This is a genomic window from Kosakonia sp. YIM B13588, from assembly GCF_042788165.1.
In the GTDB taxonomy this organism is placed as follows: Bacteria; Pseudomonadota; Gammaproteobacteria; order Enterobacterales; family Enterobacteriaceae; genus Kosakonia; species Kosakonia sacchari.
Window position 1 is genome coordinate 918628 of sequence record NZ_JBHZPO010000001.1, and the last position, 57293, is coordinate 975920.

Annotated in this window: 56 protein-coding genes (2 of these 56 only partly in view); 8 read left to right on the top strand and 48 right to left on the bottom strand. The window is 54.1% G+C overall.

Features of this window, described 5'->3' with window-relative positions; all coding sequences use genetic code 11:
• The 26 genes from ACFX4U_RS04290 to ACFX4U_RS04415 form a co-directional block, all read right to left on the bottom strand.
• Positions 1–212, bottom strand: the 5' portion of a protein-coding gene (locus ACFX4U_RS04290; RefSeq protein WP_313510757.1) for a hypothetical protein. Its footprint begins 73 nt before the window's first position; 212 of the gene's 285 nt are visible here — the first part of the coding sequence; the start codon lies at positions 210–212; its stop codon lies off the left edge, out of view.
• Positions 213–386: 174 nt separating this feature from the next.
• A complete protein-coding gene (locus ACFX4U_RS04295) occupies positions 387–773 on the bottom strand; it encodes a DUF3592 domain-containing protein (RefSeq protein WP_313510754.1) in 387 nt (128 codons plus the stop codon).
• 14 nt (positions 774–787) lie between these two features.
• Positions 788–3025: a type VI secretion system tip protein TssI/VgrG gene (locus tag ACFX4U_RS04300; RefSeq protein WP_349350555.1), complete on the bottom strand. Its 2238-nt coding sequence runs from the start codon at positions 3023–3025 to the stop codon at positions 788–790.
• A gap of 60 nt (positions 3026–3085) precedes the next feature.
• Positions 3086–3463 carry a DcrB-related protein gene (locus tag ACFX4U_RS04305; protein WP_200550707.1) on the bottom strand — a complete coding sequence of 126 codons (378 nt, stop codon included), beginning with the start codon at positions 3461–3463 and terminating at the stop codon, positions 3086–3088.
• A 142-nt stretch (positions 3464–3605) separates the two neighbouring features.
• A complete protein-coding gene (locus tag ACFX4U_RS04310; protein ID WP_200550706.1) occupies positions 3606–5072 on the bottom strand; it encodes a serine/threonine-protein kinase in 1467 nt (488 codons plus the stop codon).
• 26 nt (positions 5073–5098) lie between these two features.
• Positions 5099–7717 carry a type VI secretion system ATPase TssH gene (tssH, locus tag ACFX4U_RS04315; RefSeq protein ID WP_313507642.1) on the bottom strand — a complete coding sequence of 873 codons (2619 nt, stop codon included), beginning with the start codon at positions 7715–7717 and terminating at the stop codon, positions 5099–5101.
• 113 nt (positions 7718–7830) lie between these two features.
• Positions 7831–8874: a type VI secretion system baseplate subunit TssG gene (tssG, locus tag ACFX4U_RS04320; protein WP_313507644.1), complete on the bottom strand. Its 1044-nt coding sequence runs from the start codon at positions 8872–8874 to the stop codon at positions 7831–7833.
• Positions 8871–10742: a type VI secretion system baseplate subunit TssF gene (gene tssF / locus ACFX4U_RS04325; protein ID WP_305735779.1), complete on the bottom strand. Its 1872-nt coding sequence runs from the start codon at positions 10740–10742 to the stop codon at positions 8871–8873. Before tssF ends, tssG begins: the two co-directional genes overlap by 4 nt.
• A gap of 2 nt (positions 10743–10744) precedes the next feature.
• Positions 10745–11314 (bottom strand): type VI secretion system baseplate subunit TssE, encoded by a 570-nt coding sequence (tssE, locus tag ACFX4U_RS04330; protein WP_313507646.1) that lies wholly within the window; start codon positions 11312–11314, stop codon positions 10745–10747.
• Positions 11307–12119: a type VI secretion system accessory protein TagJ gene (locus ACFX4U_RS04335; RefSeq protein WP_313507647.1), complete on the bottom strand. Its 813-nt coding sequence runs from the start codon at positions 12117–12119 to the stop codon at positions 11307–11309. The genes tssE and ACFX4U_RS04335 overlap by 8 nt, the downstream gene beginning before the upstream one ends.
• A gap of 9 nt (positions 12120–12128) precedes the next feature.
• A complete protein-coding gene (locus tag ACFX4U_RS04340; RefSeq protein ID WP_305735778.1) occupies positions 12129–13118 on the bottom strand; it encodes a hypothetical protein in 990 nt (329 codons plus the stop codon).
• A gap of 20 nt (positions 13119–13138) precedes the next feature.
• A complete protein-coding gene (locus tag ACFX4U_RS04345) occupies positions 13139–13933 on the bottom strand; it encodes a PP2C family serine/threonine-protein phosphatase (RefSeq protein ID WP_017457022.1) in 795 nt (264 codons plus the stop codon).
• The gene (gene tagH, locus ACFX4U_RS04350) at positions 13930–15735 is read right to left on the bottom strand and encodes a type VI secretion system-associated FHA domain protein TagH (protein ID WP_313507648.1); all 1806 of its coding nucleotides are present in this window, start codon (positions 15733–15735) and stop codon (positions 13930–13932) included. Before tagH ends, ACFX4U_RS04345 begins: the two co-directional genes overlap by 4 nt.
• Positions 15736–16098: 363 nt before the next feature.
• Positions 16099–16893: a lysozyme inhibitor LprI family protein gene (locus ACFX4U_RS04355; protein WP_200550697.1), complete on the bottom strand. Its 795-nt coding sequence runs from the start codon at positions 16891–16893 to the stop codon at positions 16099–16101.
• A 3-nt stretch (positions 16894–16896) separates the two neighbouring features.
• Positions 16897–17730: a peptidoglycan-binding protein gene (locus tag ACFX4U_RS04360; RefSeq protein ID WP_200550696.1), complete on the bottom strand. Its 834-nt coding sequence runs from the start codon at positions 17728–17730 to the stop codon at positions 16897–16899.
• Positions 17731–17932: 202 nt separating this feature from the next.
• Positions 17933–18415, bottom strand: coding sequence for a type VI secretion system tube protein Hcp (locus ACFX4U_RS04365; RefSeq protein ID WP_017457017.1), 483 nt, complete (start codon positions 18413–18415; stop codon positions 17933–17935).
• A 249-nt stretch (positions 18416–18664) separates the two neighbouring features.
• Positions 18665–19102, bottom strand: a complete 438-nt coding sequence (locus tag ACFX4U_RS04370) for a Rap1a/Tai family immunity protein (protein ID WP_200550695.1) — start codon at positions 19100–19102, stop codon at positions 18665–18667.
• A gap of 39 nt (positions 19103–19141) precedes the next feature.
• On the bottom strand, positions 19142–20644 hold the full coding sequence (gene tssC, locus ACFX4U_RS04375) for a type VI secretion system contractile sheath large subunit (protein WP_016495654.1): 1503 nt from the start codon (positions 20642–20644) through the stop codon (positions 19142–19144).
• Positions 20645–20647: 3 nt separating this feature from the next.
• Positions 20648–21172 carry a type VI secretion system contractile sheath small subunit gene (gene tssB / locus ACFX4U_RS04380; RefSeq protein ID WP_016495653.1) on the bottom strand — a complete coding sequence of 175 codons (525 nt, stop codon included), beginning with the start codon at positions 21170–21172 and terminating at the stop codon, positions 20648–20650.
• A gap of 74 nt (positions 21173–21246) precedes the next feature.
• Complete coding sequence (gene tssA / locus ACFX4U_RS04385) at positions 21247–22260, bottom strand: type VI secretion system protein TssA (protein WP_313507649.1); 1014 nt, start codon at positions 22258–22260, stop codon at positions 21247–21249.
• Between the two features lie 11 nt (positions 22261–22271).
• Positions 22272–22982 carry a type VI secretion system-associated protein TagF gene (gene tagF, locus ACFX4U_RS04390; protein ID WP_017457013.1) on the bottom strand — a complete coding sequence of 237 codons (711 nt, stop codon included), beginning with the start codon at positions 22980–22982 and terminating at the stop codon, positions 22272–22274.
• 18 nt (positions 22983–23000) lie between these two features.
• Positions 23001–26612 carry a type VI secretion system membrane subunit TssM gene (tssM, locus tag ACFX4U_RS04395; RefSeq protein WP_313507650.1) on the bottom strand — a complete coding sequence of 1204 codons (3612 nt, stop codon included), beginning with the start codon at positions 26610–26612 and terminating at the stop codon, positions 23001–23003.
• Positions 26613–26615: 3 nt separating this feature from the next.
• Entirely contained in the window at positions 26616–27854 is a 1239-nt protein-coding gene (locus ACFX4U_RS04400; protein WP_097405798.1) for a DotU family type VI secretion system protein, read from the bottom strand.
• A 17-nt stretch (positions 27855–27871) separates the two neighbouring features.
• Positions 27872–29215 carry a type VI secretion system baseplate subunit TssK gene (gene tssK / locus ACFX4U_RS04405; protein ID WP_200550692.1) on the bottom strand — a complete coding sequence of 448 codons (1344 nt, stop codon included), beginning with the start codon at positions 29213–29215 and terminating at the stop codon, positions 27872–27874.
• A 24-nt stretch (positions 29216–29239) separates the two neighbouring features.
• On the bottom strand, positions 29240–29746 hold the full coding sequence (tssJ, locus tag ACFX4U_RS04410; RefSeq protein WP_016495647.1) for a type VI secretion system lipoprotein TssJ: 507 nt from the start codon (positions 29744–29746) through the stop codon (positions 29240–29242).
• Positions 29747–29769: 23 nt separating this feature from the next.
• Positions 29770–30261, bottom strand: coding sequence for a hypothetical protein (locus ACFX4U_RS04415; protein WP_017457009.1), 492 nt, complete (start codon positions 30259–30261; stop codon positions 29770–29772).
• A 985-nt stretch (positions 30262–31246) separates the two neighbouring features.
• Between ACFX4U_RS04415 and ACFX4U_RS04420 the strand changes: the two genes are divergently transcribed.
• A complete protein-coding gene (locus tag ACFX4U_RS04420) occupies positions 31247–32968 on the top strand; it encodes an alpha,alpha-trehalase (RefSeq protein ID WP_313507651.1) in 1722 nt (573 codons plus the stop codon).
• A gap of 70 nt (positions 32969–33038) precedes the next feature.
• On the opposite strand, the gene ACFX4U_RS04425 is transcribed toward ACFX4U_RS04420, so the two are convergent.
• Positions 33039–33293: a GlsB/YeaQ/YmgE family stress response membrane protein gene (locus ACFX4U_RS04425; RefSeq protein WP_017457007.1), complete on the bottom strand. Its 255-nt coding sequence runs from the start codon at positions 33291–33293 to the stop codon at positions 33039–33041.
• 210 nt (positions 33294–33503) lie between these two features.
• Here ACFX4U_RS04425 and ACFX4U_RS04430 point away from each other — a divergent pair, with 210 nt between their 5' ends.
• Entirely contained in the window at positions 33504–34235 is a 732-nt protein-coding gene (locus ACFX4U_RS04430; protein ID WP_200550690.1) for a flagellar brake protein, read from the top strand.
• Here ACFX4U_RS04430 and emtA read toward each other — a convergent pair whose 3' ends face one another.
• Complete coding sequence (gene emtA, locus ACFX4U_RS04435) at positions 34236–34847, bottom strand: membrane-bound lytic murein transglycosylase EmtA (protein ID WP_017457005.1); 612 nt, start codon at positions 34845–34847, stop codon at positions 34236–34238.
• 100 nt (positions 34848–34947) lie between these two features.
• Between emtA and ldcA the strand changes: the two genes are divergently transcribed.
• Together ldcA and ACFX4U_RS04445 are read left to right on the top strand one after the other, a co-directional pair.
• Positions 34948–35859, top strand: a complete 912-nt coding sequence (gene ldcA / locus ACFX4U_RS04440) for a muramoyltetrapeptide carboxypeptidase (RefSeq protein ID WP_313507652.1) — start codon at positions 34948–34950, stop codon at positions 35857–35859.
• Positions 35860–35982: 123 nt separating this feature from the next.
• Positions 35983–37716: a potassium/proton antiporter gene (locus ACFX4U_RS04445; RefSeq protein ID WP_200550688.1), complete on the top strand. Its 1734-nt coding sequence runs from the start codon at positions 35983–35985 to the stop codon at positions 37714–37716.
• Positions 37717–37731: 15 nt separating this feature from the next.
• Here the strand turns inward: ACFX4U_RS04445 and dadX are convergent, their stop codons facing one another.
• Both dadX and ACFX4U_RS04455 read right to left on the bottom strand, forming a co-directional pair.
• Positions 37732–38802, bottom strand: coding sequence for a catabolic alanine racemase DadX (dadX, locus tag ACFX4U_RS04450; RefSeq protein ID WP_313507653.1), 1071 nt, complete (start codon positions 38800–38802; stop codon positions 37732–37734).
• 18 nt (positions 38803–38820) lie between these two features.
• Positions 38821–40161: a D-amino acid dehydrogenase gene (locus ACFX4U_RS04455; RefSeq protein WP_349350655.1), complete on the bottom strand. Its 1341-nt coding sequence runs from the start codon at positions 40159–40161 to the stop codon at positions 38821–38823.
• Between the two features lie 277 nt (positions 40162–40438).
• On the opposite strand from ACFX4U_RS04455, the gene ACFX4U_RS04460 reads away from it, so the two are divergent.
• Positions 40439–41971, top strand: a complete 1533-nt coding sequence (locus ACFX4U_RS04460) for a SpoVR family protein (RefSeq protein ID WP_305735765.1) — start codon at positions 40439–40441, stop codon at positions 41969–41971.
• A gap of 33 nt (positions 41972–42004) precedes the next feature.
• Here the strand turns inward: ACFX4U_RS04460 and fadR are convergent, their stop codons facing one another.
• Positions 42005–42724 (bottom strand): fatty acid metabolism transcriptional regulator FadR, encoded by a 720-nt coding sequence (gene fadR, locus ACFX4U_RS04465; RefSeq protein ID WP_017456999.1) that lies wholly within the window; start codon positions 42722–42724, stop codon positions 42005–42007.
• A 332-nt stretch (positions 42725–43056) separates the two neighbouring features.
• Here fadR and dsbB point away from each other — a divergent pair, with 332 nt between their 5' ends.
• Together dsbB and ACFX4U_RS04475 are read left to right on the top strand one after the other, a co-directional pair.
• Entirely contained in the window at positions 43057–43587 is a 531-nt protein-coding gene (gene dsbB, locus ACFX4U_RS04470) for a disulfide bond formation protein DsbB (RefSeq protein ID WP_017456997.1), read from the top strand.
• A 94-nt stretch (positions 43588–43681) separates the two neighbouring features.
• On the top strand, positions 43682–43981 hold the full coding sequence (locus ACFX4U_RS04475; protein WP_313507655.1) for a hypothetical protein: 300 nt from the start codon (positions 43682–43684) through the stop codon (positions 43979–43981).
• Positions 43982–44121: 140 nt separating this feature from the next.
• On the opposite strand, the gene ACFX4U_RS04480 is transcribed toward ACFX4U_RS04475, so the two are convergent.
• The 4 genes from ACFX4U_RS04480 to ACFX4U_RS04495 form a co-directional block, all read right to left on the bottom strand.
• Positions 44122–44328 carry a hypothetical protein gene (locus ACFX4U_RS04480; protein WP_380218279.1) on the bottom strand — a complete coding sequence of 69 codons (207 nt, stop codon included), beginning with the start codon at positions 44326–44328 and terminating at the stop codon, positions 44122–44124.
• A gap of 110 nt (positions 44329–44438) precedes the next feature.
• The gene (locus ACFX4U_RS04485) at positions 44439–44678 is read right to left on the bottom strand and encodes a hypothetical protein (protein WP_380218278.1); all 240 of its coding nucleotides are present in this window, start codon (positions 44676–44678) and stop codon (positions 44439–44441) included.
• A 324-nt stretch (positions 44679–45002) separates the two neighbouring features.
• The gene (locus ACFX4U_RS04490; RefSeq protein ID WP_380218276.1) at positions 45003–45395 is read right to left on the bottom strand and encodes a hypothetical protein; all 393 of its coding nucleotides are present in this window, start codon (positions 45393–45395) and stop codon (positions 45003–45005) included.
• Positions 45388–46032 carry a hypothetical protein gene (locus tag ACFX4U_RS04495; protein WP_380218274.1) on the bottom strand — a complete coding sequence of 215 codons (645 nt, stop codon included), beginning with the start codon at positions 46030–46032 and terminating at the stop codon, positions 45388–45390. Before ACFX4U_RS04495 ends, ACFX4U_RS04490 begins: the two co-directional genes overlap by 8 nt.
• Before the next feature lie 73 nt (positions 46033–46105).
• Between ACFX4U_RS04495 and ACFX4U_RS04500 the strand changes: the two genes are divergently transcribed.
• Positions 46106–46627, top strand: coding sequence for a hypothetical protein (locus ACFX4U_RS04500; RefSeq protein WP_380218272.1), 522 nt, complete (start codon positions 46106–46108; stop codon positions 46625–46627).
• Here ACFX4U_RS04500 and ACFX4U_RS04505 read toward each other — a convergent pair whose 3' ends face one another.
• The 13 genes from ACFX4U_RS04505 to ACFX4U_RS04565 form a co-directional block, all read right to left on the bottom strand.
• Positions 46628–47332, bottom strand: a complete 705-nt coding sequence (locus ACFX4U_RS04505) for a hypothetical protein (RefSeq protein WP_380218270.1) — start codon at positions 47330–47332, stop codon at positions 46628–46630.
• Between the two features lies 1 nt (position 47333).
• Positions 47334–48752, bottom strand: coding sequence for a ubiquitin-activating E1 FCCH domain-containing protein (locus ACFX4U_RS04510; RefSeq protein WP_380218268.1), 1419 nt, complete (start codon positions 48750–48752; stop codon positions 47334–47336).
• A complete protein-coding gene (locus ACFX4U_RS04515; RefSeq protein ID WP_065368248.1) occupies positions 48749–49081 on the bottom strand; it encodes a hypothetical protein in 333 nt (110 codons plus the stop codon). The genes ACFX4U_RS04510 and ACFX4U_RS04515 overlap by 4 nt, the downstream gene beginning before the upstream one ends.
• On the bottom strand, positions 49078–49794 hold the full coding sequence (locus tag ACFX4U_RS04520; protein WP_380218266.1) for a hypothetical protein: 717 nt from the start codon (positions 49792–49794) through the stop codon (positions 49078–49080). Before ACFX4U_RS04520 ends, ACFX4U_RS04515 begins: the two co-directional genes overlap by 4 nt.
• The gene (locus ACFX4U_RS04525; protein WP_380218264.1) at positions 49791–50810 is read right to left on the bottom strand and encodes a hypothetical protein; all 1020 of its coding nucleotides are present in this window, start codon (positions 50808–50810) and stop codon (positions 49791–49793) included. The genes ACFX4U_RS04520 and ACFX4U_RS04525 overlap by 4 nt, the downstream gene beginning before the upstream one ends.
• Positions 50810–51085, bottom strand: a complete 276-nt coding sequence (locus tag ACFX4U_RS04530; RefSeq protein ID WP_380218262.1) for a phage baseplate plug protein — start codon at positions 51083–51085, stop codon at positions 50810–50812. The genes ACFX4U_RS04525 and ACFX4U_RS04530 overlap by 1 nt, the downstream gene beginning before the upstream one ends.
• The gene (locus tag ACFX4U_RS04535; protein WP_380218260.1) at positions 51082–51798 is read right to left on the bottom strand and encodes a hypothetical protein; all 717 of its coding nucleotides are present in this window, start codon (positions 51796–51798) and stop codon (positions 51082–51084) included. Before ACFX4U_RS04535 ends, ACFX4U_RS04530 begins: the two co-directional genes overlap by 4 nt.
• Positions 51798–53618, bottom strand: coding sequence for a hypothetical protein (locus tag ACFX4U_RS04540; protein WP_380218258.1), 1821 nt, complete (start codon positions 53616–53618; stop codon positions 51798–51800). The genes ACFX4U_RS04535 and ACFX4U_RS04540 overlap by 1 nt, the downstream gene beginning before the upstream one ends.
• 123 nt (positions 53619–53741) lie before the next feature.
• A complete protein-coding gene (locus tag ACFX4U_RS04545) occupies positions 53742–54356 on the bottom strand; it encodes a hypothetical protein (protein WP_380218256.1) in 615 nt (204 codons plus the stop codon).
• A gap of 3 nt (positions 54357–54359) precedes the next feature.
• Entirely contained in the window at positions 54360–54797 is a 438-nt protein-coding gene (locus tag ACFX4U_RS04550; RefSeq protein ID WP_380218255.1) for a hypothetical protein, read from the bottom strand.
• A 3-nt stretch (positions 54798–54800) separates the two neighbouring features.
• Positions 54801–56195 (bottom strand): hypothetical protein, encoded by a 1395-nt coding sequence (locus ACFX4U_RS04555; protein ID WP_380218253.1) that lies wholly within the window; start codon positions 56193–56195, stop codon positions 54801–54803.
• A 4-nt stretch (positions 56196–56199) separates the two neighbouring features.
• The gene (locus ACFX4U_RS04560; protein ID WP_380218251.1) at positions 56200–57141 is read right to left on the bottom strand and encodes a hypothetical protein; all 942 of its coding nucleotides are present in this window, start codon (positions 57139–57141) and stop codon (positions 56200–56202) included.
• On the bottom strand, positions 57125–57293 hold the 3' portion of the coding sequence (locus ACFX4U_RS04565) for a hypothetical protein (RefSeq protein WP_380218249.1). The gene runs 266 nt beyond the window's last position; the window shows 169 of its 435 coding nt (coding positions 267–435); the start codon falls outside the window, past its right edge; it ends in the stop codon at positions 57125–57127. Before ACFX4U_RS04565 ends, ACFX4U_RS04560 begins: the two co-directional genes overlap by 17 nt.

Sequence of the window (57293 nt, forward strand, 5' to 3'; positions counted from 1 at the left end):
AAGAAAGAAAAGCCTCTTTTAGAGATAATAGCTTGCTTACCATAATTATATTTTACTGTAGCTACCACTACAAAATAATTGTTTATCCTTTGAATCTTATCATAAACCACATCTGATATTTCAGCTTCAAGACTAACGCCGTGCTCTTTAATACAAGCATCCTGAGCATCACGCTGCCTGTTCTTGTAAACAACATAACCAACAAATAGCAATATGCACAGTGGTATAAACCAGGCGAGCTGTAATTATATTTGCAACTGACCAACACCCAAAAAAGTGGAACAGAAGAGGATAAATAACAAAGTAAGAAATAGCTATTACATGTCTTTCATGCACGAAAAAACATCAGAACAAGGAGATACTATCACCTTTCTCTGGCTTATTTTTTACTCACCCAACACCAATGGCTTATCATAAATGGCAATTTTTTTAGGATCTTTAGGATCATATTTAATCGTCGTGCCATTACCTTCTTTAAATTGTTCAATTTCTTTAAAGGTTAAAGCTTTCATTATTGTAGCCTCAACTGATTCCTGCTCCCTTGTCTTAAATCTGAGCGTTAATTTATACACCGGTTTATTACCATCCCAGCTACTTGTTTGCGAGGTATAAATAATATCTGCGTTAACAGCAATCCCATTTTTTAACACCGCATCCTGAGAAAATCCGTCCTTGAGATAGGGGAAAAGATTGGTGTAAAGAAACCTCGCAATGGGAAAGACACCAAAGACAAGTGCAATAACAACCATTGATATGATAAAAAAGTTGCTCATTTTTTTTCCTGATCTCATAAAAACAGAGTCAATAGTTTAGAAGACATTGATAAACCACCAGATTTCACGACTGCTTTTATCTGTTTGATCTCCATGGCCTTGTTACTGTAGCCGAATGTATTGTGCGAAACCGAAACATTGCTGTGGGATAGCGAAACGCCAGTACGTGAAGCAGAAGCGCCGGTAATACTTTCTGAGGCGCCTGTCATACTGAAATTGTTACCTACAAAACTTTCTTTATGCGAGGAAGCCCGTGATTCCATAAAGGGGACATCAATGCTCACTTTGCTGTCACTCTTGATAGTTATCACATCGGGGCTGAAAATCGCTATCGTCCCTGCATTCACATTTTGCGTCCAGTTACCGCTGTTAACATCAATCGTTACTCCTCCATCGATGGTTTCCTTCCTGCCCCCTGCAGCAATGGTTGTCTCCTGTCCGCTATCATATTTTTCCGTTAGCTTGCCGGTGACATGGTGCAGTTCCGTACCGTCGATGTTGCTCGTGCGCCCACCCGTCACCGTCACCGCATCGCCACCGCTGGTAATATCAAGTTTACGCCCATTCTTGATAGTTTCCGTCTGGCTGTTGTTGAAGGTGGTTGTTTCCGCTTCATCTACCGTGGTCGTGCGCTTCGCACGATAGTGGAACGAGGCATCGCCGGTGACATCGTCTTTCTGCTCTTTCAGAATGGTCGTCGTGCGGTTGCCATCGATGTTGACCGTCTTGTCATTTTCCACCGAGACTTTCATATCTTTTTCGGAATGCAACTCGACAGCTTCGCTTCCGGCGCGATCCTCAAAAAACAGGTAGCTGGCGTTGTCTTTGCTGCCGTCTTTACTGCGGGTCATAAAGCCCATGCGCGTTGAGTCATCCGGCAGTGACCACGGCGGCATGCTGGATTCGTTGTAGACGCGCCCGGTGACGATCGGTCTGTCCGGGTCGCCGTTGATAAAGTCGATCACCACTTCGTCGCCCACGCGCGGGATCTGCACCCCGCCGAAGCCCTGCCCTGCCCAGGCACTCGACACCCGCACCCAGCAGGAGCTGGTGTCATCGCCTTTCGCCAGCCGGTCCCAGTGGAATTTCACCTTCACCCGGCCATATTTATCCGTCCAGATGCTCTCGCCCTGCGGGCCGACCACTTTTGCCGTCTGCGGACCGTAGGTCTTAGGCCACGCCGTCACCGCCGCCGGGCGGAACACCACCGACGACGGAATGACGGTGAAATCGATGCGGTGCACCGTTTCGCCATCAGAGCCGCTGGCGTAGCGGTTTTCCTCAAAAAAGTAGTTCGCTTCGGTGGTCAGGTACTCGCCGTTATCGCTGAAAAACGGTGCGTTATACAGCGCGAAGGTGTTTCCCGGTGCGACACCAGTCGCCGTGGCGGTGCCCTGAATCTGCTGGTGCTCCACCTGCCAGCGCTCCTGGCGGATGCGCGCGTAATACTCCCCGTGACCGTGCTCAACAAAACGCCCCGGCCAGTCGTACACGTCAATGCTGCCCGGCTGCGGTGACGCCGGGTTCTGCCGCGCCTGGAAGAGCCACGCGTTCGGTTTGCGAAAGTCATAATCGTCCAGGCTGTAAATACCCGGCGTCACGCTGTCCTCCAGCGCCCACTGGCTGATGCCCTCTTCATCCGTGCTGCCGCCGGACGGCGTCTGGTGATAGGGAATGGTTTCGTAGCCGCTGAAGGGCTGATGTTCGGTCGCCGCGTCAGTCAGCACCAGCACATGGCGGTCGGCTTCGTGGCTAAAATGGTAGGCGATGCCTTCAAGCTCCATCAGGCGGCTGATGAAATCGAGGCTCGATTCCTGGTACTGCACGCAGTAATCCCAGGTGCGGTAGCTGCCGGTCAGCTTATCTTCCACGTTCACCTGATATTCGCCGAGCAGCGTTTTCACTATCTGCGGCGCAGTCTGGCCCTGGAAGATACGCAGGTTGCGGTCGCGTTTCATCGGCCACAGATCCGGCTCCACGGTGAGCTGATACACCGCGTAACGCGTACCCGAAAGCTCCACGGCGCTCACCGCCACGCGGGTGATTTTGCCATTGATATAGCGCGTACCCGTTCCCTGGGTGGGAATATTGATGGTTGCGGACTGACCCAGCAGTTTGCTGCGATCGACCCGCGCATCGGTGCTCAGCACCGTCAGCGCCAGCGTAAATGACTCCGACAGCGCTTCGCGCCCGGCAAGTTTCCAGAAAAGTAAGCCCTCGACGGGTAACGTCGCCGTGATTCTGTTCTGCATAACGAGAGATCCCTACTCAGTGTCTGTCAGCGGCAATCAGCGCACGGTAAAACCTGCGCGCTATTTTGCGCGATGAAATTTAATACTCTGGATGATTTGTTGATATTGCTTTTGATGTTCTTCGCTGAATTCGCCAGGGCAGGTGCCGACGTAGCTCACCATTTTTTTCCCGGCGAGATCGTCGAGCAAAATTAACGTCTGGCGCTGGAAGATAACGTGGTTGTCATTTTTAAACTGGTAGAAGAGCTCCACGGCGGGATAACCGTCCACTTCCAGCATTTCCGAGGATTCAAGATGAAAATCGATGAGCGTCATCTCCAGCTCACGCGTTTTTCGGGCAGCGAGGGCGTGAACTTTATCGTCAGCTTTTGCATTACTTCGCGATACAACAAACGTAAATTCACCGCCACCCTGATTGCTGTGTGTTAATAAATTCATAGTTCTGTCTTTTTAATATAACGAGCGAGACGAGCGTTGTTATTGCAACAAGAAGACATTGCATCTGCATGCAATGTGAAAAATGACGCGCGCGGGAATGGCTTCCCGCGCGCTGCCGGGCGTCAGCCCGGAGGGATCATCACTATTGTGCTTGCGGGTTAATCAGCCAGGTACCTGGCTGCCCAATAGTAATGGTCTGGCTGCGGGTCTGACCGTTGCCCTGCAATACCAGGTTGTAACGCCCCGGTTGCAGCTTCAGTGAAGCAAAACCGTTGGTGGCCGGAGAAACAGACTGCGCTTCGCCGTTCAACGTCAGTTTTTCGCCCTCGTTCATACGCACAAAAATCTGCGCAACCGGCTCTTGCACCGCAGGCGCAGTGGTCTGGCTTTGTGTCTGCGTGGTTTGCGAAGGTGTCGCCGCAGGTGCGGTAGTTGTCTCCTGCACGGTCTGGCGTGGCGGCTCAGCGGCCTGCTGTGTGGTTTGCTGCTGATCGCTGTTGCTGGCATTCTGCGTCGCCGCCGTGTCCGGCGAGGAACTTCCGCCAAACAGCGCCGCACCCGCAATCACCCCAACGATCACGCCCGCGGCCACCAGCCCCGGCACTTTGTAACGCTTCACGCTACTCAGCGCATCGGTTTTTTCTGCCGTTTCTTCGACCGGCACCAGCATGGTGCCCGGCTGTTTTACGCTCATGACGTCGTCGATCCCGGCGACCGGCATTTCAATCAGCGCGGCGAATTCATCGACCGTTTGCGGACGGTCTTCCATTTTCAGCGACAGCGCGCGATCCACCGCCTGCAACAGCGTATGCGAATAACCCGGCAAACCGCGCTGCGTCAGTGGCACATAGGTGTCCTGAATGCTGCGCACCACGCTTACCGGCGGCGGTGAGCCAATAATTAGCGTGTGCAGCACCGCGCCAAGGGCGTAAATATCGGTCCACGGCCCCTGCTCGCTTTCGTTGTCGTCGGTGTATTGTTCAATCGGCGCATAACCCGGACGCAGCATGGTTTCGGTTTCATCGGAAACCGAGCCAATACTGCGACGCGCAGAGCCGAAATCGAGCAACACCGGCAGGCCGTTATCCTGAATCTGGATGTTATCCAGCGAGATATCACGGTGCAGGTAGCCTTCGTCATGAATGGTTTTGATAGCACCCAGCAGCATCGGCAGCATGCGGCGGATCCACGCTTCATTAATCAGCGTCGGGTTCTTTTCACGCAGGCGGGAAAGCGTAGTACCGCTGTAAAACACCGTCCCCATGTAAGCTGTGTCGTTCTGCACCCAGAAGCGCAGCACATGCAGCAGATTCGGGTGGTTGAAGCGCGCCAGCAGACGCGCCTCCTGAATAAAACTGTTCAGCCCGGCGGTAAACGCTTTACTGAAGCGCTCGCTGCGCAGCACCAGTGTCATGTCATCATTACGTACCGCCAGCGAGGACGGCATAAACTCTTTAATCGCGATGGTTCGCTCAAGCTGGTGATCCTTGGCGCGATAGACGATGCCAAAACCACCGCCGCCGATCACTTCTAAAATTTCGAACTCGTTGAAGCGATATCCCGGTGGCAGTGCATTCGGTACACTCCGGTTGTTATCGTGATCCGTCATATTGGAAAACTCTCTTGATAATGGCTTTACGCCGCAAACTGACAGTGAAACTCACCCTGCTCAAACGTGACCCGTAAGCGCTTATATTGCTCGTCGCGCGCGCTGGCGTCGAGTAATAGCTGGCTCATCAGCGGCAGCAGTGTATTAGTAAGGATGGCGTCCACCATACGGCCGCCCGATTCGACTTCCGTACAGCGGGCAACGATTTGCGCCACCACGCTGTCGTCCACTTCCGACACAATCCCGTGGTTGTCTGCCAGACGGCGCTGGATGCGTTTAAGCTGCAGGCGCACAATCATCGCCAGCATCTCGTCGCTGAGCGGGTAGTACGGCACCACCAGCAAACGGCCCAGCAGCGCGGGCGGGAAAACCTGCAATAGCGGTGGGCGCAGCGCGTCGCGCAGCGCGTCCGGTTCCGGCATCAGTTCCGGATCGGCGCACATGCCGGTAATCAGCTCAGTCCCGACATTGGAGGTGAGAATAATAATGGTGTTACGAAAATCAATATGGCGGCCTTCGCCATCTTCCATCCAGCCTTTATCGAATACCTGGAAGAAGATTTCGTGTACGTCCGGGTGGGCTTTTTCGATCTCATCAAGCAGCACCACGCTGTAAGGACGGCGGCGCACCGCTTCGGTTAACACACCGCCTTCACCGTAACCCACATAGCCCGGAGGCGCGCCTTTCAGCGTGGAAACCGTATGCGCTTCCTGGAATTCACTCATGTTGATGGTGATAACGTTCTGCTCGCCGCCGTACAGCGACTCTGCCAGCGCCAGCGCGGTTTCGGTTTTACCGACGCCGGACGGGCCGCACAACATAAACACACCCACCGGTTTGTTCGGATCGTCCAGACGCGCACGCGAGGTCTGCACACGTTTGGCAATCAGTTCCAGTCCGTGGCGCTGTCCAATTACGCGTTCGTTGAGAGTATCGGCGAGTTTCAGCACCGCGTCGATTTCGTTTTTCACCATCCGCCCCAGCGGAATGCCGGTCCAGTCGGAAACTACCGCCGCCACCACGTTGGCATCGACCGAGGTAAACAGCAGCGGCGCGTCGCCCTGTAGCGCCCGCAGTTCTGCCTGCTGTTGCGTCAGCGTGGCGCGTAAATCGGCCAGCGCCTCTTCCGGCGAGGTGTGCAGCTGCGCGCGCAGCGCAATAATCGCGTCAACCAGCGCCTGCTCCTGCTCCCAGCGCGCCGTCAGTTCGTCGCGTTGTTGCGCCAGTTTTTCCAGCTCAACCTGCAATTTCTCCACACGGTCACTTTCACCGGTCGCCATTTTCGCTTCACGGTTGGCTATTTCAATTTCCACGTCCAGCGCGGCGATGCGGTGCAGGCAATCTTCCAGCTGCGGCGGCGGAGAACTTTGGCTTACCGCGACGCGCGCACAGGCGGTGTCGAGCAGCGCAACAGCTTTATCCGGCAACTGGCGCGCCGGAATGTAGCGGTGCGAGAGTTTCACTGCCGCGACAACCGCTTCATCCAGCAGCAGCACGCGATGGTGTTTTTCCAGTGCGGAAACGGTGCTGCGCAGCATCAGTACCGCTTTTTCTTCGTCTGGCTCAGCAACCTGTACGGTCTGGAAACGGCGAGTCAGCGCCGGATCTTTCTCAATGTATTTTTTGTATTCCGCCCAGGTGGTCGCGCCGATGGTGCGAAGCTGACCACGCGCCAGCGCCGGTTTCAGCAGGTTGGCGGCATCGCCCGTGCCCTGCTGGCCGCCTGCGCCAATCAACGTGTGGATTTCGTCGATAAACAGAATGATCGGTGTCGGGCTCGATTGCACTTCGTTAATCAGCGACTGCAAACGCGCTTCAAACTCGCCCTTCATTCCCGCGCCCGCCTGCAACATGCCGATATCCAGCAGCCAAAGCTGAACATCCACCAGCGGTTCCGGCACATCACCTGCGGCAATGCGCAGCGCCAGCCCTTCCACAACCGCCGTTTTACCCACGCCCGCTTCACCGGTGAGCAGCGGGTTGTTCTGGCGGCGACGCATCAGAATATCCACCATCTGGCGGATCTCTTCATCACGTCCCACTACCGGGTCGATTTTACCGTCGCGCGCACGCGCAGTTAGATCCTGACCATACTGCGCCAGCGTGCCCTGCTGCTGCGGTACACCTGCGCCCGCGTCATCGTTCAGCGCCACGGTGACTTGCTGGCTCTCTTTGCTGTTGGCGAAAATGGCGTCGAAGTTATCCAGCAGCGCATCGGCGCTGATACGCTCAAACTGCGGCGAAATGCCTTTCAGCACGTTTGCCAGGCTCCAGGTTTTCAGGATCCCGGCCAGCAGATGACCGCCGCGAATGCGCGTCACGCCATATTTTAATGAGCCATATACCCACGCGCGTTCAACGGCGGTATCAATGTGTTCTGACAAGTCGGAAACCGAACTTGCGCCGCGCGGCAGTTTGTCCAGCGCCGCGACGATATCGCGCGTCAGCGCCTCTTCATCCAGCGAAAAGTGGCGAATAACCTGCTGCAGATCGCCGTCCGTCTGTTGCATCAGCTGATGCAGCCAGTGAACCAGCTCCACATACGGATTGCCACGCAGCTTGCAAAAGGCGGTGGCGCTTTCCAGCGAGGTAAATAACAGCGTATCGAGTTTGCCGAACAGAACGGCGCGGCTGATTTCTGACATGAGTTCATCCATTATTCATAATTAGTGTGCAGTCATCCTTACAAGCCAGCTCGTCGTGCGATACGACATGCAGGATGTGTGCGTACGTCAGACCAGGAAACTAACAACGGAGGTTATCCCTCCGGGCTGAAAACTAAATCTCCTCGCGCTTGTGGCGTCGGCTGAGCGCCAAGCCAGGCGCTATAACCCAGACGCCCGGCCCCGCCAAGCGTGGCACCGGCGACATCTTCGCTGCGCAAAATCACTTTCACCGCCCACTGGTACTCAATGCCCAGATACTGGCGCACCCAGTCGCGTAACGCGGCGACATATTTTTCACCCGGCATAAAACGCCGGTAGGTATCAACGGGAAGCGGACCAATTTCGATGCGAAACTTATGGCACACATCGCGCACGGCTTCGCCAAGAAACGCCGATTGCCCGAGGCGCGGCGCGTGTCGCCCGCCCTGTAAGCGCGCGCGTTCACGTTCGCTGAGCGGCATCCACTGCGGTACGTTTTCGACAATGGTGACCGGCACGTTGAAATAGCTGCGCAGGATCTTCGCCAGCCCTTCCGGGTCGCGCCCGTTACGGGTCAGATGCCCGGCAAGGGCAAAGCGCGCGTGCGGGCTTAAACTGCCTTTTTCCAGTTGTCCTGGCTGTCCCATGCCGATCAGCGAGGCGATGTACTGCTCAAAACGTTTGTTATCCTGGCGATCCAGTGAAACGGTCGGTTGCGCATCAGCCCAGGCACGGTAAAACAGCAGCGCCAGGCGGTGATGAAAAAGATCGGCGAAGGCGCTCAGGCTGTCATCCTGGTGGTGCGCGATACGTTCGCTGGCATATTCAGTCAGGTGAACCGGCAGCGGGCCGTTGGGGCCAAACAGGCCAAAACTGAGAATCGAGACGTCATACAGCGACGAGTTTTCGCGTTGGCTAACGCGTGAAAGCGTCGACGGTGCAAAGCCAAGAGAAGGTGTTTGCCCAATGCGCAACGGCTCGAAACGCGGCAGCGGCGCACGACCCAGCGGGTAACGCTCGCCGCCACGCGCATCGACGCGGCGCAGCAGCGTAAACAGATCGTAGCGCCACGGCGTTGCCATTACGTTTTGCCAGAACGCCTCCGGCAGCGCACTGGCGCGCGTAATGACCGGCGCGCTGCTCAGCGTTTCGGTCATATAAGCGCCCTCTTGCCCATGCGCGGCGGCCAGTAACCCACTTCCCCGCGCTGCTGGCTCTTAAGTGTGAATTCGGTAAAGCTGTTCATGCCGACCAGACGGGCGAAAACACGCTCCAGTACGCTGCCAAACAGATACGGGCTGAAGCCGGAAAACGCCTGCTCATCCACCGTCAGCGTAATGCCAATACCGCGCGCGAAAACAATTGGCCCCGGTTCCGGCACGCGGCGATGCACCGGTTCGAGCACGCAGTGGCGCACGCCTTCGATCTGACGCGCGACCGGCGCTTCCGCCAGCCGGGTATACAGCCCCAGCAACTGGCGCAGCGCCGCAGCGCCTTCGCCGTCTTCGCCATCCATCAGGCTTAAGTAGTTCATCTGCAACTGGCTGATCAGCCGCCAGGTACTCAGCCCTTCTGCCAGCGCCGGACGCGGTGGTGTCGGGCCTTTACGCAGCTGTAAGGTTTTAACCGGCAGCGAATCCGGCAACACAAACTGGCCGATATCCTGCTGCAACATCAGCGGCAAATCGCGGCTGGTGCACAGCACTTCGGCGGTGATGTAGCGTAATTCTTCGCGCCACGGCGCATGCTGTTCATCCACCAGCGAGGCGAACACTTCAGAACCGATGTAGCCAGTACGCGTGCCGTAGCGCTGTGCATGTTCCGATAACGCCCGCTGTTCACGGCGCAGCGAAAAGTAAGCGCCGTAATTACCCTCGTCCTGACTCCAGCTACTCCAGAACGGGCGGAAAGTTTGCTCATCGCGCTGGCCATCAATGCTGGCGTGAATTTTAGTAACGGCATAAATCTCGTAATCCAGCGGGCGGATGTTATCAACCACCAGATGATACTCATGCAGGCTGTCGCTCAGCTTCTGGCGTTCCGCCACTTTCGGAAACAGGTTAATCACCGGCGTGCAGTGCAGCGCGAGGTGGCTTTTATCCACCACCCGTTCAAGCTGCGCATCGGCTTTGTCGAGCAGGATTATGATATCGAAAGACTTCGCTTCACCGCTTTGCGCCAGCATCGTGCGCAAGCCATGCAGGCTGATAAACAGGAAACGCGACGGGAAAGCAAAGTACTCCTGCAACAGACGGTAGCCGTCAAAGTTGCGCAGATCGTCCGGCAGCAGTGCCTGGTCTGCGCTGAACCCTTCCTGGCGCAGCGCATCGTCGGCCAGCACCAGCGGCGGAGTTTTCTGCCCGTTCGCCTGGCACAGAATGCCGACCTGATGCTCCATCACCAGCTCGAGGAGTTTCAGCGCCTGCATATCCGGGCCGCTTAAGAAGAACTCAAGACGGTCGAAATCAAGATGACTGAGGTTTACCGGGCCGTCGCAACTCAGGCGAATACGCAGTGCGCTTTGCGCTCCGCGCTGGCTTAAACCAACCTGAGCCAGCGGCAGATCGGCGGGTACGCCGCCCAGCTCCACCTGGCTGATTTTCAGCGGCAGCAGCGTGACATCATGCGCGGTGGTGTAGCTACAGGTGACGCCGTTCTTTTTCATCACCTGGCTGTCCATCATGGTGCCGCGCGGCACCACAAAACCGTTGCTCAAATCGCCTTTCGCGCTGTCCGGTTGCAGTTCGGCAATTGCCATGGACGGCGTGGGCGCAAGGTAATTCGGCGCGACCATTTCCAGCAAACGCTGGGAGAAACGCGGGAACTCGGCATCCATTTTTAACTGCACGCGCGAGGTGAGAAAGGCAAAACCTTCCATCAGGCGTTCGACATACGGATCGGAAACATCCATGCCGCGCATGCCCAGACGCCCGGCAACTTTCGGGTAGCGCCCGGCGAACTCCTGACCCATTTCGCGCAGCCAGGCCAGTTCGCGGTTGTAATATTCGAGTAATTTGCTGTCCATCGTTACCCCGCGTCTTTCAGCTCGAAATGGCCGTTTTCCAGATCCACATCGGTACGAAACAGGAACTCCAGCGGATAAGGCACGCACCACAGGCGGCCTTTGATCTCAATCGACAGGACGTTATGCAGATCCAGCGACTGGGTATCGGAGATGCAGCGCACCTGCAATCCTTGCGGAAGAATGCGCGGTTCAAAATGCAAAATCGCATCGGTCAGTTTGCGCTGGATATCCTGCCATTCGATATCCGACATGCGCTTGCCCGCCAGCGGCGACACGCCAAAGTTCACCACCGAACGTCGCACCTGGTCAAAACCTGAGAGATCCTGCTGCGCTTCGTTATTAATGGTATTGAAAAGCCACTGCAAATCGCGCAGCACATGGCGACGCAGCGCGGAGTGCGAAACCAGATTGTTGTTCACCGGCTCCTGCACTTTATCCGGCGCGTCATCCGTCAGGCGATCGAGCAGCGAAGGCTGCATTTTATCGCGCGCGCCAACGGTATCTTTCCCGCGCCGCGAGCGCCAGCCGCTACGCAGCAGGTCGCTCTCTTCATCATGCGCAGAGTTACTCATCTGCGGCTTCCACGTTAAAATTGACGGTGGCGAGGTCAAGCAGCGAATATTCTGCGCTGTCGTTAAGCCACACTTTTTGCCCCTGCCCGATATAGTGCGGCGCATCGCCTGGCAACTGCTGCCATTCGGTGACGCGACACAGCTTAAAGCGGTCATCGGCATTGACATCCAGCGGGTAGCGCGCCGGGATCTGGCACACCTGTTCGCTGCCATCCTGCAAGCGCACCAGCGTGTGACGCCACACTAAATCGGTGACGCTGGCCGGGGGCTGGAACTGCATCGCGGAAATGGCGCTGAACGGCAGCCAGAAATAACGGCCATTGACGATAGCTTCGCACACCGGGCCAAAGCGGCAATCGCCATCCATCAGCCAGTCAAAGCGCAGGGTTTGACCGTCCTGCGTCGTCAACTGGCCGGGATTGGCGTCGGCCATTTCCAGCGCGGCTTCACGGTGTGCACCGGCATTCGCCGTTTCCGGCTCCAGCGCGCTGACCATGGACGCCAGCCACGGCCATTGCTGATCCGGCGTAACCGGACGCGCGCGCCCGGCCATCACTTCCGCACGCTGGCGCTCGCCTTCAATGGCCTGTTCCAGCAGCGTAACGGTCGGCTGCGCCTGCGGTTTTAACGCCTGCCAGCTTTTTAACTGCGCCAGCGCGCGCGACCAGTTGCCATCAAGGCACAACAGTTGGGCAAAAGCGGCGCGCAGATCGGCGTCGCCCGGCTGCGTGCGGATACGGCTTTCGAGCTGCGACAGGCTTTCCTGCAACGATTCGCCCGCCAGTTGTTGAAACAACGTGTTCATCGCCGCTCCTTAATTAACCGTTTTGTAGGTGCCAACCGCCGGGTTGCGTAGCTGCGGGTGCAGCGAGTCAATCAGCAAAATATTCAGATGCGTACCCGGTTCAAACCACGGCGTCCACGCTTTGCGCACTTCGTCAATACGCGCCTGTAAACGCGCCTGGTCATTTGCCACATCGCGGGAGATCTCCACCGCCACGGTGCCATTGGCCTGCCAGCCGTTCAGGGCGTCAACATACGGCAGGATCATCCAGCTCTGCGCCAGCGTGCCTTCGCTGACCACCATACGTTCGTTGTTGACGGTGGTAATCAACAGGCGATCCGCATCCACACTGGCATTCAGACCGCTAACCGGGAAGCCGTGCACAAAGGTCATGGTGATTTTCTTTTCCGCACCGTTGCTGAGTTGCGTCACCACGCTGCGCCCGTTCAGCCAGCCGCCCTTCTCACACTTGCCATCTTCTTTGGCGGGAATAAACAGCGCGGGCGTACCGGCGCCGCCCTGCCAGAAGGTGCGCAGATGGCAGCCATCCTGCAAAGTGAACTCCTGCCACGGCGCACGGCTGGCGGGCGGCGAGAGATCTTCGGCGCGACCGGTAGGCGCAACCAGCCCGGAAGTCGGGGTTGCGGCGGGTGCGGTAGTCGCACCGGTTGAGGTGACCACCGGATCCCACTCTTTGGCTTTATCGGCGGTGCCTTCAGCCAGCGTCGCGCCTTGTGGGTCGGTCAGTTTCCAGCGTACCTGCGTCAGCGTGCCGCACTGGTTTTCCAGCAGCGCGCCAAGACGCGGTAAAAAGCTATTCAGTACCGAGGGTTTTTTATCGCCGCTGGCGACAATGCGCAGCGGCAGCGTCTTCGCACACCAGCTTTTTGGCGTGTTATCGGCGATGTTGTCGATCCAGACATCCAGTTTTTGCGAAGGCGATTGCACGATGCGGTAGTTTTCTGCCTGCACGCTGCCACACACTGCCAGCAGGGCCAAACCCGGTAGCCAAAGTTTCATAAAAGTCCTTGTAAGCTGTATCAATCACGAAGAGGGAAAAACTGCGCGGCTTCAGAGAGCGTATGCAAAAGCGTCGTCTCCTGAGGCGTGCCCATCCACACCGCTACGGCGCTATAGTTGTCCTGCTGGGTCTGCGCCCCGACACCGTTTTTCAGCAGGATTTGATTCATCAACGTCAGCCACTCATCCGGCGTATTCACCATGTGCAGCGACTGTTGCATCTGCTCCTCGGTGACGCCATGCCAGAAGCCGTCCGTGCACAGCAAAAACGCGTCGCCATCTTCAATCGGCACCACATCACTGTAGCTCGGTTCACGCTCATCCTCGCCCAACCCCAGCGCGAAATAGAGCAAGTTACCGTTGATGCCTTCGGTCTGGTGTCCGGCGTCTTTCATCTGCTGGACCAGGCTGTGATCGGTAGTGACGTGGTAAAGCCAGCCGCGACGAAACAGATACAAGCGGCTGTCACCCGCGTGCGCCCAGTAGGCGAGCTGGTAATCGCGGTCGATAAAAAGGCTCACCATGGTGGTGCCCATGCGGTGATAATCCTGCACCGCTTTTTGCTCTTCGCGGATGGCGCGGTTCGCGCCATTCACGTACTGACGAATGTACTGGGCATTGAGGTGCTCATCACCGTCGAACCGGGTGATAATGGCGTTTCGCGCCAGTTGCGCCGCCACGTCACCGCCGGGTAAACCGGCGATGCCATCGCAGACCACAAAGCAGGCGGCGCGCTCGCCGATGGTTTCCCCGGTCTGATCCTGATTACTGGCACGTTCGCCCTGTCGCGAAATAGAGGCCGTGCTGATATTCATTCTTCCGATCCGCTTTGTGAGTCTTTGTACTGGTTGACTTCCATGTCGTAAGCGTGGAGAAACGCTTCGCCAAACAGGGTGTGGAAGTCATCGTCAATCTCACCGGCGGTCTGGGCGTAGGTACGCACGTAGTAATCCCACAACGCGGCTTTACGGTTGGAGAGCACGCCAAGCCGCGCGGTCGCGCCGTCGCGTTTGGCGTCATCTTCCAGTTGTTCCGGGTTAAACTGCTGCAACATGGCGGCGATAATGGCGCGAATACCGGAGATCATCCCCAGTTGGTGCGCCTGTAAATCGATCAGCGCATCACGCACCGATTTTTTCGGCGGCATAAAGCCAGGCATACGCGTACCGAACATCTGCATCAGCACGGTTTTACCGGACGGCAGCAATTTGAACGGGTTGTTGGCATCGTCCAGCACCATGGTCATGTCCGCTTTTACACCGCGTTTCAGAATAGAACGCGACGATAACAGCGCGACCGTGCCCTGCGAGAACATGCTCAGCATCTGACCGAACTGGCGCATGTTTTCTTTATCAAACTGCGGCACCGGCTGCATGTCGCCAAGCCCCATACCTTCCAGCAGCGCGTCGAGCAGTTCGCCTTTCAGCACATCACCGCTGTCGCCGGTGCTGGCAGACGGCGCGCTTTTTGCGCCATTGCTTTGTACCGGATCGATACGCAGACGCCCTTTCGGCGTTTGCGCGGCGCTGCGCTGTACCGCCTGCGGGGTTGGCAGCGTGATACCAGCATAATCCTGCGGCTCCTGCACCTCTTCCGGTGCACCGAGCGGCGCGTCGTCGGCAAACAGCGGCGTCGCGCTTAAATCTTCGGGGCGCAGCTCGGTAATGATCGGCTGAGCGGTTGGCGGTACTTCCGGCGTGTTCAGATCGGTGATGATTGGCTGTGGTTCAGCCGGTTTCTGTGCCGCCAGTTCATCAGCATGCGCCAGCGGCACCGCGCCGCTCAGCAGGCCAAGCGGATCGTCGCTGCGGGTTTGCTTCGTGCTACTGCTACCGCCAAACAGCGCCAGCGGATCGAGCTCGTCGCTATCCGGCGTGTGCGGTTTTTGTGTCGGTTCAACCGGCGGCACCAGCGTAGAAGGCGTGGCATCGTTGAAGATGCTGTCGTTTTTAAACAACTGCTCGTCGTTAAACAGCTGATCCGAGGCCAGCGATTTCGGCGTCACCAGCGGTTCATTGTTATTGAGCAGCGACAGCGGATCTTCCGGGTTGCGCTCCGGCCCTTTCGGCGCGGCGAACGGGTTAAGATTTTGCGCTTCCTGCGGTTTCGCACGGCTGCTGGAGATGCTGTCGGAGATGGAAAACTCCTGCATCAGGCTGTCCCAGATTTCCGTCGGCACGGACGCCGGTGCGCCTTCTGGCGCGTTTTTCTGCGCCGGAGCGGGTGCCGGTTTTGCCACCTGTGGCTGCGCTGGCTTCGGGTACATCTCTTCAGCCATGCGGGTGACAGGACGGGTATCCTGAATCAGATCGGTGACTTCAATACGGTATTCATCGATGCCAAGAATATCGCCATCCTGCAGCTCAACCTGACGACCACGTTCCAGGGGGATGTCATTCAGTACGACGCGGGTCACGTTGCCACGGTTGGTGACGCGGCATTCGCCATTGCCGGCGATATGAACAATTGCCTGCAAACGTGAAATGGAACGGTCGTTGTCCGGCAGCACCAGATTGTTGTCCGTGCCGCGGCCAATGGTGCCGCCCGGGGGATAAAAGTCGCAGCTACTTTGTGGCGGCTGATGACCGGGTTTACTGGTAATAATAGTGAATCGCATCGCGTATTCCTGCTGGAGTTATGTGCACTCAAACGGTGCCGCTTTAGCTAAAACGGCTGCGTTTGAAGACAAGCGAAAAGAAGGTCGACGTTCGCGAACCCGGCGCAGCCACCGGATAAGCCTCTTGTTTTACTGGATTTTACTGACCAATTCAAAGGTCCGTTGTTGCATCGATTTTGTTAAGCAGGCCGCGTCTATCCAGTGCGGCTAAGGCGATCCATTTCACGCGAGCCGGGGTAAATCGAATGATGCTTCCTGTCATGTTTTCCCGGCCATCTAATCCAGTGGCGCACATGCAATACGTACAAGGTCTTACTGCTTAGCAAGGATGGCAACCCGCCATCCCCTTATTACACAAACGACTCAGACCCCGTCCAGGCTGTGCGCCAGCGTTTCCAGACGATCGTTCATCGATTTTTTCAGGCATTGCACATCGCCATTGCAGCTATTGCGCTGGCTTAACCAGGCTTTCTGCTGCGATTGCAGTTTGTTTTCCAGATCTTTATTGCCCAGGCTTACCGCTTCTTTGCGGAACGAACGGTAAGAACGGGCAACGCTATTATCCAGCGCCGCCAGCTCGCGATCGCCGCAAATCGCTTTTTCCGGTGCGGAAGCGGCTTTTGCACAATCAAACGATGCCTGCGGTTTGCTGTTTTTATCCACCGGCGTGAGTAAAAGGATGGTGCCATCCGTCCAGTTCAGCAGTAAGCGCTGATTGACGAATGCCAGACTGGCGTCGCTACCCGCATCGCCGTTAGCAAAGTGACCCGATGCGCAGGTAATGTTTTCAACCTGCGTTTTCGTTTTCCCGTCTAACCCCAGCTCATAGGTTTTCGCCGCGTCTTTCTCCGGGATGGACTGCGTGGCTGCAACCCAGGCATCCAGCGTGCTGCTGCTTTCTTTCATCGCGGGTGACTGGCAATCCGAGCCGCCCGGAAGCGTAGTGCTGATGCCTTGCGGCGTCACGCTCAGAAAGCGCCCGACAAGGCGATCATCGTTGAACTGATAGTTCAGGGTGCGTTCTGTTTCGGTATTAATAAACGCTTTCTCAACCTGCCACTCGCCCTGTACGGGTGAATTGCCCGCCTGCGCCGCCGAAGAGAACAGCGCCAGGCAAGTGAGCGTTGCCGCTACGATCTGTTTAGTGTGAGTCGTCATTGATCAATTTGTCCCGTAGTCGCCGTTTAAGAAAAGATTCACTTCAAAATTACGACGATTAATCAAACCCTTCATAACTTTGTGTTTACTGGTGTTCGCACGTTTAATTTCCGTCATCGCATCAGAGATCTGCCCGCGGTTGATAAAACCAAACACGTTGTTCAACCGTCCACCGGGGTTATACGCAAAGGAAACCAGCGCGTCGAATTCATACTGCTTCAGCGGCACAAAAATACCATTTCTCACCGCGTTAACGTATGGCGGAACGGTGGCACGCAGTAAATTTGTCTCCTGATCGGCGGTAAGACGCACCAGTTTCGCGTTATCGGCGACAAACTGACTTGCCTGGTCGTCGTGCAATTTGGCGGCTTTACTGATTTTTTCCGCGGTTACCGCATCAATGCCGATTTCAATCATTTTCGCTTTGATAGATTGCTCAGAGCGCTCTTTCATGTCGTAGCCCGGCCCGAGCGTCACGCCGCTCGCGCCACCTGGCCAGTGCAGGTAACAACTTTTGTTTGCCCAGGCTTCGCGATGAAAAATAAAGGTCATGCCACTGGCGGAAATATCCATCGCTCCGACAGCCTGTCGCCCGGCGCTGCCGGAAATAGGCGGCTGCGGCGCGCGGGTAGTGACCGGTTTACCCAATGCAGCAAGGGTGCGTCGCCCGACAATTCCATCAACATGTAAACTCTGTTTCGCCTGGAATTGTTTGACGGCAATTTCGGTTTTTAAGCCAAAAATACCATCTTCACCGACTTTCGCTCCCGATTTATTCAGCAGCTGCTGTAACTCTTTAACATTCGTACCACGATCACCCTTGCGCATAACACTCATTCGTTCATCCTCAAAATATTCTTTAATATTTATACGCACTCAAAAGAAACAGCTTTCATAAAAGCGGCTGCGTTTGAGTAGCTAATTATTCTGTTGGGGACAACGTGACTCACTCAATATAAAAAAGAGACAACTATTAAAAAGTTAAATAATAATTAGGGCGAAAAAAACAAGGTGAGCCCTTGCGGGCTCACCACAGCGATTACGCTTCTTTGTTTTCTTTGATGTTCCAGCCAGCGCTGGTTTCAGCACCTTTACCACCGGAAGAGGACTGCTCCCAGTACTGCTGTTTCACTTTCGCAGCCTGGAATGCATAGGTCACACCTACGGTGTCGCCGTTGTCAGCACCAGTGTACTGAACGGAAGTCACCAGCACATCTTCCAGGGTGATGCGTGCATACTCAACCTGCTGGCCGCCTGCTTTGCAGACAGACAGCTCAACTTTGGTCAAGTGTTTGCCGCTGGCGCAATGTTTCAGGATAGCCGTCGTGGATTTATCAATGAGTGCGTTAACATGCAGGTCATTAAAATTGACTTTACCGGCACCGCCGCCACCGCCAACGCTCATGTTTCCAGGTTGTGAAGCACCCCAGGAAAAAGATGTGATATCAGTCCAGCCGGTGTGGTTAGAGTCTTTAGATTCACCCGTAACTCCATCGACCTTCAGAAACATATCAATAGCCATAATATTTACTCTTCGTTAATGATAAATATTGCTTTCGAAAAAGCGCTTATATGGCAAACGGGTAAGCATGGGGCCGAATAAAACCGTCCATATTTTACCTCTGCCTCGTTTGATTCTGAAAAGATTATGCATCTGTTCAGAAACACTCATTCCCTCGGTTGAGAGAAAGAATTCATGACACTCTGACGCCAATATAACGACGTGGCGTTACGGAAATAGCACTATCAGCGTTCAGATAATTCACTCGCGTTATTTATTGCGCGATGGTTTGTTTTTTTCGCAGCCACCATGATGCTGCGTCATCGCTTCGATTATTAACCTCGACGCGCGCTCCTGTTTCAGCCTCTCAGGTGGCAAGCTGCGAAAGTAGCTATACACAATTTCATGCAGCGTGATGGATTTAAACCGCCGGTAACTGCACCAGACTGTCCCTTCCGTGGTATCCAGCACGCCTAATAAATAGAGATCGGCTTTAATGCGCTCGCGCTCGTTGCTTTTAGATGTCCAGGCGTTGAAAAAGCGCTCGCCGCGCATATTCACATCCTGGCTGGTGAGCAACGCCGGGTCGCGCAAAAAATTGGCGGTATCGTCTTGCGGCAACGCCTGCGCGCGCGGGGTGTAATCCTGTTCTGCCCAGCTCAACGCTGAACAGAACAACAGACCGGCTAACATAATGCGATGTCGCATCGTCACATCCTTGTGGTTAACGAAGCCGGCCTGTGTGGCTTACGCCTCTTTGGTTTTCAGCGACGGCAGTTTGGATACCAGACGCAGAGAAACGGTCAGACCTTCCAGCTGGTAGTGCGGACGCAGGAAGAATTTCGCCGCGTAGTAGCCCGGGTTGTCTTCGATTTCCTGCACCTGCACTTCTGCCGCAGCCAGCGGTTTACGCGCTTTGGTTTCCTGCGAGGAGTTAGCCGGGTCGCCGTCGACGTAGTTCATCACCCAGTCGTTCAGCCAGCGTTCCATTTCGTCACGCTCGCGGAAAGAGCCGATCTTGTCGCGCACAATGCACTTCAGGTAGTGCGCAAAACGGCAGCAGGCGAACAGATACGGCAGACGCGAAGCCAGACGTGCGTTAGCCGTGGCGTCGGCGTCGTGGTATTCCATCGGTTTTTGCAGCGACTGCGCGCCAATAAACGCAGCGAAGTCGGAGTTTTTACGGTGGATAAGCGGCATAAAGCCGTTTTTCGCCAGTTCTGCTTCGCGACGGTCGCTGATGGCGATCTCGGTCGGGCACTTCATGTCCACGCCGCCGTCATCGCTCGGGAAGGTATGGCATGGCAGGTTTTCTACCGCACCACCGGATTCCACACCGCGAATCGACGTACACCAGCCGTACTCTTTGAACGAACGGTTGATGTTCGTTGCCATCGCGTACGCGGCGTTCGCCCACGAATAGTTGTTGTGGTTCGCGCCGTCGGTCTCTTCTTCGAAATCGAAGCTGTCAACCGGGTTGGTGCGAATACCGTACGGCAGACGCGACAGGAAGCGCGGCATCACCAGGCCAAGGTAACGGGCATCTTCAGATTCACGCAGTGAACGCCAGGCGGCGTACTCGGTGTTCTGGAAGATTTTCGTCAGATCGCGCGGGTTCGCCAGCTCCTGCCAGGACTCCATCTGCATCACGCTTGGTGCAGTACCAGTAATGAACGGGCAGTGCGCCGCCGCGCCGATGCGCGCCATTTCGCCCAGCAGTTCGACATCCTGCGGGCTGTGATCGAAGTAGTAGTCGCCAACCAGGCAGCCAAACGGCTCGCCACCGAACTGGCCATACTCTTCTTCATAGATTTTTTTGAACAGCGGGCTCTGGTCCCAGCCCACCCCTTTATAGCGTTTCAGGTTACGGCCCAGTTCCTGCTTGGAGATGCTCATAAAGCGGATTTTCAGCATCTCGTCGGTTTCGGTGTTGTTCACCAGATGGCTCAGACCGCGCCACGCACTTTCCAGTTTCTGGAAATCTTCATGGTGGATTATCTGGTTAATCTGCTGCGACAGCTTTTCATCAATCCCGGCAATCAGGTTCTGAATGGTACGATAGGTATCGCTGGAAAAGGTGACGGTGTTTTCCAGCGCCTGTTGCGCCAGCGTTTTTACCGCGCTTTCTACCGCTGAACGCGCCTGGTCCGTTTTCGGACGGAACTCTTTGCTGAGCAGCGCGCTGAATTCATCCTGGCTGAAAGCCTGTGCGCCCTGCTGCAGTTCTTGCTGTTGAGAAGGGTTGCTCATGGTTTACTCCTCTTTACCTTGCGCACTGTCTTCACTGTTCGGTAACTGGCTGAGCGATTTCAGCAGGGTTGGATCCTGCAACACTTTGGCAATCAGCTCTTCCGCGCCGTTTTTGCCGTCCATATAGGTCAGCAGGTTGGAGAGCTGCGTGCGCGCTTCCAGCAGTTTGTTCAGCGGCTCAACTTTGCGCGCCACCGCGTCTGGCAGGAAGTCATCCATGCTGTCGAAAGTTAAATCGACGTTCAGACGGCCTTCGCCGGTCAGCGTGTTGTCGACGTTGAACGCCACGCGCGGTTTCAGCGCTTTCATGCGTTCGTCGAAGTTGTCGACGTCGATTTCGAGGAATTTACGATCCTCAATAGAGGGTAAGTTCTCCACCGGTTTCCCTACCAGATCCGCCATTACGCCCATCACAAACGGAAGCTGGATTTTGCGCTCCGCGCCGTACACTTCCACGTCGTACTCAATCTGTACGCGGGGGGCACGGTTGCGGGCGATAAATTTCTGACCACTGTTACTTATTGCCATGATGTTCTCCATCGAATATGCGCGGTGAAGGTTTGACGACCGGCAACGCGCCTGCCGTCATAACTCGGTACGCGTCAGTCCTGACGCCCAAAGATGTTTTGCAGTTGATTCACGCCATCGGGCGCCAGATCGCGAATAATCTCCATAAAGTCCAGTTCGATTAGCCGCTGCACGCGGTCAATCATCAACGGCGCGGGGTGGCTCGGCTCGTGCTGAGTGAAGTATTGCTTCACTTTTTCCAGCATCAGTTGCGCATCGGCGCGCGTGGTAACCTGCGCGGTTCGCCAGTCGGTATGCGCCGCAAGCGGCGCTGCGACGACCGGTTGCGGTGCGCTATCCGCAGGTGCCGTTTGTTCTGTCGCCTGTTGCTCTTCCGTGCGGTTAGCGCGGCTGACACCGGCGATTAATCCGACCGTTTTGAGTAACTGTTCCATTTCCGGCACCCCGCTTTCGCCCAGTTGTTCGAGCAACCATGTACGGATCGTTTGCAGACGCCCTTCGATTTGGCAGATAGCCTCAATGCCAGGCTGTCCGCCGCGCGTGAGTTCATCAATCAGACGTACCCGACCGCCGGGGTAGCCTGCACATTCCGTTTTGCTGCCGTCAAGCAATGCCTGCGCGTCGCGCACGTTTAGCTCATCGCCATTGCTGCGCAGCAGCGTCGCCTGGCGCAGCGTGGTGGTCAGCGCAGACTTATCGCTTAACCCCGCCAGCGCATTAATGCGATAAAACGGGTCGAATTCACCACCGTCGGTCAGCGAAGGCCAGAGTTGATCCCAGTACAGCGCCAGCGCCTGACCTAACAGCATTAAACCATCAGCATAGCCTTCCAGCCCGCGACGTCGAGTCCACGCATGGGTTAGCGCCATCATCACGCGGATATCTTTGGTGCGCGCCAGCAGCCCGGTGGCCAGTTTTTCCACCCGCGTCCAGTCTGCCGGTTCGGCGGGAATAATGGTGCTGCCAAACTGCTGCTCGGCTTTGCCGAGGCTCGCCTGCTCCATCGCCTGGAAATCGGCGTCATACTCCAGATTCTCACCGCACGGTTGCTCCGGGCTGACCGGAGCGAGTAACGATTCTATAGTCATCCGCAACCTGCTTATTCTTCAAACATCGGTGGGTAGAGGCCGTGGCGACCAGGTCTTGCGCCACCCGCAGGCTCAAACAACAGCGTGAATAACTGGCCGGTAAAATTGCCGCTGTGCACATGGGTGTAAAGCGGGTAGCCATCGCTGCGGTTGGTCCACCAGAAACTTATCTGGCGCAGCGGATCAAAACATTCGGCGGCCTGTCGCCAGCCGATGGTGGATTCGCCGTCGCCGTCATAACCAATCACATCCAGAATTTCCGAGCGCGTTTCCGGCTCCACCAGTTGTACGGGCGGAATGGAGAGCAGCGCCTGGTCGAGCTGTTCGGGTGAAAAACCATTACGCACGGCGTGCAGCATGGTGCGCCCGAGTTGTTCATACCAGTCGCCCGCTTTCGCTAAATGGCGCGGCGACCACTCCAGCGGGTTAATCGCCATCAACGCACACAGCGGATACTGACGACCGACGCTGTCGCGTCCTGGTAGCAGACAACCCATTTGCACCTGCTGCCCGCCGAGCATCGGCGGCACAACGAAATTCCAGATTGGCGCATTGCTGAACTGCCGGTCGCTGGTGCGCTGTTCTTCTTTCTGCCAGTTCATCAACCCCACCTGAAACCAGTGGGACCACTGGCGCTGAAGCGCATCAGGAAAGCGGCGTTGTAAAAAATCGCCCGCACTGGGCAGTTTGCCATACCAGCTAATTGCAGAAGTCGTAGTCATTAGGCGTTCCTTTGCAGTTCAAGGACATGCGAAACGTGGAAGCTGGAACGGGTTGCGGATGCTGTTCGGCGCGAATTCCAGCGTCACCTGATGTCCGTCAACCGTGAATGTCGCCTGGCGGCTCAGGCTGCTGCTGCCGGGGCTGACGCGCGCTTTATCGAAAAAGCGGTTCAGCGCCCAGGCGCCGTTGGTCACAAGCGTAGCGGTTGTACCGTTGGCCAGCCCTAACTGCATCCGCACCTGGTTGGTGCCGCCGGAACCCGGCCAGCTAACGATTTGCACCGCCTGCGGGCCGTGGCTGTAGCGAAGGATTTGTCCGTCCACATCCAGCGTCATATTCAGGATGGTGTTATCCATGCGCACCGTACGCACCGTGGTGCGAAACGACGGTGTTGCGCTGCCGTTGGCAAAGAACGCATCACGAATTGATTGCGCTTGCTGAAACGGCACCAGCACACCTTCGCTGCCTGGCAACGTTTTGCCATCGATGCCCGGCATAAAACGCCATGTTGCCTGGGTGGTATCAACTTTGTTAGTCAGGTTGTCGCGAAAAAAGACATCCATCAGGCCGGTACCAGGAGCAAACATGCGCGCCAGATCGTCCGGGGTAACTTCGCTGCTGGCAGAACGCACTAACGGGTAACGTCCAGCAATCGCCTGGCGGCAAAAGCTGCCCACTTCCACGCTGATGCGCTTGCGCACGTTTTCCATATCCCGGCGCTGGGTATCACTGCTCGCGCCAACCGCCATATTGCTGAACATGGTTTGCAGCCCGCCGGGTAAACGTCCGGCGCTGGCCTGCAAACGGCTAATCGCTTCGCCGCCCGGCGGTGGCATTCCGCTGTTGGCGGCATCCTGCACGGCGGTCAGGTAACGATAAAGCTCATCAACCTGTTTAAGAAAGTCATCAAACACGATGGTCTTACCGCCCTTTTCCAGCGGCTGCGCCAGTTCGATGATCGGCGCGAAATGTTCGGTGACACGCTGTTCCGGCGTCTGGCTGGCGGCGGCGCTTGCCGTGGCTGACGCGCCGTCATGGTTGCTGAACAGCGTTTCGAGCATCTGCGTGCCACGGTTGCTGCTCTCCGGCGCTTTCTCTTTGCCATCAGCCACCTCATCGCGGCTGAGTTTCAACTGCTGGCTGAGACTGATAACCAGGCGGCGCAGCGGCGAGTTGTTCCCGGAAAGCAGACGCGCGGTGTTGATGCGCTGGTTCAGATCCGCACTGTTGTTAAGCTGGATGTCGCTTAAGAAGTTATCCCAGATGGCGATAAAATCACGCGCATACAGCTGGCGTACCGCGTTATCGGTTTGCTGTTTGTCTTCCGCTTGCGTGGTGGAACCGAGCACCCAGACATCATCTTCATGCAGCGAAGCGGTTACCGGGGCGATTTGCGCATTGAAACTGTTCCAGTAACCATCCGGGGTATACAACCCCGGCAGCCCTTCACCGACCGGCTTGCCGCTTTTGCGGGAAAACACCAGTTCGCTCTGCGGGCCGCCAAGCGACGCCAGTGAGACCTGCTTCAGGTTTTCATCGCGCTCCAGCAGGCGTCTCAACCGGCCGTAAACGCGGGTGGAGAGCGGTTGCTGGTTGATCAATGCCTGTTCGCGGCTAATCAGCGCCTCGTCTTTGGCATACGGCGACGACTGAATTTGCGGCTCCAGCAGTTGCGCCAGGTGCCACTCCAGCTGGCTTAACTGGGCTTTGGTGACGTTCTGCGGCAGGTTACGTTGCAGATTGAGCATCACCCACGAGTGCAGGAACTTGCCGTCGTAATGCTTCGGCTGATACAGCATCTGATAGGCTTTCAGCGCTTCATAGCTGTATTCCACATCGCTGCCGTTGTCGTTACGCAGCCAGGTGGTGATGCGCATCGCCACTTCCGGCAGCAGCATCTGTTGCAGCGCTTTCTGGTACAGGGTTTGCGAGGCGTCCGCCACATCGTTACCGCGATACAGCCCCATACGGCGGGTGATCGGCGGGTTATTGACGTCAAACTTCTCGCTTTCCGGCAGTGCAGAGAGGCCATTAAGCAGCGGCAGCAAGGCAAAGAGATCGCCCTGTTGGCGGTTACGCAGCGCTTTGATTTGCTGGTCAAGCGCCGGTACTTTGGCCTGCACTTCATCCAGATAATCACGGTTGTTGCCGTAGCTGGTAAACCACAAGGCGCTGATAATAATCAGCAGCGCCAGCAGCGCCGCATAACCGGACCAGATCACCGCCCGGCTGCGCAGTTCCCACCAGCGGTTTTGCCCGGCGATACCGGCTTCCTGGAAGATCACGTTTTGCAGCAGATGCTTGATAAAGAAGCTCTGCCCTTTCCCGCCCGGCACCGGTTCCTCTTTGCTGACCGAATCCCAGTTATCGCCTGATTTACCCTGCGGCAGCGACAGCGCGCGGTTCAGTTCGCCCATCACGCGGTCAAACGGCAGGCCTTCTTGCGTACCGCTGGCAAAATAGATGCCGCGCGGCGAGAACTCGGTTTCAAAGTTGGAGCGGGCAAAAATGGTGTTCAGATAGTCTGCCAGCAGCGGACGCAGCGCGGCGAACTCCTGCGGGAACAGGAAACATTCCGCACGAGCTTGCGCATCGCTTTCACGCAGCAGTGTATCCGGCAGGGCCGCGTCCAGGCGCTGTTGCAACAGCGCGAATTCCTGAATAAAACTGCCCTGCAGGTCAAAATCCGCCAGTTTGGCTTTTTCCCACGGGAAGGTGAAACCCCAGATTTGATCGCGCTGCGCTTTATCAAACCCGGCAAAGTACGCGCGAAAACCTTTCAGCAAGTCCGCTTTGGTGACCAACACATACACCGGGAAACGGATCCCCAGTTGTTCATGCAACTCGGTCAAACGCTGGCGCAGGTTGAGCGCCTGCTCGCGCGAGGCCTCGGCTGACTGGGTGAGCAGATCGGCAATGCTGACTGTCACAATCACGCCGTTGATCGGCTGGCGACGGCGATACTTTTGCAGCAGGCCAAGAAACTTCAGCCATTCGCTCGCATCCTGAACCTGCTCGCTCTCCTGCGTGGTGTAACGCCCGGCGGTATCAAGCAGTACAGCCTCGTTAGTAAACCACCAGTCACAGTTACGCGTACCGCCAATACCGCGCAGCGCGGTTTTACCAAAGCGATCGGCCAGCGGGAATTGCAGGCCGGAGTTCACCAGCGCAGTGGTTTTACCGGAACCCGGCGCGCCGATAATCACATACCACGGCAGTTGATACAGATACTGGGTGCTGAAGCGCTGCGCCCACTGTCCGCGTTGACCAGGCTGGTTGAAGTGCGCTTTTTTCAGTACCTGCGCGGCTTCTTCGAAACGCTCGTTCAGGACCTGATCTTCGTTATTGAGGCGTTTGCGCTCAACCGGATCTTTCGCCTCTTCGCTTTTCAGGTTGTCCATCAGCTTGCGGTTGAGCCAGGCGTTGTAGAGACGCGGCACAATGTGGCTGTGAACCCAAATCAGGTACATCACCGCAATGGTTATCATGCGGTTTTGCTCAGACTCAAGCGGGCGGGAGTCCACGACGGAGAGCAGCGGGCCAATCATCCAGATAACTGCGGCCAGCCCCGTTACGCCAAGGAAACCCCACAAAATGCGGTTGGTCAGCAATGAAAGCAACATATTCATCCTTTAGTTTCCTTGCGGCAATCCGTTCAGCTCGGCGGCCGTATTTCCCGGCGACACCAGCAAAGTAATCTCTACGCGGCGGTTACGGGCGCGGTTTTCAGCCGAGTTGTTCGGCGCTATCGGGTTCATCTCCCCTCGCCCTTCCGCTTTCACACGCGCCGGTTGCGACAGGTGTTTTTGCAGCAGCGACTGCACAGAACGCGCGCGCTCAAGCGACAACTCATAGTTCGAGGCGAAACGCGCACTGCGGATCGGCACGTTGTCACTAAAACCCACCACCAGAATTTTGCCGCTGACGTTGTTCATCGCCTGCGCAACACGGTCGATAACCGGTTCATAGCTTTCGCGTGCCACCGTCGATCCCGAAGCAAACAGGCCATCGCCTTTGAGTGTTACCACGCTGCGATCGGCTTCATCGCGCACCGCCACCAGGCCTGCCTGAATTTCCGGGCGCAGAAACGCGCGCAGGTTAAGCACCGGCTGCACGTTTTGTACCGGCTGCTCAATGGAAGCTTCCGGCAACTGGGTCTGGTAGATTTTCGCCAGCACCGGGTTAGTGCTGTCACCCAGACGCCAGTTGAGCACGATATAGAACAGACAAGCGAGAAAACCCGCCAGCCCGACACACGCCCACAGCGGAATAACCGGACGCCACAATTTGCGCATGACCGGTTGATCTTCCGGATGCGGCGACAGCGGCGGCGGATAGTTGCCGCGCACTCCGCGAATCATCTGCCACAAGCGCTGCTTGATGGTTTCCAGCTGCGTGCGGCCGTTGTCCATCACCCGGTAACGCCCTTCGAAACCGAGTAACAGGCAGAAGTTGATCAGCTCCAGCAGCGCGATATGCTCGCGCGGGTTTTGCGACAAGCGCGCCAGAAGCTGGAAGAATTTCTCCCCGCCCCAGGTTTCGTTGTGAAACGTCACCAGCAGACCGCTACCTGACCAGACGCCTCGGCTGCCCCACGGCGTGAGCGCCGCCGCTTCATCCAGCGCGGTGCATAAACAGTAACGGGCGCCGACGATCACTTCGTAGGCCAGCCCGGATTGCTGGCAGCGCACTTCAAAACGGCGAATTTCATCAATCAGGTGCTGACGCAGACCGCTTTGATCATCATGAGAAACGGAATAGCGGATCTGCGGTATCGCGTTAAGTAGCGGATTGGCGGCCGCGACCAAAGGATTGTTGCCACTTGCTCCTGCCAGAGCGGCATCGCTGCCGGAGGCTTGTTGTTCCTGCATATTGTGCGCTCGCTGTATTATTCAGTCGGGCTACGGATGGCCCAAAACTCCATATCAAGACCCGGGAATTCACCTGCCAAATGCAGTGCGAAAGCCCCCGATTTCTCCATTTCGTTCCACAGCTCGCCGCCCTTTTCCAGTTCGAAATAGTTGTAACCGGCATGCCACGGAATTTGCGGCGGCGCGACCGGCATGGTGCGCAGCTTCATACCCGGCAGTTGCAACTGCACCAGGTCGCGGATTTTGGTCACCGGCGCGACTTTCATCTGGGCCGGGAAATGGGTTTGCAGGATCTCGCCAGGGACGCTGGCTTTCACTGCCAGCACAAAACCAAACTCGCGCGCCATGGTGGTGGTCGGCAAGGTGGCGATATTCAACCCGTGTGTACGTTCGGTCAGCGGCAGCTGGATGGCGTGTTCTTCCATCACCAGCGACAACCCGCTGCGCAGCATAAGTTGTAACTTGCCAAAACACCCGGCCAGATCATCGTGGTCATAAACCGGCAGCGTCTCTTCCGGCGAGCGCGACGCGGTCCAGGTGGTCAGCTCGGTGGCAAACGCCAGCCAGCTGCGCCACAACTCTTCCGGGTGGATCATCGGCAGTGTTTTCAGATGCGAAACCTGGCCGACATGATGGTTAATCAACGCCAGCAGCGTGAATTCCACCATTTCGGAGGTATTAAAACGCCCCGGCTGGCGCAGACGCTGGCCAATCTGCTGGCTACGCTGCATCAGCAAACTTTGCAGATCGTTGATAATGGCGTAAATCGCCGGGTTGTTAACCGCATTCAGCATCGGCGGAATATAACGGCTATCAATTCGAACGTGGTTATCGTTACGTTTTTCTACGACATGCGCGACACCGATCGCCGTCCACTCTGCCGAGAGATCTTTTTCCAGCATCAGCTTCAGACGCAGACGACCAAACTGCACCGCCGCCGGCCCTACTGACATGGCGTTATCGTCATCGACTTCGCTTTCCCAGGTGACATAACGCGCCAGCGAATCTTTCTCCTCGCTGAAGATCACCTCATCACGCCCGCCGCGACGGGCAGGCAGCGCCAGTACCACGCGCTCATTGTTGATGTTGTCCGGGATAGCCAGCGGTGTGGGCGCCTGGCGAGCATCGTGGAATGAGAAGAACGTGCCATCCGGCAGTAAACCGCTGGCATAACTCAGGGCAATACAGCCCTGGCGCAGCATGGCATCGTCGAGCTCGATATCAAGGTAGCCCCAAAGATACGGGCGCTGCAGTGTCCCCCACTCGCGAATATGGTGCTGCAGATAGCTTTCCGCACGCTGAAAGTGATGAGGGCGCAGAAACATACCTTCGGTCCACACGACCTTTTCTGCTTTGTTCATACGGTTTTCCTGTTAAGACTGGCGCTATTTGGAAATCACACGGATGCCATTGACGTCGAGAAAGATGTTGGCTTCCAGTTCGTCAGACGACGATTTCCAGAATTCGTAGAAGTGCGTCTCTCCCTGTACAGGGAGCGGTAAGGACATCCGCCATTTTTTGCCATCCAGCGCCTGATACTCGGCCATCACGCCGATGTAACGGGCGTCGGGCGCGCTTTTACCGCTCAGCGTTTTCGACAACTGGCCGGGCATCAGGAAAAATTCATCACTGTTCAGCAGGTTGGCGCCAAGTACGCTATCTGCGTTGTTTTGCAGCGACCAGAAATCGGCGGACATAAATGTCGCGTCCGATTTCAACAGCAACACCCTGACTTTAAGGGGAGCGGACTCATTAATTTGCGGATGAGCCCTGAACTGAAGGTTATAGCTGGTAGGTACGCTGTGTGAAGAGGAGCCACAACCGCTGGCCAGGGTGGCCAGCACAAAGAAAAACACCAGACTAATCTGGCGTACAACCGAATTATTATTCATACCAGGTACTCGTCACGGCTGGATTAATTGATGATCCACGTTCCGGAGTTGGCGTTTTTACAAGCCTTACCGCTGCCATCGACAGTCACGCAGGTCTGTTTTTTACGCACTACGCGGCGTTTATCATCGCGCAGGGTTTTTTCGTACAGCTCGCTTTTCACGACGGCACGCATCGGCACATAACCAATCAGCTCTTCCTGACCTTCGTCGGCCAGCGCCATCCAGAAGTGCTCAACCTGGCCCAGAACCACGTAGGTTTTACCGGCTTGCAGCTGGCGAATCACTTTGCCGCCGTAATCCGGGGTGCTCATTACCGACGCCGGGTAAAGCGCGCGATAGTCTTGTTTGATAGGCTGGAATTCCTTCGGCGGAATCACCGCGTAGCGGTGTGTCAGCGTGACACCGTTCACTTCGCTGGTGACGATGGTGTCATCGGTTGGGGCGGGCTTAGGTGGCGCTTTACAAGCCGAAACGCCAAAGACAAAAAGAAGAGCCAATACCATTCGCATGTTCATAACGTTTTTTTCCATTGCAAATATATTACTGTGTTGACCTGGAGCGTTTTGGAAAGGGTATTTAAATCGCTCTAAATGACGCAAATCCATGTCCAGTTAAACGCTCAGATAATGAATAAAAGGCATAGCTACCGCACGAGTCTGTCGCAGGGACAGGCCGCAATAATATTACTTTTCATTGACTATCGTGACACAATTTTACAGATCAGATTATTCAATTCAATATGATCTCCGACCTGTTGAAATACTATTATTTAATTTTTTTGCAAATTAGGACAATTCTCAAGAAAGAATTTCACTTTAGATGTAAATCCGTAAAGATGCCAACCACCACTTTTATAGTGGCGCGGAATATTTGTATAAATTACTGATAATTAATAGATATTCTTGAGGGAAACGTAATAGCATATATTTTAAATTACGAGATAGGATGAATCCTAAAAAGTAATTTAATGTGATAAACCCTACAATATTTAGTAGTGAAATTTCCTGAATAAAAGTACGGATTAACTCGAAAGGTAAGTAAATATGTTATTTACATGTCGATAGGCAAAATATATTGAACAAACATAGATTATTTCCATAGCAAGATAGTCAAGGATGTAACAGTCCCTGTGGGGAACATTCTTTACTTTCATATGAAATTTTTCCCTGCCTTAAATTATGTAGCAATACTTAATTCTCGTGAACGTACAATAAACGAAACCTTTCAGCAAAATTGACACAGCGCACTATTTACCCGCTGCGGGCTTTTAGCGAATAAATAAAAAGCACACTGGCGAACAAGTCTGCTGTCAGCGCGCATTATTCACTCGGGCACGGATAGCATAAAAATCCGCCCCCTGCTCTGCCAGCCAGACGGGGAAATTGTCTGGAATCGTGCAAAATGCCAAACGCGACACACGATTTGTTTCAGATTCGACTATGGTTTTGTGCAAGGTTGATTGCGGCAGCACCGCTGTGCGCCCGCTAAGGAGAATAATCGATGACAAGACCTGTTCTACACCGACCGCGCGCTCTGCTGCTGGTCATGCAAATCGCGTTAGGCGGCGCGTTACTCGCCACCGCTACTCACACTTTCGCCGCCGAGGCGCAAAATACGCCGCAGCCACCGGATATTCTGCTCGGTCCGCTCTTTAGCGATGTACAAACCGCTAAGCTGTTTCCCGATCAAAAAACCTTTGCCGATGCCGTGCCGAAAGGCGACCCGCTGATGATCCTTGCGGATTACCGCATGCAGCGCATGCAAACCAGTTTCGATTTACGCCACTTTGTGGATGTGAACTTTACGCTGCCCAAAGAGGGTGAAAAGTATGTTCCGCCTGAGGGGCAAAACCTGCGTGAACATATCGACGGGCTGTGGCCGGTGCTAACACGCACCACCGACAGCGCCGGAAAATGGGATTCGCTGCTGCCGCTGCCAAAACCGTATGTAGTGCCGGGTGGTCGTTTTCGCGAAGTCTATTACTGGGATAGCTATTTCACGATGCTCGGCCTTGCCGAGAGCGGTCACTGGGACAAGATTGAAGACATGGTCACCAACTTTGGTCATGAAATCGATACCTGGGGCCATATTCCTAACGGTAACCGCAGCTACTACCTGAGCCGCTCGCAACCGCCCTTCTTCTCGTTGATGGTGGAATTGCTGGCGACGCACGACGGTGACGAAGCGCTGAAAACCTGGCTGCCGCAAATGGAAAAAGAGTACCAGTACTGGATGGAAGGTGCAGATACGTTGCAGCCAGGCCAGGCCAATAAGCGCGTGGTTAAGCTCAGCGATGGCAGCGTTCTGAACCGCTACTGGGACGACCGCGATACGCCGCGCCCGGAGTCGTGGCTGGATGATGTGACAACGGCCAAAAATAACCCCAATCGCCCGGCAACCGAGATTTACCGCGATTTGCGTTCTGCCGCCGCGTCGGGCTGGGATTTTAGCTCCCGCTGGATGGACGATCCTAATCAGCTTGGCACCATTCGGACCACCAGCATTGTGCCGGTCGATCTGAACGCGCTGATGTTCAAGATGGAAAAAATGCTTGCTCGTGGTTATCAGGCAGCCGGCGATAGCGCAAAAGCGAGCCAGTACGATGCGCTGGCAAACGCGCGTCAGAAAGGTATTGAAGCCAATCTGTGGAATGAAAAAGAGGGCTGGTACGCGGATTACGATCTGAAGACGAAGAAGGTACGTAATCAGCTTACAGCCGCGGCGCTTTACCCGCTGTTTGTCAATGCTGCCGCCAAAGATCGCGCTGATAAAGTGGCCGGCGCGGCAAAAGAACGGTTGCTGAAACCGGGGGGGATCGCGACCACCACAGTCAACAGCGGCCAGCAATGGGATGCGCCGAACGGCTGGGCACCGCTGCAATGGGTGGCAACAGCGGGTCTGCAAAATTACGATCAGCAGAAACTGGCGATGGAAGTGAGCTGGCGTTTTCTGACCAACGTGCAGCACACCTACGATCGTGAGAAAAAACTGGTCGAGAAATATGATGTCAGCACCACCGGCACCGGTGGCGGCGGCGGTGAATATCCGCTACAGGACGGTTTTGGCTGGACCAACGGCGTGACGCTGAAAATGCTCGACCTGATCTGTCCGAAAGAGAAACCGTGCGACAGCGTACCGCAAACGCAGCCGGCACAGCAGCCTGCCGCGAAGGTTGAACCGACGAGTCAGCCATCAAAACAGCCGCAAGCCGTCGCACAATAACACCCGCGCAGTAAAAAGCCGCAACATGATTGTTGCGGCTTTTTTGTCTCAAAAACGGATGAACTGGCGGTTAACCTCGTCTGAACAGCCGGAATACGGCCAGCACGACAATCGCACCCAGCACCGCGATCAGGAAACTGTGCCAGTTGAAGCCAGTAATATCTCCGCCATAACCAAATTGTGTCGCGAGCCAGCCGCCGACAACGGCCCCGACGATCCCAAGTATACAAGTCAGAATGAAACCGCCCCCATCCCGTCCTGGCATAATCAACTTAGCAATAACGCCAGCAATCAGGCCAAAAACGATCCACGCGAGAATGCCCATGTTTCTCTCTCCTTCTGTTAGTCTTGTTGACGCGCACATACCACTTCGGCGACGCGTTAGCTACAGTATAGTTGTCGGTCATAAAACATTTTCATCTCACAGACTTAATTCAAACGGATTACGAAAATAATTACGTTATTTGTATTAAGTTCTTGCTGAAAATGCCGATAAAGCAACGAAGGTGTGTCAGCCATCAAGGAGCCATTCGGCGTGAGCAATTACAGTGAGCAGTTCCTGAAACAAAATCCTCTGGCCGTGCTGGGCGTTTTACGCGACCTGCAAAAGAACCAGGTGCCCGTTTGCATCACCTGGGGCAGCGGCCAGTTCATCAGCAAGATACTGGAAGTGAATCCAGAAGAGCTGATCATGGATTTTGGTAGTCAGGAGTACGAGAACAACGCAGTACAGCGTGCCGGAAAGGTGACCGTGACCGCTGAAACACATGGCGCCAAAGTCGAATTCACGCTGACAAAGCTGTCTACCGGCGATTTTCAGGCTTTACCTGCTTTTATTACTCCGCTTCCGGAAACGCTGTGGTTTATTCAGCGCCGTGAATATTTCCGCATCAGCGCCCCGCTCCACCCGGCCTATTTTTGTAAGGCATTGATGCCGGATAAGAGCGAGATTCGCTTTCGTCTGTTCGACCTGTCATTAGGTGGCATGGGCGCACTGCTGGATGGCGAAGCGCCCACCACGTTGCAACCGGGTATGCGCTTTTCCAAAGTGGAACTGGATATGGCATCGTGGGGGCAGTTCTATTTTGACGCGCAGTTGATTGCGATTGGCGAACGTAAAGTCGTTGATGGCAAGAATGAAACCATTGTTACGCCGCGCCTGAGTTTTCGCTTTTTGAATGTCAGCCCGGGCGTGGAGCGCGAACTCCAGCGCATTATTTTTGCCCTGGAGCGCGAGGCGCGCGAACGCGCCAGCCGGGTACGCTAATTACATCGCATCCATCGCTTTTTGCACTTTCCAGATATAGCGCGGCGCCTGCGGCGCGGGGTGGTTTTCCGCCACATGCTTCATAAACGCGTCTGCGCTTAAATCATTTATCTCTTCAATGGCTTCGCTTCTGTCGGACGAGAAAGTCCGCAGTAGCGCGCCTGCGCCATTCACATACGAGACTACCAGCGCGTACTGCATCACTTTCGGATCGCGAATGCCTGCCAGCGCCCCGTGCTCAAGAATACTCAAATAAGCCGCACCCATGGAGATGTTGCGCTCCGGGTTTTTGAGTTCGCTGGTGGACGGTTGCCCGCTCCAGCCCATATGGCGGTAAACTTCGCGCCCGGCGGTGGAGGCTTTAAGCTGCATCAGACCAACGGCGTTTGATTTGCTGACCAGATTCGGGTTACCGCCGGATTCCACGGCGATCATCGCGGTGATCAATTGCGGGCTAACGCCCCAGGCTGCACCGGCTTTTTCGGTGATGGGCATCCACTGCATTGCGCGTTTTACCGGAACTTCCGGGTTCCAGTCCGGGTTACGATAATCCTGCTTTGAACTACATCCGGCGAGCAGTACCACTAAAAAAGCAAACCATCTCAATTTCACGCAAGCTAATCCTTCTATAAGTGTCATCGGCTACGGATGACAACGACACAGGTTAGCGGCATGATAACTGTTTCCCTATAGATGTCAGCAAGGAATTGCCATGTCCACCTTCCACCTGATTGCCCCTTCCGGCTATTGCATTAACCAGCACGCAGCAGCGCTTGGCGTCGAACGTCTCACTTCGCAAGGCCATCAGGTTAGCAACCAGCAAGTCATTACCCGGCGTTTTGAGCGTTTCGCCGGGCATGACGAAGAGCGCCTCGCGGATATCAACGCGCTGGCGCAATTACCGGGTGAAAACATTATCGTGATGCCGGTGCGCGGCGGGTACGGTGCCGGCCGCCTGCTCGCTGATATCGACTGGCAGGCGCTGATGGCGCGCCAGCAGCGTCAACCGTTGCTGATTTGCGGGCATAGTGATTTCACCGCTATTCAACTTGGGTTGCTGGCACATGGGAGTGTCATCACCTTTAGCGGGCCAATGCTGGCGGGAAATTTTGGTGCAGAAACGCTGGATACCTTTACCGCAGAGCACTTCTGGCGCGCTATCAGCAATGAAACCTTTACCATTGAGTGGGACGGTGAAGGCCCGCAGTGTGATGTGGCAGGCACCGTGTGGGGGGGAAATCTGGCGATGTTAACCTCGCTGATTGGTACGCCCTGGCTGCCTTCAATGCCCGGCGGCATTCTGGTAGTGGAAGACATTAATGAGCATCCCTACCGCGTGGAACGCATGCTGTTGCAGTTGTTGCACGCCGGCATTCTGGCACAGCAGCGGGCGCTGATCCTCGGCAGTTTCTCGCTGGCGCAACCCAACGATTACGATGCGGGCTACAATCTTAATAAGATGATCGACTATCTGCGCGCGCAATTGACGATCCCGGTTATCAGCGGGCTGGCGTTTGGTCATGAACCGCAGACCGTCACGCTGCCGCTTGGCGCGCATGCCCGGTTGCAACATGCTGAAAAGACGCAACTGACCTTATCGGGTCATCCCACGATCTCAATGTAAAAAAAGCGCTTTATGCCCTTATTAAAACGTTGTTTCTGCCGTTATTATATAACGCACTAATAAACCCGGCCGGTTAATGCCGCCCGGGATCCCCCACGGTGAGGAATAAGGAGAAGCACACCATTGGACGCTGAGGCGATAATCAGTCTGTTTATTTTGGGTTCAGTTCTTGTAACCTGCAGTATTTTATTAAGTTCTTTCTCCTCCCGCCTTGGTATTCCCATTCTGGTTATCTTTCTGGCAATTGGTATGTTGGCTGGTGTTGACGGTATCGGCGGTATTCCGTTCGATAACTACCCGTTTGCTTACATGGTCAGTAACCTCGCGCTGGCGATCATTTTACTCGATGGTGGCATGCGTACCCGCGCCAGCTCGTTTCGCGTCGCACTTGGCCCCGCACTTTCCCTGGCGACCATTGGTGTGCTGGTCACTTCCGGCTTAACCGGCATGATGGCTGCCTGGCTATTCAAGCTCAACATTATGGAAGGCTTTTTAATCGGTGCGATTGTTGGCTCGACCGATGCCGCAGCGGTGTTCTCGCTCCTCGGCGGTAAAGGGCTGAACGAACGCGTCGGCTCGACGCTGGAAATCGAATCCGGCAGCAACGATCCGATGGCAGTGTTCCTCACCATCACGCTGATTGAGATGATCCAGAAGCACACTGCCGATCTCGATATCATGTTCCTCGTGCATATTGTGCGTGAGTTTGGCCTCGGTGTTCTGCTCGGCGGTTTGGGCGGCTATCTGTTGCAGCAGATGATTAACCGCATCTCTCTGCCGCCGGGTCTTTACCCATTACTGGCTCTGAGCGGCGGGATTCTGGTTTTCGCCTTAACCACGGCCCTGCACGGGAGCGGCATTCTGGCGGTCTATCTGTGTGGTTTTGTGCTGGGCAACCGCCCTATCCGCAACCGTTACGGTATCCTGCAAAACTTTGATGGCCTGGCCTGGCTGGCGCAAATCGCCATGTTCCTGGTGCTGGGGCTGTTGGTTACGCCGTCTGATTTGTTGCCGATTGCGGTTTCTGCACTCATCCTCTCGGCATGGATGATTTTTGTTGCTCGTCCTCTGTCCGTGTTTGCCAGCCTGTTGCCGTTTCGCGGTTTTAACCTGCGTGAACGCATTTTTATCAGTTGGGTGGGCTTGCGCGGCGCGGTGCCGATTATTCTCGCTACCTTCCCAATGATGGCCGGGCTTGATCACGCGCGTCTGTTCTTTAATGTCGCCTTCTTCGTGGTGTTAATCTCACTGCTTTTCCAGGGAACGTCACTCTCGTGGGCGGCGAAAAAAGCCAAAGTGGTTGTACCGCCGGTTGGCTGGCCGGTCTCCCGCGTCGGTCTGGATATTCACCCGGACAACCCGTTTGAGCAGTTTGTTTATCAACTCAGTGCGGATAAATGGTGCGTTGGTGCTGCGCTGCGCGATTTACATATGCCTGCAGATACGCGCATTGCCGCCCTGTTTCGTGACAATAGCCTTCTGCACCCCACCGGCAGTACCCGGCTGCGTGAAGGCGATGTGTTATGCGTGATTGGCCGTGAAAGCGATCTGCCCGCGCTCGGAAAACTGTTTAGCCAGTCTCCGCCGGTGGCGCTGGATCAGCGTTTCTTCGGTGATTTTATCCTTGAAGCCGATGCTAAATTTGCCGATGTGGCGCTGATTTACGGCCTGGAAGATGGGCTGGAGTATCGCGAAAGCCAGCAAACGCTGGGCGATATTGTACAGCAACTGCTGGGTGCCGCGCCGGTCGTGGGCGATCAGGTAGAGTTCGCCGGTATGATCTGGACGGTGGCGGAAAAAGCCGATAATGCAGTACTGAAAGTCGGCGTTCGCGTGGCAGAAGACGAGGCGGAATAACCGCCTCGCGTTAAGTTACACCGTCACAACAGGCACGCGCGGCGCCAGAGCACACATCAATTCATACCCTACCGTTCCGGCCGCCGCCGCCACTTCATCGATTTTTATCTCATTACCCCATAGCTCAACCGGCGTACCGATACCGGCCTGCGGGCATGGGGTTAAATCTACCGTCAGCATATCCATTGAGATTGCGCCAACAATGCCGGTACGAATGCCATCCACCAGCACTGGCGTGCCGGAAGGCGCGATGCGCGGGTAGCCGTCGGCATATCCGCAGGCGACAACACCAATTCGCTGCTCGGCCTGCGCGCGGTAACGACAACCGTACCCCACTGACTCACCGGCTTTTAGTGTCTGCACAGCAATAATCTCGCTGCTCAGCGTCATTACCGGGCGGATCCCGCTGTTGGCGACATCCTGCCACGCGCCCGATGGCGAAGCGCCATACAGCACCACACCGGGACGCACCCAGTCATAATGCGTTTCGGGATGCCATAACGTGGCGGCGGAATTGGCCAGCGAGCGCGGCGCGTCAATCCCCTCCGCCGCCTGCTCAACGCGCGCCAGCGGCGCGACGATACCGTCTGCCCGCTCCGCTTCGGCAAAATGAGACATCAGTGTCACGGTCGCCACGTTGGTTAAGGCATTGAGTTGCTGGTACACGGTATGAACACGTTCAGGCATAAAACCGAGACGGTTCATGCCGCTGTTGATCTTCAGGTAAACGTCGAGCGGCGCTTGCAGGCGCGCGTCCTGCAAGGCCTTAATTTGCCAGTTGCTGTGCAGACTGGCCGTCAGGCGGTATTTATCAAACAGCGGTAGTTCATCGGCATGGAAAAAACCTTCCAGCATCAGAATCGGCCCTTTCCAGCCGCGTTCGCGTAGCAAAATGGCCTCTTCAAGATTGAGCATCGCGAAGCCATCCGTACTGTTGAGCGCACGCCAGATACGATCCAGACCGTGACCATATGCGTTCGCCTTCACAACCGACCAGACTTTTGCGGCAGGTGCCGCGCGGCGCACAACCTGTAAATTATTGCTCAGCGCCGTTAAATCAAGCGTGGCGAGAACCGGACGAGACATTCCTATTCCTTCTTCGAATCAGTTATGAGCACCGTGTAAATGCTGCGCGCGCACAGGGGTAAAGCCAGGCATATAGCGCGCCACGCTCAAATCATCAGCAGCAATCGCCGGGGTGCTGCCGGACATCAGGTCGCTTAACAACTGACCTGAACCACAAGCCATCGTCCAGCCCAGAGTGCCGTGCCCGGTATTCAGCCACAGGTTTTTATACGGTGTGCGCCCGACAACAGGCGTGCCGTCTGGCGTCATGGGGCGTAAGCCGGTCCAGAAGGTCGCTTGCTCGACAAACCCGCCACGCGGGAAGAGATCGCGCACCACCATCTCCAGCGTTTCACGGCGTGGTTTTAGCAGTTCCGTATTAAAGCCGACGATTTCTGCCATGCCGCCGACGCGGATACGCTGATCAAAGCGGGTAATGGCAATTTTGTAGGTTTCATCAAGGATCGTTGAAACCGGCGCGCCGTCTTCTTCGGCAATCGGGATCGTTAATGAATAACCTTTCAGCGGATACACCGGGATGTCGACGATATTTTTCAGTAAACCGGTGGACCAGGAGCCAAACGCCATCACATACGCGTCGGCTTTGACCACCTCTTCACCGCACTTCACGCCGTAGATGTTCTCACCTTCGTACAGCAGGCGATCCACCGGCGTGTTAAAACGAAATTCCACGCCCGCCTGCGCCGCCATTTTCGCCAGTTGCTGGGTGAAAAGCTGGCAGTCGCCGGTTTCATCATTTGGCAGGCGCAAACCGCCGGTCAGTTTATGTGCGACTTCAGCCAGCGCGGGTTCGACTTCTGCCAGCCGCGCAGACTCCAGAAGCTGATAAGGCACGCCGGCATCCTTTAATACGGCAATATCACGCGTGGCGTTTTCATACTGCTCTGCGGTGCGAAACAGCTGCAACGTGCCGCCTTGTCGCCCTTCATACTGAATGCCCGTGTTTTCACGCAACAGTTTCAGGCAATCACGACTGTATTCTGCCAGGCGCACCATGCGGCCTTTGTTTTCCATATAGTGGCGCGTGTCGCAGTTGCGCAACATCTGCCACATCCATTTCAGTTGCGATGAGGTGCCGTCGAGGCTGATTGCAAGCGGCGCGTGGCGCTGGAACATCCATTTAATGGCTTTTAACGGCACACCAGGAGCCGCCCAGGGCGCGGCGTAGCCTGGTGAGATCTGCCCGGCGTTACCGGCGCTGGTTTCCTGCGCAGGACCTGGCTGGCGATCAATCACCGTGACGTCATGCCCGGCCTGGCGTAAGTACCAGGCGCTGGTGACACCCACCACGCCACTTCCTAATACAACAACTCGCATATCCCTCTCCTGTGAGTAAAGCACGATCATCTGATTACAAATTGATAACCCAGATGAAAATATTATTCAACATACGGCTTTTTTATGGTGAGCTTCCTCACAGCTTCGCCGTATGACAAGGGTTTCTGTTATTTAGCATCTCCTGCTGCGCGACTTTTCGCCGCAGCATAATATTTCGAAACAATTGGTATTTACGCCGTTGATATGATGAAAAATCGCGAAGAAAAATTTATGACTTAAGTACAGATTTAATTGCGTGTTCTATGCTTGAAATGAGACGCTCCATACAGAGAGTGTCGTTAACAACGAGGGCGCGCTAATGGCTACGATTGACTCAATGAATAAGGATTCTATTCGTCTGAGCGATGGACCCGACTGGACTTTCGAACTGCTGGATGATTACCTGGCGGAGATTGACCGGGTGGCGAAACTTTATCGGCTGGATACCTATCCGCACCAAATCGAAGTGATCACCTCAGAACAGATGATGGACGCTTACTCCAGCGTCGGTATGCCGATCAATTACCCTCACTGGTCGTTCGGGAAGAAATTTATCGAAACCGAGCGACTTTATAAACATGGGCAACAGGGACTGGCCTACGAGATAGTCATCAACTCTAATCCCTGCATCGCTTATCTGATGGAAGAGAACACCATTACCATGCAAGCGCTGGTGATGGCACACGCCTGTTATGGCCATAACTCTTTCTTTAAGAACAATTACTTATTCCGCAGCTGGACCGATGCCAGTTCGATTGTCGACTACCTGATTTTCGCGCGTAAATACATCACCGATTGTGAAGAGCGCTACGGTGTGGACGAAGTGGAAAAGTTACTCGACTCATGCCATGCGCTGATGAATTACGGCGTGGATCGCTATAAACGCCCGCAGAAAATCTCGTTGCAGGAGGAGAAAGCGCGGCAGAAAAGTCGTGAAGAGTATCTGCAAAGCCAGGTGAATATGCTGTGGCGCACGCTGCCAAAACGCGAAGAAGAAATTACCATCGCGCAGGCGCGTCGCTATCCGGCGGAGCCGCAGGAAAACTTGCTCTACTTTATGGAAAAAAATGCGCCGTTACTGGAGTCGTGGCAACGCGAGATCCTGCGCATTGTGCGTAAAGTGAGCCAATATTTCTACCCGCAAAAACAGACGCAGGTGATGAACGAAGGTTGGGCGACATTCTGGCACTACACCATCCTTAACCACCTGTATGACGAAGGTAAAGTGACCGACCGCTTTATGCTGGAATTTTTGCACAGCCATACCAATGTGGTCTTCCAGCCGCCTTATAACAGCCCGTGGTACAGCGGTATTAACCCGTATGCGCTGGGCTTTGCGATGTTCCAGGATATTAAGCGTATTTGCCAGTCGCCCACGGATGAAGATCGTTACTGGTTCCCGGATATTGCCGGTTCGGACTGGCTGGAAACGCTGCACTTCGCGATGCGCGATTTTAAAGATGAGAGCTTTATCAGCCAGTTTATGTCGCCGAAGATCATGCGTGATTTCCGCTTCTTTACCGTGCTGGATGATGACCGTAACAATTATCTTGAGATTGCCGCTATCCATAATGAAGAGGGTTACCGGGAGATCCGCTCGAAACTGTCGTCACAATATAATCTCAGTAATCTTGAGCCCAACATCCAGGTGTGGAATGTCGATCTGCGCGGCGACCGTTCGCTGACGTTGCGCTATATTCCGCACAACCGCGCACCGCTCGATAAGGGTCGCCGCGAAGTGCTGAAACATGTGCACCGTTTGTGGGGTTTCGATGTGTTGCTGGAACAGCAAAACGAAGATGGCAGTGTGGAGTTACTGGAACGCTGTCCGTCCCGCCCCAACAGCCTGTAATGAAAAACCCCTCTGATGAGGGGTTTTCTTTGCTTATCGGCTTTGTAAGGCTAAATCGCCCGGCATCGTTTTCTGCATCCGATGCCAGATCTCACCACTATCATGACCATAGCGGCGCACGACTTCGTAGACTTTGTCATGCTGCGCCTCTTCACACACCTGCGCCAGCTGGTGGTAGAAGCCAAGCGCCAGGCTGCGGGCTTCCGGGCTTGAGAAATAGTGGCGACCAATTCGCGTATATAACCCTTTCATTCCGTTAAGGATCAAACCATAAATTGGGTTACCGGATGCAAAGGCCAGACCGCGGAAAATGTTGTAATCCAGGTCTGCAAAGGCATCGGCATGATCTTCAACTTCACGCGCGCTGGCCAGCACTTTCAGAGCGTCTTCCGGATGCTGACGAAACGCGGTACGGATAAAAATCGTGGAAATGTTGGTACGCACTGAGAGCAGATTATCGATCAGTTGCGGGACACTTTCGTGATCCAGACGCGCCAGCGTTTCCAGAATATTCAGCCCGGAGGTTTCCCAGAAGTTGTTCACTTTTGTTGGTTTGCCGTGCTGAATTGTCAGCCAGCCATCACGGGCGAGGCGCTGTAAAACTTCACGCAATGTGGTACGAGTGACGCCAATCAGTTCAGAGAGTTCGCGTTCAGCCGGAAGGATCGACCCCGGAGGGAAACGACTATTCCAGATACTTTCAATGATGTACTCTTCCGCGAAACCCGCCGGGCTCTGCGCCTTAATGACCATAGAGAGATTTCCATTACACAGCTAAGCAAAGGACACTCATCATACCAGACCGCACCCGGTGCAGGTAGCGTACCTCATGAAGAAAAAAGGGGATCGAGGATCCATTTTGGCGATTTAACAACGCTTATCCGTAAAAGCAGCAGGGCTTTCATCTGAAATTTTTGCGCCGCAGCGCGCAGGATATTTTGTTGTGGAAATAGCAGTGTTTTGTTGCCGGGTTTGACTTTCCGCATGATAAACATTCGATTACGCATTATTTTTTTGCCCGCTAGTGGCCTGCGCAATGATTTCGTTTACACTGCTTTGTCTACGCATCTCCCAGGGAAATGATTATGTTGCGATATTTAAACGGGTGCTCACATGGGCGCGGCGCCTGGATTTTGATGGCGCTAACAGCGTTTGCGCTGGAAATGGTCGCATTGTGGTTCCAGCATGTCATGCTGCTTAAACCTTGCGTCCTGTGCATTTATGAACGCAGCGCGCTTTTTGGCGTCATGGGCGCGGGTATAGTCGGGGCCATTGCGCCGAAAACGCCGTTACGTTATGTCGCTCTGGCTATCTGGATCTACAGCGCGTGGCGCGGCATCCAGTTGGCCTGGGAACATACCATGATCCAGTTACATCCCTCGCCGTTTATGACGTGCGATTTTGCCGCTCGTTTTCCCAGCTGGCTGCCGCTTGATAAGTGGCTGCCGCAGGTGTTTGTTGCGTCCGGCGACTGTGCCGAGCGCCAGTGGTCATTCCTGACGCTGGAAATGCCGCAGTGGTTACTGGGCATTTTTGTCGCTTATCTGGTTGTTGCGCTGCTGGTGCTGATTGCCCAGCCGTTCAAACCGAAAAAACGCGACCTGTTTGGCCGCTAACAGAGCGCTCCTTCGGGAGCGTTTTTTTTGGGCGGATTCCAGGTAAAGGCAACATCCGCAAAGATGAATACTGACAGGGAAAAGGACGATTCGGATGGCTGGCGTTATTGCACTCATTTACTTCGCATCAGGGACGGTCTTTTTTACGCGGAAGATTAGGCTGTTCGCCATTGTCTCTTCTTTTATTCTCTATGTGGCCCTGCATATTGCTGCCGCAAGTGCGCTTCTTAGCGGGCTGTTGCTCGCCTGTCTGTTCAGCATTTTCGTCAGCTTGCTGATCCTAAAGCGCCCCCGCGACAAGAAAGCTGTTCTTCACTTTTCGCTGCCCTGCTGGCTACTGATTGTCTCGGTTATTTATGACGTTTTCGTTAGTCAGCCCATTCCGGCTTATTAAGAACAGGCAGTAGTTAATTTTGATACTGCGTTGAAGTGAAAAGAAAGCAGGTAAAAAGCAATGCATTAGCGCAAGACGAATCGACGCCTTCAGTGGTTTTGAGTTGTTTTGCGCTAATTTTTTGCCCCATACATGCCCCATTACACCACGCTATCGTCGTCATGAACCCGGTTTATGGTGTACGTCAGCAATCCATGCACTATAACGCCATCCAGCGCCTCACCTTCAATCGCTTCCCCGTCCTCAGTAATCAGCGCCCCGCCCATCCACTTAGCGAATTGCGCGCGACCATCGAACGTTGCCAGTACCGTTTCGCCCTCTCCTGGACGTGCTGACAGATCTATCACCGCATACCCTGAGTCTGTTTCGATGATCCGGCAATTGGCATCCATCTGACACAGGTAGTCAACGGTAAGTGCTCGCTGAGCATAATCAGCGGCTGGTGACGGAAAGCCCATTATTGAATACTCCCCATATTGCGAAGCATCCAGAGGCGGTTATCGCTTACATCAGGCGTCTTGTCCACGAAGTAAGGCTGATAGCGCTCTATCCAGTCATTTGCATCTCGCTCACTGAAATGCCAGTTGCGCGCGTTAAGCTCCCGTATGAAGTCTGCGGTGCGCAGGCACTTGTATCCCTTTGGGTTTAGTTGAACGGCCGCAACGAATGCGGCTTTGATTTCGTACTGGCGCGGCATGATCTGAACCTCTCAAACAATACTGTATGCATAAACAGTAGTTATTTTTGAAGCGCAGATCAATACCGTTTCGGTTGGCGGGAACCAGAAGAAGGCTGGTTTTCTTTTTGAGAGAAGAAGTTAGGAGGGTAAAAAAATTTATAGCTAATGCTTTAAGCTATTAGCTTTGCGGGACTGGCCATCTGTACCCGCAGGAAGAGCACTGAAAGTAATAACGCGTAACACCACCAATAGTTTTGGTAATAACCGATACGGTGCCAGACTCCAGGCAGTTAGGACACTGCGCCGGTGGTGTGATTTCCTGCACTTCATTAATTGTCATAATTAGGCTCCATATTTAATATCAAGTGCATCTAAGTCGTTTGAATACTTCGTTTTCCTTGCCTGAAGGGCGGTAAAAAGCTCAGCTTTCTTCGATTCTTCTGTGCTGCCGTCGAAAAGCCCAGCCCTTGAGTACTTCAGTACAAGGACTGAAACGTCTTTCTCGTAATCCAAATTGAGTTCATTCAGCTCCTTCTCGTAAAGAATATCTGACGTAAGAGGTGGGATTTCTTCTAGCGCTGGCATCCCGTCAGCGCCAGCAATAATCTTCCGCCCTGCCGCCTGCGCCGTCATCATCTCCTGCCAAAGTTCATCGGTAATTTCAACGCTATCAATTTCCGGCCTGGTTTCAAAAAACCCAGGGGGAGTTGTTCCTGCTGTAAAATATTTAGGCATTCATAATCCCCGTCACAATAAATTGAAAATCACCATTCGAAGCCGCTCTAGCTCCCCATCTTGATATGATTACCATACCCGTTGTGCTTAAAGAAAATATTGCGCAGCCTAAATCCTGCACCACAGCAGTGCTGGTAAGCTCTCCGCTCGCACTTGATAAGACTGCCCTCACATCACTGGAGAAAGCAATAGGGAACGTTGCAGAGAAAGACTGGTTATTAGTCAGGTCTGGCGGCGTTACTGACATAGATAAAGTAGCGAACCAGCGTACCGTTGCGCCATCATAATAAGGTGACTTAAACAGCGTGTAGCCAGTGCCGGTGGTAAACGTTGGGGATGGAAGTTTTGCTGCGGCTCCCAGTCCAAGGTATGTTAGAAGGTTTGCTATAGAGGTCTGCCCGATTACATCACGGCCTGTGCTTGTCAGATCTGTTGTCGATGTAGTATCAACGCCGGTGAAGTAAGGAAGCTTGTTGGCTGCGGTTGCTAATGCGGCAATGGCGCTCAGCGTTGCGTCCAAAGGCTGGAAGTTAGTAAGAACATAGCTCAGCGTTCCAGCGGTCATCATATTTGCAGCAATGTCGTTTACGGACCAGGCCCTTGCAGTGGTACCTTCCTGCGCGCGCTCAACCGTCATTACGTCACCTGTCCGTGCTGTGACGTGAATAATTTCAGTTAATTGTCCGGTCGCGGCATCGACAAGGGTCAGTTTGAAAAAACTGGTCCCTGACACCGGGGATGGAAAAAGATTTCCGGTTCCAGTGTTAACGGTCAAAGTTGTTGCAGAGGCACTAAGGCCTGCCGCAAGAACGGTCTGCGCGTTATTTGCGGCCAAGAGTGTGAGAGCCATTTATCCTCCGGGATTTTGGCATAAAAAAACCGCCGGAAGGCGGATTTATGGTGGTAGTATTTATCAACTCAATTATCAGGATAAAATCATGAATAATTTATCAGTAGCCATTACAAAGTTACTTCTCTCTTCATTCAGCGCAATCACAATAATGCTGTCATTTTTCCTTATTACGCTAATATTTAACATGTGGATTCAGGATGGTATCCCTCCATTTGAAAACATAAAATTTAGCGTTGCTCTTTTGTTTTTAATAATATTGCTTGCGGTCATCTGTCAATGTTTAAAATTTTATATGGACATGGCGATAGACAGAAGAAACTACCATTTAATTAAAGCAGATAAATCAAGTAAAAAACGCGTTGATGAAGTCGTTATGTGATCATCCAATGATGCTAACGGAAACAGGCTGATAAAATGGCATGTGAAGAAGTCCGCTATCAAAAGCCTGTTTAAACAATGACGCAAAGTCATAGTTGGTGCTTTTTATGAATACACTTTTCTTCTGGTTAAATGATTGCGTGTTGTAAGAAAAATTATTGAATAAAGATGCGTCAGTTAACTTTCTGTACCCTTTCACGATCGAAATACTCGCCCCGGAACCAGAAAACAACACTGATATGCTCCACCGTTGGTCGTTGATGACATCAACACCATCAACCCCTGTCAGAAAACGCATAATTCTCCGTTTGAGCCACGGTATGGTGAAATTAAAGCCATCTCCTTTATAAAAATTCCATGTCATAATTCGTTTAAACATGTCATCTGATACGACAACCTGCTCGGAATCGTTCACCACCTTCCTGACGTTAAAAGCCAGTTGGTTAAAGTTCAGCTCGTTATACGGACCAAATGCCTGTTGCTTTGCACTTACCAGTACTGGAGGTTTTACTCCATAAATGCCGCGCGCAATCCATCTGAGTTGATCACCGGCATTATAACCGCCGACAAAAATTGGAAGGTTAGCGTTCAGCATCCATGAGTAAATGTCCTGCGCCATCGCGTTGTAAGCAGTAACAAAAGCCCGGATATCATCATCGTCGTTATACTGCGTGTACAGATAGGATTTAATGATTTCGTCAAGCATCTTATATTCCATCCACGATCACGCCATCAGAGGCAATGAACCAGTAGCTGTACGGATCGCCACTGATAATGTTTGTCCCCGCATCTGCAGGTGTGATGATGCCATTTACAGTTACAACGACATTAAGAGTTGTGATCAGGCTCATATCAATCGTGTCATTTACCGACTGAAGAAAAACATCTTTGATGCTGTTTAAATTCATCGGTTTGCCAGCAAAAATTCCATTTACATATTGAATAACCGGCGCAGAAACAAGAGATGCCACCGTGGCATCGGTCAGGTAATTAGCTCCTTCCGTAGACCACTCAAATTTGATGGTTACCAGTTGCTGCAAAGGGATCACAAAAGGTATCAGGTAGTCGTCAGGCCAGTCATTTACCGTGACAACATTATTCCTGAGGTTAGGAGTTACCAACCCGCCGCCAGTCCAGGCGCCGGAAGAAGTGGTGTTGAGGCCAATCGAAAATGTGTGTGGTGTCAGCGCCGTTATAGTGAGTGGCACGTTATTGATCCCGGACATGCCGGTTACGCCGGTAACGTTGATGATCTGCCCGGTTGAAAAACCATGTGTGATATCGGTTGTCACGACGCCGGGGTTGGCATTCGTGATGCCAATAATATTCAGGTCGGCGCCTTTCAACCGGCTGATGTCGCCTGCTGATTTATAAATGGCAGCAGCCATTTCATAAATATCTCCACCGCCACACATAATCACCCAGTGATCGCCAGCCTGAACGACTGAAACCATTCTGGCCTGCACGTTATTCACGTCAGTAAGCTTCTGGCGGATAAACCCAGGATAGCCCTGCACGGTGGACATCTGCCCTTCCCATACTCGTTCCCGGAATTCATAGAGTGTTTCCGCCGCGCCGCCGGGCGTACCAGCAACCAGATTTGTACAGGAAATGGTGATGTCGGAAGGAAGACTGGTAATGACCTGATTAACCGACCCCACCGGAACAGACCATGAGCCGGTAGTGGTAGCTTCGCAGGTAGCAGCTGAGCTTACGCCGGATGCGGGAATAATTGTCGCGTCATTGAGCGCATAGGTGTAAGTGCCATCGCTGACAAGAAATCCTTCAGGAAGCACAAATCCAGCCGGGCCACTAAACGTTACCGGGACAGTTGTGGAGCCCTGCGTTTTTTGTGCCGCAATACCTGACTGCTGCGCCAGTAAATTCAACATATACTGGTTAGCCTTCAGTGGGCCAACAGAGTTGATAAGATCGACACGAATCTGGTCACAGATTATCAGCGCGCCTACATCAGTGCTGACAATGTCCTCTATCAGCGAACCGGGCAAATCTGTCGTAAGTCCCGGTGATAGTGCAGTGGCCTGAGTAACCAACTGGCTGCGCAGTTCTTCAGAAGTTTTTGGCACCGGACCGGTAGCATTGTAGCTGACAGACAAATCACTCATACATTCACCGTTGTGATAATTTTCGATCCGGCGTTGGTAATGGCCGAAATGTTGTATACGGGAGGATCATCACTGACCAGTGCAATTTGCAGGGATGAAAAATACTGGCTGAACTGCCGCTGCAGGCGGTTAACATAATACGTTGGCAAAACCTGCTGAATAACAGAGCTGTTTGCCGGGATGCCATTGTTCGCGAAGAACGGCGACTCCTGCGGCGCCAGTTTAAGATTCTGAATTAAAGTGGTCAGGTAAATAGAATCATTGAACCCGTTTTCGTCTGGCTCAATCAGAACCCACTTACCTTCTGCGTTTCGGCCATAGGTTCTCATTCTGTGATGTTCCCGCTGAAAGATGTGGTTGGAGAGCCTGTGTTTGCTCCGCCATTACCGTTTGTATGGGCGTGGGTATTCAACCATGTCACCATGGCAGCCCACCCGGCGTGCATAATGGCTGGGCTTGTACTGGCGGTTGAATCTTCAAGTTTCCCCGCCGTTCCTGTCAGGCTCCACATGCCCTGTGTAAGCGTAAGGACGGTATCACCAACGGTGACTTTGAACTGATTGACCGTCTGTATTGCTATACTGTCCGGGGTTAAAAGAAACGTGGAATTGTTCGCCTGGTCGCGTATTGTTACCCCTTCAGGGCCGTAAATTGTCACTACCTGCCCATCAACTGAGTCCCATTCGGTGTTGCTGACCGGCAGAAAAACCAGCGCGCTTAGATTGGCCGGCGGAGTAAGGTCGGCTACCCCACCACCCTGACCACTCACCCCACCGAGATAAGTATCTCCGGGGATGACGATTCCTTTATCTCCTGGTTGCATTGGGTATCGAATGTACTGCGGACCAAACAGTGGAATGGTGACCTGAGGAAACACATACGGCGTGTCGCGTAGCTCAAAGGCCACTGTGACCATTTTACCTTCCTGCTTCACGATGCTGGCCGGGAGAATTTTACCTGCCGCCTGAAAAGCCTCAGAAAGCTTGCTTTCCGTAAAGCGGTTCATGTTCAGGCCAAAATTAAGCTTTTGCTCAACGCTCATTTTTTACCGACCGCCTCCGCTGGGTAAGCCTCAATTACAGAAACCCAAGACTCTGCCGTTGGCTGCCTGCTGTTGCCAATGAGCCTCACTGACTGAACAACAAATTCGCCATTAAAGGCCGAATCATCCCTGTATTGAGAAAATGACGAGGCCTGAATCATCGGCCTGGATTTCTGCGGCATCAGGATGTGATCACCCGTCTGCAGGTCAGCGCGCATAACGCACACCAGGCTGATGACGCCAAAACGAATCCACGTCGGCTGACCAATAAGGTCAGTGAATTTAATCTGGACAGGGTTTTTGCTTCTTGCTGTCGCGCCCGTTTTAGACGACTGATCCTGGTGACTGGAATAATCATTATCCCAGGCGCGCAATTCATTACCGTTCACTACGGCAATTTCAACGCCGGTGTATCCGGCATCTTTAATTCTGGACAGCGAAAAAGCCTTGAGGTCTTTTGCCAGCTCGGCGAGAGAGCCGCAAAACATCGGGCGATCGTAATTAAGCAGAAGCCGGTCACTGATGCTGATGTTTGGTGTGTAACCGCCGATGCGCATAAAGCATTGCGTCAGCGCCACGGACAACTTCTGACCTTTAGGCCAGGGGAAGGTCACCTGCAGCGGTGAAAGATCACCGCGCGCGGACGATGCAACCGGACCAGCAACGATAATGAAATCCAGGCGCAGCTCGGTTCCCTGCCAGTTACCGAAAACCTGAAAAATTGTTCCCTCGACAGCCAGTTTCTTATTCCAGACACCCGCCAGCGGCAATCCCTTCGACATACCTGCAAAAATCTGGATTCGCTTACCATGGAGATTTTGCCTGGCCTGCTGCATTTCAACAGGGCCTATACCCCATACGGTAAGGTGCGCTTCACCTGCTGGCGTGGACTCGCCAAACCGTGGAATATCGAATTCCACCATCAGCGCGCCGGGGTTATAAACACCGTTTTTCAGGCTTGAATACTGCTTAATCAGATTGTCGCCATCAAAGATATTAACTTCGTAATATCGCATCAGCTTGTGACCTCGATCTGACCATTTTTTTCGCGCCAGATCATGGTCGTTGCTGTGAATTCACCGGCAATCAGGTTTATGCCGCCGGAATTTGTTGACCCGACGACTGCCGTTTTCAGAACAGGATTGCCAGCAGAGTTTGTGATCAGCAGATACCAGCGCTGGGCGGCGATGTTCCACTTCATCTGGCAGGTGTAAACCGTACCGTCGAGCACTGGTGAAAATGTCACACTTTTCTGCTCTAAACCGGTAAATGGATAATATGCTGTGCTCATATTCCAAATACTCCCTGCAACTTGCCGATCACGCCAGTGACTGCATCAGTGACAGAGCCACCGAGCGCGGTATTGCCAAGAGCGCTAACCGTGTTCGTCCATGCGCTGGTGTTGGTCTTGTCGCCACCATCAATCTTGCTGAGAAAGCTGTTTACCGCTTGATCGGCTGCGGTTTCAGTGACAAGTGGCTGCTCAAAATCCCATAACCATGTCCGTTGCGGCAGCGGATCATTGCCTGACGAGTTATCTTTCACTGCGCGCAGAATGCAGTTGCTGTAAATCACCGACGGGGTCGCAACGATATACGTCCCGCCGAGATTGGCGTGCGCCTGAAGCACCGCCTGGAGTGCGCTCATCGTGACAAGCTTCGTCATTGCACCAGTGTTTTCATTCACCGGCGCATCCATCAGCATGGCAACCCGCAACGGCTGAGCAAGAAGTGCGTTTGCGGCCACAGACTGGTTTGCGAAAGGGTATCTGGCAATTTCATAATCAACCATCGTGGCTCCCTGGACTGGCCGCCAGTGGCAGAAATACTTATCCAGATCGGTGAGGTTCATCGCACCGCCCAGCAGCCCGGTAACGAAACTTGCGCTCTGCGTCAGCGCCACAATCGGTAGCATCCCGCCGGGGATGGCCTCAGCCACACCGTTGCACAGTATGACCGGAGATATCTCGAAGCCGAGCTTATAAAGCTCTCTTGTGAAAGCCATTATCCGGTAACCCCTAACTGTGACGATGAAACGATGGCGTTACCGCCGGTATTGTTGAAGATCTGAATGACAGCCCCTTCGCTAACCCGGTTGCCCGCCCCCTCTTTAGACGCCATTGCTGAAATGAGCTTCGCGAGGACATTCGGATCATTGAGGTTGAGTTTCTGGTCCTGGTTTATTCCGGTGCTTCTGACAACATGGCGGATATATTCGGCCGTGTCATTCTCGTTGGAGGGAGCCCATTTGCTCGCAATATCTCGAATGGTATTTACGCCGCGCGTACCATAAATTTGCAGTTGCTTGGCGGCAGCCAGCACACCTTCATCGAGCGACGGGAAGACGGCGAAATTACCGCTCATGGTGTTGTGCCTGCCGTACCCCTCAGCCCAGCGCAGATTTGTCGGGTTATTAAACCTGTCGGCAATAGTCCGGCCTTTGGCTGATACGTTCGCCGGACTCGGGTCAACCGGCTTTACGTCACCACTGGAGAAGAAGCGTTTAACACCCTTCAGCCACGACCAGACGTGCGGATCGTCATCTCCGCCTGGCGTGTACATTTTTCCGGTCTGAGGGTCTGTAACCTGTCCGCCATTTAAAATTGACGAACCAGAAGTGACATCTGAAACGGTGATGTTTGTTTTACCTGATACCCAGTCAAAGACCTTGCCGATCAGCGCGCCCATCTTCTGAACGCCGGTCATGAAGTCGTCGACATCTTTGGTAAATTCAGGCGACGCCAGATAATTACCGAAACGCTCAATGCCTTTCGAAAGACCGTCGATCCACTTTCCAAGCTCAGGAGATTTCAGCACGGTATCGATAGCACCAGAAAGCGCCTCTGACAGTTTTGTCAGTGCTGGCGTAAGCGGGCCGAGTCCACGAATAAACGTGTTGCGAATACTCTGGTTGCTGTAATCAAGCTGGACATTAAAATCCTGCCACTGCCGCGCCTGCTGATCGGTAATTTGCAGCATGCGGGCGTCTTTCTGTGCTCGCTTCTCCATCGCATTGATTTCTTCATCGCTCATGTTTTTGAAGCGGTTAAGGTCGTCCAGCGAGAAGAAGTTTGTCAGGCCATACGCCTGCGCACCCTGCAACGTGCTGCCATTTTTCACAAAGATGTCGCGGGCGTTGCGAATCATCTGTGGCAAAAGTTTTGCCGGGTCCTGATCCGGGTTATTAATGCCCATCGCCTGAAACTGCCATCGGCGCGACAGGTCCATCTGAGTATCGCGAATAGCGCCAAGCGTTGATGTCGGGTTGCTCAGTGCCTTCTGGTAATTGATGGCTGTCGAATCCAGCGCGCCAATGCTCGTGCCGAGACCAAGCGAGGTAAAGCGCTGTGCAGACGCCGTGCCAGCAAGACGATTAATCCCAAAAAGACCGCCAGCACCCAGCACTCCGCTGAACAAGCCAACAATGCCGCCCCATGACAGCAGGCTTACCGTTGCATCTTTAATATGCCCAGCCAGCGATTTGGCATCTTTCGTTGCCTCGCTGAGAAAGCCTTTCGATGCGCGGGCTTTTTTGTTGAAGTTGTCCTGGCTCTTGTGGGCCTTTTCGAGGTTATCGCTCAGGCGATCCAGACCGCTGTTTATTGAAAGGATGGCGTTAGCACCCTCTGAAAACGCCTTCGCCAGCAAATTACCCTGGAGTTTTGCCTGCTCTGTCGCTTTGGTGGCGTCATTTGTGCCATTTGCCAGACCGCGCCATGCTTCAGGAAGATCATCAAGGGCAGCCTGATATTCTCTGAACTTGTCCATAAATGAGACAAATTTGTCGTCATTTACATCAATTTCGACAATAGACTTAGCTGCCATTGAAAAAACCTCTGTCTTTTAGCGCGGCAAGGATGTAACGCTGGCGATACTGCGCAGGACTGGCATATTCCTCACCAGTCACTTCGCGTATTACCTTCCAGAATCCCTCATTCGACGCCCAGTCTAAGAGGGAATATATGAAGTTTCCTGCTGGGCAGTCTGGGGCTGGGTACTGGTATCCGGATTCGATTTCTGCAAGGAATCTCGGAATTCCGTAGTGCTGGATGATGAAAGTTGCCCACCGAACATACCGATCACTGTGCCTATCGTCGGCAGAAGTAATTCCTGCTTCTGAATGGCAGAGGAGACCATAAAAAAAACCACTTCCCCCTCGATCTCACGGTATTCGTCAGGAGTGATCACCCCCTGTTTCATAGCCGAGTCAAAAGGCGCTGTTTTCCATGCGCCGTCATCTTTGTAAATGACGGTGGTCAGGCGCTGAATTTCATCAACGATGGTCAGTCTTTTCTGTGGCTGTGCTTGCTGGCCTGCCGATGTATTTGATAACTCATCTAGCGCTTCCTGTTCCTGCTTCAGTTTCTTGCGCAACATCATAGCCGCCACGCGGGCGGCACCAAGTACGCCAGCTTGTGAAATGAAGTTCGTGAACAGGTTCCCAAGCAGCAGGCAATATTCTTCCACCACCTCATACGGAAACGGGGTGATATGCAGGTACACAATCGATCCGTCATCGCGGGTGATGTTGCTGACGAGGTTAAGTTTTTTGTCGATTTTCACAGGTTAAATCCACATGTTGTCGTTGGTGTTCATGTAACCGCTGATGGTCACCACGAAAGCAGCATCCATGCCACTGAATGCCATTTCGTTGAAGTTGACGAGGTAACAGTTCAGCAAAGTGATATTGCCGAATGTCGCCGCATCCGGCGTTACAACCACCTCACCGAGTGCTGTATCGGTCAGAAATCGCTGGCGGTAGCTCTCGCCAAGCCCTTGAGTTTTCAGCAAGTGAACGGTAAGCGTTACCTGCTGATATGGTGACTGGCTGCCGACCGTGCCGGTCAGCGTCGGAATAATGTCTGTTGCCGGACCATCAGGGCGCATGCTGATGGCTTCCTTTGCCAGATAGGAGGCGGAAACATTCAGCGCCGGAGCATCCGTGACGGATACGCCGCCACGAACGCGATTAAGAAATCCCTGCGGTACTAATGGGTTTGCCATTTTTTACGCCCCTACAAAGTTGGTTACGTTCACGTTAAACGTGATGGATTCGAAGCCGCGTCTCGGCGTCATTACGGCGCTCAGACCAGCGTATTTTCCAGCGGCGTAATCGGACGGGTTCAGGCTGGTGTAATTTGCGAACGACACAGCGTTAATCACTGCGTTACCGGCATACGAGCCTTTCTCGTATTCAGTATTGAAATCCTGCTGCGTAAGGCCGGTGCCGATTACGCGCCCGAGGATCAGGCCGTAACTGATTCCGCTGCGCAGTGTTTTCAGGGCGCGGCGCTGCAGGCGGTCGATGCCGTTCTGCTCGTAGTACAGTGGGTTAACCGTTGTGTTTGACCCGTTGATGATTTCGTTTGCCAGGTCGAGCTCAAGGTTAATGGCGGTCCACGCCACGGAGTACCAGTAGTTGAACGGGTTTCCGTCCAGCATGTGGCCAGCCACCAGCATTTTGTTACTCAGTCCACCTTCTGCAGCGGTGCCGACGTAGTTGATGCTGTTGTCCTGGAGTTGTTTAAGCAGCGTGCCATTGTTTTCCACCGGATACTCGGTAACCCCGTAACCAAAACGGTACGCCATCGGTGGCACCATGTTTGATGAGCCCGGCTCGTTTACCAGCGAGGACTGGAACGGGAAAGCCATCGAGAACTCAGACGATGGAATGCCAAGGGCTTCAACGCCTGCAAACACGGATTTATTTGCTGTTGCTACCCATGCCGCATAAGTGGCGATGGTTGTGGTGACGAAAAAATAAACCAGCGCTGCGGGACTGGTATAAAGTCCAGTCAGGGTTTTAAAGTCTGCTACGCCGTCCCACTCGCGAGGCACAAGGTAGGAGAAGAATTTCTGGTACGTGTTGCCGAGTGAAATGTCACTGGCAATAAACGTAGCCAGTGCGGCTACTGCCGCAGCGGAACTTACTTCACCCATTTCCAGCACATATACCGACCGCGTTGTACCCTGTGCCCAGAACGTCGTGTTCATCTGGATGATTTCGTTTGCCACAACGGTTTTCACCGAACCCATTACAGTGGCCGTGCCTGGGTTGCTCGCCAGAGGATAAGTGAACTGGGTGGTAGTGGTAACAGTGGCATCTACGGACTGGTTATACCCAGCAGGGGTAACGCCTGAAACGACTAGCGGAACAGTATCGCCAATTGTCCAGCCATGCGGCGCAGATAGCGTCACGGTGACGACATTCGCGAGCCACGAAATAGCGGTGATTGTTTTGGCCGGCGACAGAATGCTGTCCAAATCTTTCGGCGTCGTAAGCAGTTTGTATTCACCGGCTGCAAGGGTGGTACCGCCCACCGAAATCATGGCGCCCGATTTCAAAAGCTGTGACGGCTTCGGCGGGTTCGTCACCGACACGTTAATGTTAACAATTGCCATTTAGTTATTTCTCCGGGTAAATGGACGGTATTGCCGATGTGATCAGCTGGCGGGCAACATTGCGCATCCGCTGCTGGTAGTAGTTGACTTTGAATTTGATGGTCTTGCGCATGGCGATGATGTTCAGCTCGTTCTGAGTTACTCGCTCGTCCTGAACCACCGGGATGTTCATAACACCCATTTCGGTGTTGTCGCTTAGCGTGTACTCCTGCACATACCGCAGGAAATCTTCAACGCCAGCATTGCGCAAACCGGTGACGGAGATCGTCACGTCCTCTGAAACCAGTTGGTACTGGTTCTGCTGTTCATCCAAATAAAAAGCCCCTGCTATAGGGGCTGTGTTGCTGCATTTAACCGTCGCATATGGCGGCGACAGGTTCTGTGTGGAAAGCATAGCCGGGAACATCGGCATGTACTGGTTCAGCGCCATCCATATCGGGAGTGAGCTGGAAACCACCACATCAGCAAGGTCGATATCGTCAGCAGAGTTGATGATCTGCGACCTCATGTAAGGGAAAATAGCCTCGCCGGTGTAATGGTATAAATTGGCCGGTTCGTTCAGCCCGGTACGCCGGGAGAAAGAAAACTGGATGCCAAAAAATTCACCGATATACAGCACATCTGATCCGATATCGTTAAACGGGTCGATGTCCGCCTGCGCGGTAAACGTGACCACGTTGCGGTCAAAAAGCTGCTCGTCGTTCTGTATCGTTTCCGTGGTGAGGTGGATGTACCCTTTTACCGGGACCGTATCCGGCTCTGTGGTTGGGTCGTCAGACAAAATCGACGCTTTCACCCAGAAAACGAAGCCATCCAGCGGCAGAACCTTTCGGATGTACTTGGTAAAAGTGACAACCTGAAACCTGCTCAGATCGTCCAGTCCCTGCGTCAGGGTGGCGTTAAGCTCGGTTTTTGCGTTCTGCTGCAATTCACTCAGGGAAGGCATTCAGCACCCCACTTACCCAGGCGCGCATCGCGGCCTGATAGGTCCCGGTATCAATGAAAGATGCCCTTGGCTCGCCTCTCTTCTCTTTGAACCTTTTCGAGATACCGAGAAGAGCTCGCCGGGTTGGTACGCCTGGCATGCCGTCCATCTCC

Bases quoted from the DNA above. Each gene is read 5' to 3' on its own strand.
- ACFX4U_RS04295 (WP_313510754.1), bottom strand. From the start codon at position 773: ATGAGCAACTTTTTTATCATATCAATGGTTGTTATTGCACTTGTCTTT.
- ACFX4U_RS04300 (WP_349350555.1), bottom strand. From the start codon at position 3,025: ATGCAGAACAGAATCACGGCGACGTTACCCGTCGAGGGCTTACTTTTC.
- ACFX4U_RS04305 (WP_200550707.1), bottom strand. From the start codon at position 3,463: ATGAATTTATTAACACACAGCAATCAGGGTGGCGGTGAATTTACGTTT.
- ACFX4U_RS04310 (WP_200550706.1), bottom strand. From the start codon at position 5,072: ATGACGGATCACGATAACAACCGGAGTGTACCGAATGCACTGCCACCG.
- tssH (WP_313507642.1), bottom strand. From the start codon at position 7,717: ATGTCAGAAATCAGCCGCGCCGTTCTGTTCGGCAAACTCGATACGCTG.
- tssG (WP_313507644.1), bottom strand. From the start codon at position 8,874: ATGACCGAAACGCTGAGCAGCGCGCCGGTCATTACGCGCGCCAGTGCG.
- tssF (WP_305735779.1), bottom strand. From the start codon at position 10,742: ATGGACAGCAAATTACTCGAATATTACAACCGCGAACTGGCCTGGCTG.
- tssE (WP_313507646.1), bottom strand. From the start codon at position 11,314: ATGAGTAACTCTGCGCATGATGAAGAGAGCGACCTGCTGCGTAGCGGC.
- ACFX4U_RS04335 (WP_313507647.1), bottom strand. From the start codon at position 12,119: ATGAACACGTTGTTTCAACAACTGGCGGGCGAATCGTTGCAGGAAAGC.
- ACFX4U_RS04340 (WP_305735778.1), bottom strand. From the start codon at position 13,118: ATGAAACTTTGGCTACCGGGTTTGGCCCTGCTGGCAGTGTGTGGCAGC.
- ACFX4U_RS04345 (WP_017457022.1), bottom strand. From the start codon at position 13,933: ATGAATATCAGCACGGCCTCTATTTCGCGACAGGGCGAACGTGCCAGT.
- tagH (WP_313507648.1), bottom strand. From the start codon at position 15,735: ATGCGATTCACTATTATTACCAGTAAACCCGGTCATCAGCCGCCACAA.
- ACFX4U_RS04355 (WP_200550697.1), bottom strand. From the start codon at position 16,893: ATGACGACTCACACTAAACAGATCGTAGCGGCAACGCTCACTTGCCTG.
- ACFX4U_RS04360 (WP_200550696.1), bottom strand. From the start codon at position 17,730: ATGAGTGTTATGCGCAAGGGTGATCGTGGTACGAATGTTAAAGAGTTA.
- ACFX4U_RS04365 (WP_017457017.1), bottom strand. From the start codon at position 18,415: ATGGCTATTGATATGTTTCTGAAGGTCGATGGAGTTACGGGTGAATCT.
- ACFX4U_RS04370 (WP_200550695.1), bottom strand. From the start codon at position 19,102: ATGCGACATCGCATTATGTTAGCCGGTCTGTTGTTCTGTTCAGCGTTG.
- tssC (WP_016495654.1), bottom strand. From the start codon at position 20,644: ATGAGCAACCCTTCTCAACAGCAAGAACTGCAGCAGGGCGCACAGGCT.
- tssB (WP_016495653.1), bottom strand. From the start codon at position 21,172: ATGGCAATAAGTAACAGTGGTCAGAAATTTATCGCCCGCAACCGTGCC.
- tssA (WP_313507649.1), bottom strand. From the start codon at position 22,260: ATGACTATAGAATCGTTACTCGCTCCGGTCAGCCCGGAGCAACCGTGC.
- tagF (WP_017457013.1), bottom strand. From the start codon at position 22,982: ATGACTACGACTTCTGCAATTAGCTGGTATGGCAAACTGCCCAGTGCG.
- tssM (WP_313507650.1), bottom strand. From the start codon at position 26,612: ATGAATATGTTGCTTTCATTGCTGACCAACCGCATTTTGTGGGGTTTC.
- ACFX4U_RS04400 (WP_097405798.1), bottom strand. From the start codon at position 27,854: ATGCAGGAACAACAAGCCTCCGGCAGCGATGCCGCTCTGGCAGGAGCA.
- tssK (WP_200550692.1), bottom strand. From the start codon at position 29,215: ATGAACAAAGCAGAAAAGGTCGTGTGGACCGAAGGTATGTTTCTGCGC.
- tssJ (WP_016495647.1), bottom strand. From the start codon at position 29,746: ATGAATAATAATTCGGTTGTACGCCAGATTAGTCTGGTGTTTTTCTTT.
- ACFX4U_RS04415 (WP_017457009.1), bottom strand. From the start codon at position 30,261: ATGAACATGCGAATGGTATTGGCTCTTCTTTTTGTCTTTGGCGTTTCG.
- ACFX4U_RS04420 (WP_313507651.1), top strand. From the start codon at position 31,247: ATGACAAGACCTGTTCTACACCGACCGCGCGCTCTGCTGCTGGTCATG.
- ACFX4U_RS04425 (WP_017457007.1), bottom strand. From the start codon at position 33,293: ATGGGCATTCTCGCGTGGATCGTTTTTGGCCTGATTGCTGGCGTTATT.
- ldcA (WP_313507652.1), top strand. From the start codon at position 34,948: ATGTCCACCTTCCACCTGATTGCCCCTTCCGGCTATTGCATTAACCAG.
- dadX (WP_313507653.1), bottom strand. From the start codon at position 38,802: ATGTCTCGTCCGGTTCTCGCCACGCTTGATTTAACGGCGCTGAGCAAT.
- ACFX4U_RS04460 (WP_305735765.1), top strand. From the start codon at position 40,439: ATGGCTACGATTGACTCAATGAATAAGGATTCTATTCGTCTGAGCGAT.
- fadR (WP_017456999.1), bottom strand. From the start codon at position 42,724: ATGGTCATTAAGGCGCAGAGCCCGGCGGGTTTCGCGGAAGAGTACATC.
- dsbB (WP_017456997.1), top strand. From the start codon at position 43,057: ATGTTGCGATATTTAAACGGGTGCTCACATGGGCGCGGCGCCTGGATT.
- ACFX4U_RS04475 (WP_313507655.1), top strand. From the start codon at position 43,682: ATGGCTGGCGTTATTGCACTCATTTACTTCGCATCAGGGACGGTCTTT.
- ACFX4U_RS04485 (WP_380218278.1), bottom strand. From the start codon at position 44,678: ATGCCGCGCCAGTACGAAATCAAAGCCGCATTCGTTGCGGCCGTTCAA.
- ACFX4U_RS04490 (WP_380218276.1), bottom strand. From the start codon at position 45,395: ATGCCTAAATATTTTACAGCAGGAACAACTCCCCCTGGGTTTTTTGAA.
- ACFX4U_RS04495 (WP_380218274.1), bottom strand. From the start codon at position 46,032: ATGACGGTTGAGCGCGCGCAGGAAGGTACCACTGCAAGGGCCTGGTCC.
- ACFX4U_RS04505 (WP_380218270.1), bottom strand. From the start codon at position 47,332: ATGCTTGACGAAATCATTAAATCCTATCTGTACACGCAGTATAACGAC.
- ACFX4U_RS04510 (WP_380218268.1), bottom strand. From the start codon at position 48,752: ATGAGTGATTTGTCTGTCAGCTACAATGCTACCGGTCCGGTGCCAAAA.
- ACFX4U_RS04515 (WP_065368248.1), bottom strand. From the start codon at position 49,081: ATGAGAACCTATGGCCGAAACGCAGAAGGTAAGTGGGTTCTGATTGAG.
- ACFX4U_RS04520 (WP_380218266.1), bottom strand. From the start codon at position 49,794: ATGAGCGTTGAGCAAAAGCTTAATTTTGGCCTGAACATGAACCGCTTT.
- ACFX4U_RS04525 (WP_380218264.1), bottom strand. From the start codon at position 50,810: ATGCGATATTACGAAGTTAATATCTTTGATGGCGACAATCTGATTAAG.
- ACFX4U_RS04530 (WP_380218262.1), bottom strand. From the start codon at position 51,085: ATGAGCACAGCATATTATCCATTTACCGGTTTAGAGCAGAAAAGTGTG.
- ACFX4U_RS04535 (WP_380218260.1), bottom strand. From the start codon at position 51,798: ATGGCTTTCACAAGAGAGCTTTATAAGCTCGGCTTCGAGATATCTCCG.
- ACFX4U_RS04540 (WP_380218258.1), bottom strand. From the start codon at position 53,618: ATGGCAGCTAAGTCTATTGTCGAAATTGATGTAAATGACGACAAATTT.
- ACFX4U_RS04550 (WP_380218255.1), bottom strand. From the start codon at position 54,797: ATGGCAAACCCATTAGTACCGCAGGGATTTCTTAATCGCGTTCGTGGC.
- ACFX4U_RS04555 (WP_380218253.1), bottom strand. From the start codon at position 56,195: ATGGCAATTGTTAACATTAACGTGTCGGTGACGAACCCGCCGAAGCCG.
- ACFX4U_RS04560 (WP_380218251.1), bottom strand. From the start codon at position 57,141: ATGCCTTCCCTGAGTGAATTGCAGCAGAACGCAAAAACCGAGCTTAAC.